This is a genomic window from Picosynechococcus sp. NKBG042902 (assembly GCF_963864045.1).
Taxonomy (GTDB): Bacteria; Cyanobacteriota; Cyanobacteriia; order Cyanobacteriales; family MRBY01; genus MRBY01.
In genome coordinates this window covers 1-57,049 of record NZ_CAWLTV010000061.1, presented here as the reverse complement: position 1 = coordinate 57,049, position 57,049 = coordinate 1, and the positions used below count along the sequence as shown (strand labels likewise).

Below are 57,049 nucleotides of genomic sequence, written 5' to 3'. Positions count from 1 at the left end.
CACGAGATGAATTATCGGCAACGTCTCACTATTTTCTATGGATTTGCCCTATTGTTTGTGGGGGGGCTAGTGAGTGCCCTGGTGGGTCAACAGGCGATTGTTAGCAATAAAGCCGCCGCCGCTGAACATCTGGGGGACATTAATCGTCAGTTTGCGAGTCTGTTGGATCTGCGAATGTGGGCAAGGCTCAATGAAGTCAAAACCCTCGCGGTGATTCCTGTTTTTGGCGATCGCCAACGGGATCCCGAAGCCAGACGGCTCTTGGAACAAGCCCAAGAATTCGTACCCATGTTTACCTGGATCGGCTTTCTCGATCCCCAGGGAACCGTCAGCATTGCCACCGACCGAATCCTCGAAGGCCAGTCCATTGCCAGTCGCCCAGTTTTTCAGGAGGGCCGCCAAGGAGAATTTATCGGGGATGTCCATGACGCAGTGTTATTGGCCAATAAATTTCCCCTTCTTCCCAACGGAGAACCAATTCAATTTGTCGATATTGCAATACCAGTCGAGAGCATTGATGGGGTGTTTCAGGGAGTCCTCGCCGCCCACTTAAGCTGGGAATGGGCCGATAATACCCAGTCAACTTTAATGGAGCCCATCGCTGGGGAAAGGCAAAAAGAACTCTTCATCATTTCTGCTGAGGGAAATAAACTGCTTGGCCCAGAGGAATGGAATGATGGAACATTGATGGGTTTTTTGCCCCTTGAGGAGCTCGCCCCAGGTGAATCCCGTTCCCTCGTGTTGCGTTGGCCCGGCGGCACCCGTTATTTAACGGATATTCGTCGCACCCAAGGTTATCAAAATTACCCTGGTTTAGGTTGGTTTACGGTGGCCAGACAACCAGAGGCGATCGCCCTCGCCCCAGCCCGCAGCTTAGCCCGCAATATCTGGGTGTATTCCTTAATGATTGGCAGTTTATCCATTGTGGGGATTTGGTATTTATCCGGTTGGCTGAGTCGTCCCTTGCGCCGTCTGAGTCGCATGAGCCAACAACTATGGTCTACGCCAGAAACGCCTATTTCTTCTCGGTATCGTGCCCCAGATGAGATCCAGACCGTAGAGCAAACCATCCGCCACCTCCAGTACGAAGGCGAACAGCAAAAAAAGCTCGGCAGTTGGCAGAACAAGCCTCCCGCCGTGACCCCCTTACAGGTCTCACCAATCGCGAAGGTTTACGGTTGTTTCTCGCAGATTACCCAGAAGAGACAATTCCCAATGATCAAGCCCTGGCAGTGCTGGCCCTCGATCTTGATGGGTTTAAGCAGGTCAATGATCACCACGGCCACGGCGTGGGGGATGAGCTTTTAAAAGCGGTGGCCAATCGGTTGCGTATGGAATTGCGGGTTGGCCAAGCCGGGGTTCGACTTGGGGGCGATGAGTTTTTATTGTTATTGCCTCTGCCCATGGCGCAAGCTGAAAATATTGCGAGGATCATTGCCCAAAAAGTTTTATTCGCCCTGACCCAGCCCTTTGAACTGAGTCACCATACCGTCGAAATTGGCACGAGCATCGGTTTAGCAATCTGGCCCATTGACCATGAAGATGTGTTGCTGGTTTTAGACTTCGCGGATAAAGCGCTTTATCAAGCTAAACAGGCTGGCAAGCGCCGCTATATCCGTTGGAAGGCCATGTGAACTACCCCGCCGCAAGCAGCGAGGCTTCCTACCCAAAGAATAGCTTTCTATTCCGAGGAATAGCGAGTCTTATATTCTGGCGATAGGCGGACTCCCCGGTTCCCGGGGACAAAAATCACGGTTACAAAAAATACTTTGTATGTGTTTAGCTTGGGCTTGGTTTTCGCTATCCGTTGCCGTGTCAACGATATGATTATAGAGCATTAATTACGCCCCAAGGGGCGGGATTTCAACCCTTTGTCGTTAAATCCGCTTAGACTTGGATTTTAGCATTCGTTGATTCATCAAGTCGATGCAATATCTCATGGCCGTTACCACCGTCAGCAGTCGCCAGGAAGCCCAGGCGATCGCCAAACAAATTATGGATCTCCGTCTCGCGGCTTGTATCCAGATCAACGAGATTGAAAGCTTTTATTATTGGGAAGGCCAACTACAGCAAGAACCAGAATTTCGACTCCTCTTTAAGACCACTGCGGCCCAATATGCTGCTTTAGAAACCGCGATCAAAGACCACCACCCCTATGAACTGCCCGCCATTTACGCGATCGCCCTTGATCAAGTAGAAACCGCCTATGGCCATTGGATCGATACCAATGTCACCTCCGAGCATACCTAACCGAATCACTTCTAGGCCATGGTCTTTAGCCGCGACCAAAGGAGTTGTGTTAGCATTTTTTGGGTACTGTACTTCGTCACAGGAAACACTAGGGACGCGCCCACCGGGTGAATTCATCGCGTCTGTACCGTGAATCTTGTTAACGTTTGATAAAATTTTCTTTAACAACCCTGGGGAACCCGCTTTAATTCTTTTATTGAAGCCCCCAGCCGTGAGCTTGCAGTTTTATGTCTTTGTCGCGAATCATTAGTGGTGTAGTGGCGATCGCCCTGGCCTTGACCCTCATTGTCTTGGGGGGATGGTACTTTACCTTGGGAATGGGCATCCTCGTCTTTCTCGGCCAACAGGAATACTTCCGGATGGTTCGGGCAAAGGGATTAGCACCAGCGGTAAAAACCACCCTAGTCGTGTCTCAATTGTTGCTTGTGATTGCGACCTTGAGTCCGAGCCTTGCTGACGCCCTTTTTCCCCTCGCCGGGACGTTTATCTGCTTTTATCTTCTATTCCAGCCCAAAATGGCAACCATTGCCGATCTCTCCACCTCAATTTTGGGACTCTTTTACGGCGGTTATATGCCCAGCTACTGGGTACGACTGAGGATGGGCAGCCTCGCAGAAACGGAAGCCGTGAGTAACTTACCCTTCTATGGCTATCTTCCGGCTTCCTGGGGAGAGTGGTTTAATTTGCCCCAGGCCCTCAAGTTGACCTTTGTCGTGATGGTTTGTATTTGGGCCGCCGACATTGGGGCTTACTTCATGGGCAAATGGCTAGGAAAAACGAAACTCTCGGCCATTAGCCCCAAAAAGACCGTCGAAGGGGCTGTATTTGGAGCCTTGGGGACTATCTTCGTGGCGATCGCCGGTGCTTGGTATTTGGATTGGTCATGGTGGCCCATTACAGGCGCACTCCTGGGGCTGCTCATTAGCGTCACCACCCTGCTCGGAGATTTAACCGAATCCATCATGAAACGGGATGCAGGCTTTAAGGATTCTGGACAGTTGATTCCGGGCCACGGCGGCATCCTCGACCGCACCGATAGCTATGTCTTTACTGCGCCAGTCGTTTATCTGTTCGTGACTATTTTTCTGCCGATTTTTGGCTCCTAAACAGCAACCCTTAAAAATATGAGTCGTCAAGCAAAAGAGATCTCCACCCATTCGGGAGATCCGTGGCAGTCAGTCCGAAAGTTGAGGAGAAATCAAAAAATCGTTTCTAGACGAAGCAATTGAACCAGGGCCTAGAGGGTGACCAAAGAGTCAGATTCAGGACGCTGGTAAGAAAATTCTTTGGGCAGTTCCCGCTCGTACTTGATCATGTTGGCGAGCTCCTGGAGTTGGCTGATCGCTTCTGCGCCTTCTAGCTTCATCAGCTCCCGCTCATCACGCATTTCTGTCCAGGTGATGCCGTAATCGGAAACGAGAAAACGAATGAGATGATTTTCGCCTAGACTCACCATAAAGGAAGCGCTATTGAGTTCGGTGCCGCAGGTATAGCAGGACGCGAGGTAACCACGGTTCTCAAGGGCGATCGCCAGGGCCTGTAGACTCATGACGAGGTCTTTTACGAAATCACGATGTTGTTGAGCCAGTCGAATAAACACCTTATTGTCTCCATAGTGACACACCTATTCTAAACCTTATTAATACTTTTTTAAGATTTAAATTTACCGTGTAAAGTCAGCAAGATTGATACGCTACGGTTATCATACCCAAATGGGCCGCAAACCCTGTCTATACCGTTACTTATCAGTAATATGACGTTAGAAAACTTAGACATTGTATTTAATCTTACAAACTTATTTGTATTGCCCTTTTGGGGATTAATGATCATTGCCCCCCAATGGCAAGGCACCCAAAAACTCATGGATTCCCTGGTGCCCTTTGGGATTCTGGCCGTTGTATATGTCGGTTTGTTCGCCCTTTCCCTCGATCCAGACCAAGCCGCAATCTGGTCAAATCCCACCTTGAGTGATTTAGCGGCTTTATTTTCGTTACCGCCGGTGATGGCCACTGGCTGGACACATTTTCTCGTGATGGATTTGTTTGTCGGGCGCTGGATTTATCAACAGGGGTTAGAAAAAGGCATTTTTACCCGCCATTCCCTCGCCCTATGTCTTTTTGCGGGGCCGGCTGGGTTGTTGTCTCATATTGTGACGGCTGGGATCACTGGTATTTGGCGAAACCAAAGTAAGGTCGCGGCGACCGATGCCCCAGAATCTTAAAAACAAATAGCGATGAAGAAACTACACCTCGCCCTTTCTACCGACAAAATTGCAGCAACCGTGGCGGACTACACAGCTCGTTTAGGGACAGCGCCTTACTTATTCATTCCGGGGGAATATGCCCTCTGGAGAACCAGCAGTTTAAACCTCTCAGTGCGCCAAGATTTTACCTGCCCTCCAGGTTCCCTGAGACATTTGGGTTGGGAAGATCCTACGGCAGTGGAATTTACCCAAGAAGTGGATGTAAATGGCCTTATCTGGGAGCGATTTAATGCCCAGCACCAGGCCGATGAGATTAATGAAATTTGGCCAGCGGCTGATTATAAACTCAACCACAAAACTGAGGAAAAGCGTTAAAAGTATGACTAGCGCCAAAACACTATATAAATCTGCGTTTACACCATCTCATTAGGGGGATCTACAGGCTATGTCACTGGCGGCTTCTGAATCTTGGATGTGCGAGCATGTGCCGGAGGGGAAATGTTATGTGTACCAGGGCGGCAGCCATGCAGACGGGACATTTATTCGCGTGTATGTCCCAGAGTCCGCCTCAAATCCTGGCACAAAGCTGAATGCCATTCTTTATCTCCATGGGTTTGCCCTCTGTATGCCTTCTTTTTATGAGGCCCATCTGCTTGAGTTGGTAAAGCAGGGGTACATTGTCTTTTTTCCTGACTTTCAGCGGAGTTTTTATCCGAATACAGCACCCCAAACGCTAACGCCACCCCGACAATCTCAGCCCCATATTCAGCAATGGCTAGCTGCTGCGACGCAAACTCAGAAGTCAGCCCAGAAGACCTTAGCAACAGAAGATATTCACCCTCTATTTTCAGAAATTTACGAACGGAATGATACGGGTTTAAGCCGCGGCCTATCTGCCTTTACGATGGGAGACTTGCGCCGCGTGGCCTGGGCCTTGGTCGTGATTATTTTGCTGCTGACTGTGTGTAGCTGGTTTCGGCGGGAGTATGGGAAAAATTTGATTCATCTTTTGTCTACGGTAGGTTTGAGCCTAGTGCATTCACCAACGGAATGGCTGAGTAATGCGATCGCCCTCCCGGAAGATGCTTGGGAATATTTAACGACCCAAGAACGCTATGCCCACTGGAATCAAGAAAGCTTAGAGACCTTTGCCTTTGGTCATTCTCTGGGGGGATTAATTGCCTTGAGTCTCCCCTCTGTGCTGAAAGATTCGCCTAGCAATCGCTTTTTCCCGAAGCAAATCGTCACAGCCGATCCCGCCGTTAGCACGGAGATGGGCATCCCCAAATTTGCCATTTGGATTTTGAAGTTATTCCGGTCTCCTTTCACGGCAGCCCCGATTTTGATTCAGGATACGGGACAAGATCTAAAGCAGCCCGTGGCCATCTTACATGGTGGTTCTGATACCTTGGTGCCGCCCAGCCAATGGGTCGATCCGATGCGGGGGCAAGCTACTTCTAATTATGAGGCGATCGCCAGTGAAAATAAGGCGATTTATTTTTCCTATTCCAACCCAGAAAACGATCCGCCCCTGGTCGCTTTTCATAATCAAGCCGTGACTTCGACGCAATATTATGACGATGCTTTGTTCAAGGATTTTGGCGGCGTTAAAGATGGCCCCAATGCTTACAATACTGATTATGTTTGGCCTGGGGTTACGAAGATTTTCCAGAATATTGCCACGCCGGAAAATCTACTTTCACATCTCAATACGCCAAAATTTCAAGTCGAACCCACTCCCCCAGTTAAGCCTGCTTCAAATTGGACGAAATTTGCGTGGGTTGCTGGAATTGCTCTATTGCTTGGCGTTGGCTTTTGGCTTTGGAAAACAGTTTTAGACATTTAGTCAATCAAGGTAGCCCGTGAAGAGGCGATCGCCAGATCGAAATCTCCGACAAAGCACCGAGCATCACCTTGGTCATTCAGAATAGGATCACTCATACTGAATGGGAAATCCCGTTGAACCTGGGAGTGATCTATGTTGTCACAAGAACTAAAAGCGCAAATCTTCAAGTTGCCACCTAGCGATCGCCTCGCGCTAATCGCCGCTATCGTTGAGTCCTTACAAGATACGACCGCTGTTCAAGCAGACCGCTCTAGGGCAATTCGGCGAATGAAAGGATTGTTAAAAACAGAACAACCCGCGCCAACAGATGACGAAGTGGCAGTGATGCTGGAAGAGAGACGGGCGGAGAAGTATCTTCAGTGAAAGTCTTAGTTGATACCAATATTATTTTAGATTTTTTACTGCAACGAGAGCCATTTTTCCAGGATGCAGAACTGCTGTTTCAGGCAATTGATGTAGGTGAGATTGTTGGCTATGTCACAGCAACAACACTAACAGACATTTTTTATATCTCACGCAGACATACTCGTAATGTTGAGCAAGCGCGGCAAGCAGTCTCAGAAATACTGACTGCCATGATGATTTGTCCAGTTGATCGAAACGTTCTGGAATCAGCTTTTAATTCTGGCTTGGCTGATTTTGAAGACGCTGTTCAAATCTTTAGCGCCGTCAACCAAGGATTAGAAGCAATTGTGACCCGTGACTCTCAAGGTTTTTTGAATTCACCCATACCCGTTTTATCCATTCAAGAGTTGTTGCAGCAAGTCAGGCAGCAAAATGGTGGCTAGGTTAGTCGGGGCGATCGCCACCATCCATCACTAAGGGAATACTCTCTCGATATCCTTAAATGTTTGGAGTCGATGCTAGACTTAGCACAAAAATATGAGGAGGACGATCGCCGTGGCTTCTATTACCCTTGACCTTTCAGATACCCAATTCCAAAAGCTGCAAGATTTAGCAACCATGCATGGGATTGAGATTGAAGTTTTACTGAAGGCAAGCCTAGAGGATTGGCTTAATTCTCAAAAAACGGGGTTTGTTGATGCAGCCGATTATGTTCTCACAAAAAATACTGAGTTGTATCAGCGGTTAGCATAGTGCGTTTTCTGACGTTAATCGAGGTACTGGCATTACACCACAGAGTCATTGAGCAATCCGGTGGGGCATTTGGCATTCGAGATTTAGGCTTGTTGGCGTCGGCGATCGCCCAACCTCGTATGACGTTTAGTGGAGAAGATCTATACTCAAGTTTGTTTGAAAAAGCCACAGCACTAGGATTTTCGATCATCATGAATCATCCATTCGTCGATGGAAACAAACGTACAGGTCATGCTGTGATGGAAACTTTTCTTGTCCTGAATGGTATGGAAATTAACGCCTCTGTGGACGAACAAGAATATGTGGTGTTGGCGATCGCATCGGGTGAGCTAGGACGAGAAGCATTAGTAGAATGGTTGAGAGAAAACACTATAGCTCGCTAACAAATCATTAGTGCAATAACGATCGCCACTATCCATTACAAATCCATTACAAAGGGAGTATCCTCTCGATACCCCCTCCAGCGAAATGCTAGGAATTGGTCAGAAGATTTTGGGCTTCGGCGATCGCCAATTTCACCTGTTCAAACCCTGTACCCCCGTAACTATTACGAGCAGCAACCACCTGTTTAGGAGCGATCGCCTGATAAATATCTTCCTCAAAGGCAGGATGTAATGCTTTCCATTCGTCCATTGTCAAATCCTTGAGCAATTTGTCAGCGGCAAGACTGGTTTTCACTACTTTGCCCACGAGGTTATAGGCTTCTCGGAACGGCACCCCTTTACTCGCTAAATAATCAGCCACATCGGTCGCGTTAGAAAAGTCTTCATTTACTGCTTCTTCAAGGCGTTGGGTGCGGAATTCAATCCCTTCACCGAGCAAAATGGTCATCGCTTCGAGGCAACCCTGCACTGTTTTAACGGTATCAAAAAGGCCCTCTTTATCGTCTTGCAAATCCTTGTTATAGGCGAGGGGTAAACCTTTCATCAGCACGAGTAGCCCTTGGAGATGTCCGAACACGCGGCCCGTTTTGCCGCGCACCAGTTCGGGAATATCCGGGTTTTTCTTTTGGGGCATAATGCTCGAACCCGTCGCGCAACTGTCTCTTAGGGTAATAAAACTAAATTCCTTCGAGGCCCAAAAAATCATCTCCTCCGATAAACGGCTCAGATGCACCATGATCAAGCTAGCGGCGGCGGAAAACTCAATCGCAAAATCGCGATCGCTGACCCCATCGAGACTGTTTTGATAGAGGCGATCAAAGCCCAAAAGGTTTGCGCTGAAATGGCGATCAATGGGAAATGTTGTCCCTGCCAAAGCGCCACAACCAAGGGGAGAAGTATTAGTGCGCTTATAGACATCATCCAGCCGTTCGTAGTCCCGTTGGGCCATCTGGAAATACGCCATCAGATGATGTGCCAAACTAATCGGTTGCGCCCGTTGTAGGTGGGTATAACCAGGAATTAGCGTTTCCACATGGTTTTCGGCGTGGGTGAGTAAAACCTGTTGAAAGTCTCGCAATTGTTGTTGAATGCCGCGAATTTTGTCCCGCAGATAGAGACGAATATCAGTGCCTACCTGGTCATTGCGCGATCGCCCGGTGTGGAGTTTTTTGCCCACATCCCCCACGATTGCTGTCAATCTTTTCTCGACAGCAAAATGCACATCTTCGTCTTCGACGCCGGGGTGAAAGTTGCCCTCGCGATATTCCTGGCGGACTTGTTCTAAACCTTGGACGAGGATTTCACCTTCTTCGGCGGAAATAATCCCCGTGTGGGCGAGCATCTGGGCATGGGCCACTGAACCCGTAATGTCATATTCGATCAGTTCAATATCAAAGCCGATACTGGCATTAAACACGGCGATCGCCGGATGAAGAGACGTATCAAAGCGATCGCTCCAGGTTTTTTTAGCTTCTGTCATAACGGCACTAGCCCTCGCAGGAAATCACAATCAATTCTCTCGGTAAATCTTACGGCATCAAGCCATTCCCCTAAACGCCGATCTTCCCCAAAGCGGTGAGGAACTGACGATATTTTCCCCAAGGCGATCGCCACAAAACTACGGATGTCAGCTAAATCTAACTTGGCTTGCCGTTCCGCCCCAGATCGCGTTAAGAATCGGCATCAGAGCAGATAGAATGATTGAGACAATTTCGAAAGTGAACGTAGTAGCCCTATGCCTCGCCGCGACGACATCAAAAAAATTCTAATCCTTGGTTCTGGCCCTATTGTGATTGGACAAGCCTGTGAGTTTGACTACTCCGGCACCCAATCCTGTAAGGCGTTGCGGGAGGAAGGCTATGAAGTGGTCCTGGTCAACTCCAACCCAGCCACGATTATGACGGATCCAGAAACCGCCGACCGCACCTACGTTGAGCCAATCACCCCCGAAATTGTCGCTAAAGTCATCGAAAAAGAACGGCCCGATGCCCTGCTCCCCACCATGGGCGGCCAAACGGCCTTAAACACAGCGGTTTCCCTGGCGAAGAACGGCACCCTCGAAAAATTCAACGTCGAGCTGATCGGTGCGAAATTAGAAGCGATTGAGATGGCCGAGGATCGCAACCTCTTTAAAGAAGCCATGGCTCGGATCGGTGTCCCCGTTTGTCCTTCCGGCATTGCCAGCACGATGGAAGAAGCACGGGAAGTCGCTATCGAAATTGGTAGTTACCCCCTCATTATTCGGCCAGCCTTCACCATGGGCGGTAGTGGCGGCGGCATCGCCTATAACCAAGAAGAATACGAAAAAATCTGCAAGTCCGGTTTAGAAGCCTCCCCTGTATCCCAGATTCTCGTGGAAAAATCCCTCCTCGGTTGGAAAGAATACGAACTGGAGGTGATGCGGGATCTCGCCGATAACGTGGTGATTATTTGCTCCATTGAAAATATTGACCCGATGGGGGTACATACAGGGGATTCGATTACGGTAGCCCCAGCCCAAACTTTGACCGATAAGGAATATCAGCGGTTGCGGGATTATTCCCTGAAAATTATTCGTGAAATTGGTGTCGAAACGGGGGGCTCCAACATTCAGTTTTCGGTGAACCCCCTCAACGGCGAAGTGATTGTCATCGAGATGAACCCCCGCGTGTCCCGTTCTTCTGCCCTGGCTTCGAAGGCAACGGGCTTCCCGATCGCCAAATTTGCAGCAAAACTGGCGGTAGGCTACACCCTCGACGAAATTCCGAACGACATCACGAAGCAAACTCCCGCTTCCTTTGAGCCGACCATTGACTATGTGGTCACGAAGATTCCCCGCTTTGCCTTTGAAAAATTCCCCGGTTCAGAACCGATTCTCACCACCCAAATGAAATCCGTGGGCGAAGCGATGGCGATCGGGCGCACTTTCCAGGAGTCTTTCCAAAAGGCGTTACGCTCCCTTGAAACGGGGCGTTATGGGTTTGGCTGCGATCGCCAGGAAACATTACCTAGTCTGAGCCATATTTCGACAAGTTTAAGAACCCCGAACCCCGACCGGATTTTTACCATTTATCAGGCGTTGAAATTGGGGATGACCGTCGAAGAAATTCATGATTTGACGGCGATTGATATCTGGTTCCTGGACAAAATGGCAGAATTGCTGGTCACGGAACGTTTTATGAAGCAAACGCCCCTGACGGAAATTTCGGCAGCGGATATGCGGGTGATTAAGCAACAAGGGTTCAGCGATCGCCAAATTGCCTACGCCACCAAAACCAACGAAGATGCGGTGCGCGCCTACCGGAAGTCTATCGGTGTCTTGCCCGTGTATAAACTCGTGGACACCTGTGCGGCAGAATTTGAAGCCTTTACCCCCTACTACTACTCCACCTACGACGGCACCGAATCAGAGGTTGTCCCTTCCGACAAACCCAAAGCGATGATCCTCGGCGGTGGCCCGAACCGCATTGGCCAGGGGATCGAATTTGACTATTGCTGTTGCCATGCCGCCTTTTCCCTCAGTGATGCGGGCTACGAAACGATCATGGTCAACTCCAACCCCGAAACCGTTTCCACCGACTACGACACCAGCGATCGCCTGTATTTTGAACCCCTCACCAAAGAGGACGTTTTAAACATTATCGAAGCCGAAAACCCCGCAGGCGTGATCATCCAATTCGGCGGCCAAACCCCGTTAAAATTAGCCGTCCCCCTCGACAATTACCTCAACGCAGGCGACTGTCCCGTCGATACCAAAATCTGGGGAACCCAGCCCGATGCGATCGACACCGCCGAAGACCGGGAGCGCTTTGAAAAAATCCTCCACGACCTTGAAATTCTCCAACCCGCCAACGGCATTGCCCGCGACTACAAAGAAGCCCAAAAGATTGCCAATCGCGTCGGTTATCCGGTAGTCGTGCGTCCCTCCTACGTGCTTGGCGGACGGGCAATGGAGATTGTCTATTCCGACGAAGAACTCGACCACTACATGAAATACGCCGTTCAGGTCGAACCCGATCACCCGATCCTCGTCGATAAATTCCTCGAAAACGCCATCGAAGTCGATGTGGATGCCCTCTGTGACCACACCGGAAAAGTCGTCATCGGCGGCATTATGGAACACATCGAAGAAGCTGGGATCCACTCCGGCGACTCTGCTTGCTCAATCCCCCACACTTCCCTGCCCGATGAGGTGATCAATACGATCCGCGAGTGGACGGTGAAATTAGCCCAAACCCTGAAAGTGGTCGGCTTGATGAATATTCAGTACGCCGTCAAGGATAACCAAGTCTATATCCTCGAAGCGAATCCCCGCGCCTCCCGTACTGTGCCTTATGTTTCTAAAGCGACTGGACGGCCCCTAGCGAAAATCGCGTCCTTGGTGATGTCTGGTAAAACCCTTGATGAATTAGGCATTGACGGTGAAATTACCCCGAAACACGTCGCCGTTAAAGAAGCCGTCTTACCCTTTAACAAATTTGAAGGAACCGACACTCTCCTCGGCCCCGAAATGCGCTCGACTGGGGAAGTGATGGGCATCGATGTTGATTTCGGTAAGGCTTTTGCTAAAGCGGAGATTGGTGCTGGGGTGGAACTGGCAACAGAAGGAACGGTCTTTGTCTCGATGAATGATCGCAATAAAGAAGCCGCCGTGCCTGTGGTTAAAGATCTCATGGAATTGGGATTCCGGATTGTGGCCACTTCTGGTACCCGTCAAGTGCTCCTAGAGAACGGTATTGAAGATGTGGAATTGGTATTAAAGCTCCATGAAGGGCGGCCCCATGTGGTCGATTGGATGAAAAATGGCTGGATTCAGTTCATTATCAATACCCCCTCTGGGGAAGAATCCCAAGCGGATGGGCGGATGATTCGTCGCACAGCCCTCGATTACAAATTGCCGATTATCACGACTTTGGCAGGAGCTAGAGCAACGGTGGCAGCAATTCGGTCTCTCCAAGAGCATCCCCTCGATGTGAAACCGCTCCAGGAATACATCAACGCTTAATTTTTCTAGTTCTGAATTGCGATCGCCTCTCGTTTATTCAAGGGGCGATTTTTTGTCCTTCTGTTTGGAGGAATCAGCCTGTTTCCATGGAGCGTAATTGCTGCTTTTGTGGCCCCAAAATACGAGCCTAGACTCTACACTCGATAAAATAAGCAAAAAATTCTTATCAAAATTGGAGCGATCGCCTGTGTTAGATGGAGAACAGCTATCCTATATCGTGTCCCAAGCGTGCCGTCATTATCAGTTTTCTAAAGCGATTCGCCAACGGGCCTGGGTAGAAATTGACCATCAAGCGCTGGCGGCTAATATCCGTGCCCTCAAGGACATTCTCGCGCCCCAAACGGCATTGATGGCGGTGGTAAAAGCCGATGCCTACGGCCATGGTGCGGTCAAGGTCGCTGAAACGGTACTCAAGGCGGGGGCCAGTTGGTTGGCGATCGCCACCTTAGGAGAAGGGGTCGAACTACGCGAAGCCGGGATTACTGCGCCGATCCTCGTTTTGGGGGCGACCAATACCACCGAAGAAATTGAGGCGATCGCCCATTGGGATTTGCAACCGACCCTTTGTAACCTGTCCCAGGTGGCTATTTTTGATGAAACCCTCGCCCGATTAGGGAAAACGCTCCCTGTACACCTCAAAATCGACACCGGAATGTCCCGTCTCGGCACCCGCTGGGAGGAAGCACTACCCTTCGTTGCAGCGGTTCACCAAGCTCCGCACCTCAACATCGCCAGCATCTACTCCCACTTTGCTACCGCTGACGACCCAGACCCCACGACGATGGATCAGCAACACCAACGCTTCCAATCGGCGATCGCCAAGCTTGAACAACAGGGAATACCGATCCCAAAACGACATATCAGTAATTCCGCTGCCACCCTCCACAGCCGCAATCTCCACTATGATCTGGTGCGTTTGGGCCTTTCTATTTACGGTGTCTATCCAGCGCCCCACCTCAGCCCCAAAGTCCGCCTCAAACCCGTGCTCCAGGTCAAAGCTCGCATCACCCAGCTTAAAACGTTGCCCCCCGATACTGGCGTCAGCTACGGCCACCGCTTTATTACCGCCACAGACACAAAAACAGCCGTGGTGGGCATTGGTTACGCCGATGGTGTGCCCCGTCGCCTCTCCAATAACTTAAAAGTCTTGGTTAATGGTGCCTTTGCCCCCCAAATTGGGGCGATTACGATGGATCAACTAATGCTCGACGTTAGTCATCTTCCGGACGTCCAAGTCGGTGATGTGGTGACGCTCATTGGTACAGATCATGACCAGCAGCTAACCGTTGACCAATGGGCCAATCAATTGGGGACAATTTCTTGGGAAATTCTCTGCGGTTTCAAGCATCGCCTGCCCCGGATTAACCTCTGAGATTTGCACACGCTTTCTAACTATTAAGGTTGTAATTCCTCAAGGATCGTAAACCGCACATGGTTCAGGGCCAGATCTCCTAGGGAAACTTGCTCTTTCGGGACAATTTCCCCCTGGCGGTACAGTTTTTCAAAGGGGACGCCCTTCGCCATTTCTGCGTGGTACCAAGCCAGTCCCATGAAAAAGCGGGCTGGGTATGGCCCTCCCTCGCACAGATCATCGGGATTCGATTCCATGGGTAGCCAACCATAACCCGGCAAATAAAATTCCATCCAGACATGGTTGTAATCGGGTTGGAGGGGGAGATTTCTCAGGTGGGCGTGGGCTGGACATTTGTAGCGACCCACCGTCCGGCTGGCGATGCCGTTGAGCCGAGCCAAAGCCAAGAGGACACCTAAATATTCACCGCAGGAGCCGACCCCCCGCCGGAGGGCAATATCTGGGGTGTCGATGTGGGGCTTAATGCCGTAGGAGAGATGGTCATAAACGTAGTTGCGGATGTTGTACATTTGGCGGAGCAGATTGGTTTCGCTCCCCACGGCATCGGTTGCGGCCCGCTGGATAATCTCTGTTTCCATAGCCAAATTTTCATTATCCACCAAATATTTTGCTTGGAGTGCTTCTGGAATCGGTGCGAGGTTTTCGCAGTCCGGCGGCGTAAATTGATATTTAATGCCCCACACTTGGAGGATGGCCCGCCAGCCAAAGATATGACGATGTCGGTCATTGAGTTGGTCGAATTTAAAGACGGCGATCTTTTGGCCTTCTTTTTCTTCAATGGTGAAGGGGAGACCGACGGGTTCGATGCTAACCACTTGCTGGCGATCGGTCTCGGCAGGGAGAGCAATTTTCCATTCGAGATCCTGCAATTCAACGGGATCGAGGGGCGATAATTCTTCGACGTAGCTCATCTCCAGGAGAAAGCCATTGGAGAGGGCATATTTTTCCTCTGGGTCATAGCGGAAATAGAGGGGATGTAGAAAGGTAACGTCGCGGTATTGGAGCTCGTAGTTGGGGTCGGCGTTGGGGTTATCGCGAATGTAGGGTTCCTGGGAGGCATAGGCGACATAGAGAATGTCTGGGCCTCCTTCCGGATTCGGGTAGAATGTCAGACCTGTGGGGGATTCAAAGGGGGTCAGTAGACTAAATTTTACTTCGCCAGTGGCTCGTTCCAGGCAATAAACGGTTTGTTCGAGGCTATCGGAAACCCAGAGATCTTCGCCACGAATCACGAGGTTTTCAACGCCAATGCCGGGGGCATAAAGGCTAGTGATGGAGCGGCCATTGGTGGCATCGTAGATAAAAATTTCACCCCGTTTTTGGCAGGAAATATAAAGGCTATTACCAGAAATCGCGACGCCATTGACGGTATCGGGAAAGCGGGTAAACAGTTCGGGATTCCATTGGTCGTCGGTCATGGCACATTTGTAGAGGCGATCGCCGCTGGTAAACCAAAGAATCTCGTCTTGGATCGCGAGGCCCGTCGCCCCAATAAAAGCCGACCAAGTGCGGGAATTGATAATTTGTGTTGCATCGGTTTGGGGATCGATCCGCATCAGATAGCCATTAATATTTTCAATGGCCCAAAAATAGCCGTCGTGGAATGCCACACCGTGGAGGGCATAGGTTGAAATGGGGCGAATGGTGCGGTGGTTTGTCGGGGTGGCAGTACTCAAAATCCCAATTTCCGGTCGTAGGTTGTATTCTTCACTAGGATTATCACCCATGAAACTCCTTTCGTTATCGTTTTAGTAAGAGAGATTTAGGGGGTTTTGTACAAAGATCTTGATGTTTCGTCGGAGGAGTTGGGCTGCATGACACTAGATCGAGGACAGGTGATCAGTTGGTTGCAAGACAATGTTTCGCGCGATCGCCTAGAGCATATCCTTGGAGTCGAACAAATGGCCCAAGCCTTGGCCCAACGCCACGGAACAGACCCAGACCAAGCGGCCCAGGCGGGATTGTTACATGATCTCGCTAAGTTTTTTCCGCCGCCCAAATTGCTGCAAATCGCCCGACAGCACGGTTTAGAAATTGATTCGATTTGTGCCCATGTGCCCCACCTCCTCCATGCAGATGTGAGTGCAATTGTGGCGCGGACGGAGTTTGGGATTCAGGATGCGCAGATCTTACAGGCGATCGCCAACCACACCCTCGGCCACCCTGGCATGGATCAATTAAGTTGCATTATTTTTGTGGCCGATGCCCTAGAACCGAATCGAGGTGATGGTAAAAAACTGCAAAAACTGCGGCAATTGAGCGAAAAAAATCTTTATCGAGCGGTGGCGGGAGTCTGTGACTATATGTTGAAACACCTCATTAAACAGCACAAAATCATCCATCCCCGGATGATCTTGACCCGCAATTGGGCTCTACAAATTAAAGGCGATCGCACCGAGTCATCTATTACTTAAACCCGGTGCTGCCGATAAAATACTTCCCTAGGAAATCAGCGTGTGATTCTCTTTTTCTTGGGGATGACGCCGAGAACGGTGCCGCTGCGAGACGACTTGCTCCGGATCAATGCCGTCAAAGGTCGGTGGCAACCAAACGCGAATCACCAACAGCGCCCCTAAAACCAACAGAAAAATACAAGCGACCAAAACCTGTGTCCAAGGCGTTTCTAAAACACCGCGTACAATAATTTCTCGGAGCACAGAAACAATCGACACTTCCACCGCCACACCGATAGAAACCCGGTGTTCTTGCAGGTAGATAATCAGCAAGCGAAACAACTCTACCAGGATGAGTAGAAAGAGAATATCAGAAGTAACCGTCTGAAATTGCAGGGGCGGCAACAACGAAAGCACCATCTCCCGCAGTTGCAACACCATAAAGCTAAACAGCCCAACACACAGGCCAATCACAATCAAATCTTGAACCGTTTCTAACAGCCGCACAACATATTGGCTATTGAGCCAGCGGTACCAAGGGAGGGAGAAAGTTTGAGGCGTTTTCATTGGCATTAAATTAATTTAAAAACTACGTTGCTGGATGAACCCGCGTCGCTTGGGCTGTGCAGCGAAAAGAAGTGGAATACGCTCTGATTGGTTTCAACTTGACCATTGATTTTTCTCGTCTTCACTATTCAGAAATCCTGGGGCAGTTCATCATCCTAAGGAGCAAACCCAGAGTTGGACTTTCAAGATTGGCAATTTGGCCAACCTAAAGCGTTAGCAATAGCGACAAACTTCGCTCGGACATTTTTCGGCGAGGTAACAAAGAGCTCTAAATCGTAGGTCGATGACTTCTTCGTAAAGGGGATTGAGCTTACACAGTGGCGGAATTTTGAAGTGAATCAGACCAGCGAAGGAAATTTCTTGGGCAAAGGGGCACTGGGCGGGCACCAGTTGACAAATCAATCGGGCGCGATCTGGATCACAAATTTCTAGGCCATTGAGCCATTGACGGAGGGGTTGGAGCAGATCGAAAGACGTCGTGGGCAAAAACCGCAGTTGCTGATTGGGATTTTTGAGAGAGGGTCGGCGGGAAAAAATAATCATGGCAAGTATTTTTTGGGAAGTAGGCGAAAAACCTTGTTCTTCTACAGTCTAGTAATAAGTCCAAAGAATATAAACCCTAAAATCATATAAATCTTGTTTATGTTTAATAATGTCTGCTTAACTAAAGCCTGTATCGGGGCGTCGCAAAAAAAGTTGTTGTTTAGCTAAGTTCATGTTCCTTTAAGCCCCAGAAAAGAAGCGGTTATGATGGGGGTAAGTTTCGCTTCGGTTATCCCCTTGCCCTACTCTCTCCAACCCGATCCGGTGCAATTGTTTACGCTCCCCAATGGCCTTCAGGTGGTGCATCAGTATTTGCCGGGGACGCCTGTGGTGGTCACCGATGTGTGGGTTAAAGCGGGGGCGATCGCCGAACCGACAGAATGGGAAGGAATGGCCCATTTTTTAGAGCACATGATCTTTAAGGGATCGCACCAAGTCTGTCCCGGTGAGTTTGATCAAATTGTCGAAACTTGCGGTGGGCTGAGTAATGCCGCCACCAGTTACGATTACGCCCATTTCTACCTCAGCACTACAGGCGATCGCCTACCAGAAACCCTGCCCTATCTGAGCGATATTTTACGCAATGCCACCATTCCCGACGCCGAATTTATCCGGGAACGCCAGGTGGTACTCGAAGAAATTAGCATCAGCCAAGATGATCCCGACTGGCTCGCCTTCCAAGCCCTGAGTCGTCTTTTGTACGAAAATCACCCCTATGGCCGCTCGATTTTGGGCAATGCCGAACAACTGTGTGGCTATACCCCCAACCAAATGCGCTGTTTTCACCGGACCCATTATCAACCCCAAAACTTGATCATCAGCATGGTTGGTAATATTCAAGTCGCCCAGGCCTTGGATCTCATTCAAAGCAACTTTAGCGATTTTCAGGTGCCCTCTGAATGTCCCCCCTTTGAGGTGGAGGCAGAACCCCCTCTGATCGAGATTCGTCGCAATGAAATTCAAGTGCCCAATGTGGAAATGGCGCGCTTAATCTTCGGTTGGCTGGGGACGGGGGTCGAACAATTTAATGACGCAGTCGGTCTAGATTTACTGTCGGTGATCCTGGCCGGGACAACTTCCGCTTGGCTGGTGCAAGAGCTGCGGGAAAAACGCCAGTGGGTCTTGGATATTAACAGTGGTTTTTCTTTGCAACGGGATTCTAGTTTATTTACGATTCAGGCCTGGCTCGATCCAGAACATTTAGACGATGTGGAACAAGTGATTGGCGATCGCCTCGCTGATCTGCAGACCCAATGTGTGACGGAAGCTGAACTACGCCGGGCGAAACGCATGTTGTGTAATGAGCATATTTTTTCGACGGAAAGCGCCAGTCAGTTGGCCGGGCTCTACGGCTATTACCAAACCCTCGGTAACCTTGATTATGCCCACCACTATCCCCAGATGGTCGAAACCTTTACGATTGAATCACTCCAGCGTTTAGTGCGACAATATCTTTCTCCGGAACATTACGGTATCGTCACTTTAACTGGCACCTAAATGGCACAATTTGCAACGGCAGAAAACAGCTGGATAGACACAACCAAAGCCACCGACCCAGAGGCGATCGCCCTCGTCAAAGATTTACTCGAAACGCAGATTTACTGCAACCTCAGCACCTGTTCGCCGCTTGGTTGGCCCTGGAGTAGCCCGTTACTTTTCGTTTGGGATCAGGGCTTAAACCTCTATTGGTCATCGGCGATCGCCGCCCAACATTCCCAAAATCTTTACCAGAACCAAGGCCGGGCGATGGTCACAGTTTATGATGCCAGTCGCATTAAAGCCGCCTTTTTCGCAGGAACAGCCACAGAATTAACCGCATTAGAACCCCTACGACAAGTTTTAAGCCAATTCGATCAGCGGGCCAAACGACCCACACCCCGACAAGCCGCAGATTACCTCGGAGCTTCCCCCCGGCGGATGTACCAATTCACCGCGCAACAAGTCTGGGTCAGTGGCGATCGCCTGTTATCCCAAGGGCAACTGATTGACACCAAAGTCCAGTTAGATCTCGACGGCCTCAAGGATTATTTTTCCCCGTAGATATGCACCACCACTTCCCTGGTATGGCGATAACTGCGGTGTTCCCAGAGATAAATGCCCTGCCACGTTCCCAACACCAAGCGACCATTGGCAATGGGAATTTGTTCAGAGGTCTTGGTTAGTACTGAACGAATATGGGCAGGCATATCATCGGGGCCTTCGGCGCTGTGAATATACGAACGGCCATCTTCTGGTACCAATTTCGCCATGAAATTTTCTAAATCTAACAGCACATCCGGATCCGCATTCTCTTGAATGATTAACGAAGCCGAAGTATGGCGCACAAACACAACACATAATCCTGCTCTAATGCCCGATTCGGCCACATAAGACTCGATTTTGGCCGTAATTTTGTGGAGAGATTTTCCTTGGGTTTGGATTTGTAAGGCGCGTTGATGTTGGTGCAGCATAGGGGGCAGTAAAAAAATGCGGGCTAACTCATTTTAGAATAGGGAAAAATTAGCCAACAGCCACCATGTCCAACTGGTCTAATATTTCCCTTGCCACCCCTGATCTGAGCCAAGCGGCCTTTGTGGCTCCCAATGCCACCATAATCGGCAATGTCAGCCTTGCAGAGGGAGCAAGTGTTTGGTACGGGGCGGTGGTGCGGGGTGATCTGGAGGCGGTTCAGATTGGTCGTTTTAGTAATGTCCAGGATGGGGCCGTGCTCCATGGCGATCCGGGCAAACAAACGGTGCTTGAAGATTACGTCACCATCGGCCATAAAGCAGTGATCCACAGTGCCCACATTGAGAAGGGCTGTTTGATTGGTATTGGGGCGATTGTTCTAGATGGAGTACGGGTCGGTGCGGGCAGTATTATCGGCGCGGGTTGTGTCGTCACAAAGGACGTTCCAGGGCGGTCGCTAATGGTGGGCATTCCTGCCAAACGCCTCAAGGATGTGGGGGAGATCCAAGCAGCGGAATTAATTGACCATGCCAAAGCCTATTATCAGTTGGCGTTAAAACATTCAGCATTATCGGCCTGAGTCTGGCAGTCGGCGCAGAGGCCAAAGAATTCGAGGGTGTGGTAATAGACCTTGAACTTCTGGGTTTGGCACCAGTCGGTAATTTTTTGACTAATGGGACAACTATCGAGGGGATAAGATTGGCCGCAGTTGACGCAGTTTAAATGGTGGTGGTGGTGTTCGGTCATGCCAATTTTGCTATAGAACGATTCTCCTTCTGGGGTGACCCGCTCTTGGATTTTGCCCTCGACTTTCAGTAATTTCAGGGCGCGATAAACGGTGGCCAAACCGATTTTTAGGCCCGTTTGCTGCATCTCGAAATGGAGATTTTGGGCGCTGGTTTCGGTTTCTTTGGCTTGGATGAGCTGGAGAATGGTGCGTTGGTTTTTGGTGAGTTTCTTGGACATTAGGCTTCTGGTTGGGTAGATTGGCGATCGCCGTAGGCTTTGAGTCCGAGGCTCAGGAGATAGGCAATCCCTGAAACTAGGATAATCGTTGCCCCCGAAGTCAGATTAAAGCGATACGAGAGCCAGAGGCCCGTCGTCGTAAAGCTAATCCCTAAAAGACTGGCTAAACCCATCATCGTCGTGATTTTTTTTGCCATTGGCTGGCGATCGCCGCCGGAATCGTTAAGAGGGCAATCACCATAATCAAACCGACAATTTGCATCACCATCACCACCGTCAGGGCAATTAAACCCACAAGGACGAGGTACAGACTGCGCACGGGCAAATTGCGGGTCGTGGCAAACACCGGGTCAAAGGAAATGGCGAGGAGTTCTTTGTAAAGTAAGGCAATCAGGGCAATAATCACGCAGTCAACGCCAAACATTAGCCACAGATCTGACCGGGGCACCGCCAGGATACTGCCAAATAAATAACTCTCTAAACCCGCTTTGTAACCCTCGGTAAAGTCGATCAAAATAATGCCGATCGCCATGCCAATCGCCCACATTACGCCGATCAAGGTATCACCCCGTTGTTTGGTTTGTTGTTCAACCCAGCCCATCCCCAGGGCAGAAATCAGGCCAAAGGCGATCGCCCCCCAGATGGGATTAAATTGAAAAAAATAGCCCAGACCAATACCCCCATAGGCGGCATGGGCAATGCCCCCACTAATAAAAACAATGCGGTTGACGACGACAAAAGTCCCAATAATGCCACAGGCGATGCTGACGAGGATTCCCGCCATCAGGGCATTTTGCATAAAGTCGAACTGGAGGGCGTCAAGCATGGTCGCAGGATGAAGAATGGTGGTGGGTTGGCGAGGAAGAACCGTCACCGTGATCCGGAAAAACCCGGTGGGGAATGCCGTGGGCGATCAGATCCACGGGGCATTGGTAAGTTTCCTCGATCATGGTGGGGGTGATCAGGCGATCATGATGATAATGCAAGCGGCGATTCAGACAACCCACGGTTTTGACATAGGTAGAAATCGCGCCAAGGTCGTGGGAGATCATCATGATCGTTATGGATTGGTTGAGTTCTTTAAGCAATTCGTAAATACTATTCTGCACCTGGGAATCAACGTTAGCGGTGGGTTCATCGAGGAGCAGAATTTTCGGTTCTGAAGCCAAGGCCCGCGCAATGTAAACCCGTTGTCTTTCCCCCCCAGACAACTCTCCAATGGGGCGATCGCCTTTATCAGCCATGCCCACTTGGACGAGGGAACGCTGGACAATTTCCCGGTCCTTGCGGTTGTAGCGGTGGAATAATTTCCGTTTACCCAAACGCCCCATGTTTACCACATCCCGGACTTGGATCGGGAAATCCCGGTCAAGTTCTAGGATCTGGGGCACGTAGCCGATGTAGCGGCGGCCCTGGGTGACGGGACGCCCTAAAATTTTGACCGTCCCCCGTTGGGGTTGCACCAAACCAAGCAGCACTTTCAGTAGGGTGGTTTTCCCGCCACCATTGGGGCCAATCAGACCAATAAAATCCAAGGCCTGTACCTGTAGGTTAATGTCTTCGAGGACAGGGGTCTTCGGATAGCCCGCCCAGACCCGTTCGAGGGAAATGACCGTTTCCATGGGGGAACTACTCCGTGGGATTGGGGCGACTGGCTTGGACAAATTCATCAGTCATGGCCAACATATTTTCTGACCAGTTGGGGGCGAGGGGATCGAGGGGTACTACCTCGGCGTTAATTTCCTGGGCGATCGCCTCGGCAGCTTGGACATTAAATTGATATTGCACGAAAATGGTGCGGATTTGCTTTTCCTTCGCGGTTTGGACAAGTTGGGCAAGTTCTGCGGCACTGGGTTCCTGGCCTTCGACTTCGATGGAAATTTGCTCTAGGTCGTAGTCCGCTGCAAAATAGCCCCAGGCAGGATGAAAGACCAAGAAGGTGCGATTTTCTAGGGGCGCTAACCGCTCGCGGATGGTTTGGTCAAGTTGATCCAGTTCCACTAAAAATTGATTGAGATTATCAGCATAGATGGTTTCGCCGTCGGGGTCGAGTTGGACGAGCAGTTGATAAATACTTTCGGCCTGCTGTTTAACCCGCTGGGGGGAGAGCCAAATGTGGGGATCGAGTAGTTCGCCTTCGTGGTCATGGCTGTGGCTGTGACCATCGTCGCCATGGTGGTGGTGATCGGCGAGGGGTAATTTTTCAATGCCCTCAGCGGTGTCTAACCAAGTCATTTCTCGGTTGGCGGAGCGGAGGCGATCGCCCCACACTTCTTCAAAAAAGATGCCAATGCCAATGTAGGCGTCGGCCTCACTGAGATCCTTTAACTGCTGGGGTTTGGGTTCGTAATTTTCTGCCTCGATCCCAGGGCCAACCAAGGTCGAAACCTGGACGCGATCGCCACCAATTTTTTCAACGAAATACTGCTGGGGTAAAACACTAACGGTAATCTTCAGGGGTTCCTGCTGGGGAGTTGTTGCCTCTGGGGTTACGGGACTCGAAGTGGGCGTTTCCGTCTGGGTGGCGGGGTCTGCACCACAACCGAAGAGGAGCCCCAGACAGCTTAGGGCCGCGAGGGAAAAAGTTATTGGCGATCGCACGTTCGTTTCTCGCTTGCTTGAAATGATAATCGTTCTTATTCTAGAAGAAAGGCGATCGCCCCGTAAACCCCCAAGCCCTAAGGAGCAAGTTTCGCCATGGTGAGATAGCCACCAATGGAGGGCAGGGTCGGTAAATAAAATTCTTTGAGGGTCTCCACCTGAAAGCCCGCCGCCTTGAGGAGCGCCCCCATCGGTCGGTTTAAATTACAGCCGCCGCCGCAACAGTTCATTACGCCATTTAGCTGATATTGCCATTGGGCGATCGCCCCGTCTGGACTCAAGCCATGTTCTAGGGTCAGAAAGTAGCCATCTTTTTTCAGGACACGACGAATTTCCCGGAGCACTTGGGCGGGTTCCCGTACCGTACAAAGTGTAAAAGTGCTCACTACTGTGTCAAAATAGCGGTCTTCAAAGGGGAGCGCTTCTCCCCGCAGGCCATGCCACTCGACCCGTAACCCCGATTGACGAATCCGCTGCTCGACCCGTTGTTGTAGCATTCTTTCCGGCTCTACGACATGCAAAGTTTCTACTCCCCCTGGGTAATGGGGAAGATTGGCCCCGGTGCCAAAGCCAATTTCTAGGACGTTGCCCCGGGCCGCCTGGAGTAATGTTTGCCGTTGTTGGGCGATCGCCTGGCGATGCATCACATAATCCAGCAAAGAGGGAAGAATAAAGCGGTTGTAAATATGCATATTTTTTTCCGTAGCCTTGGCCACACCGCCATGATTTTATTGTGAGGTGGGGTGATGATCAGTATTTTTACTTAAGAAATATTTTCTTTTTTGATGATGCCATGATTAAAAATATGAACAATATGACTTTTAAAAAATTGAGAAAAGTCATACCCTAAACGCCAACATTTTCATGGTCACCATCTGAGAAAACGGCTGATTTTTGAGTCATCGGCCGCTAAACTCTCTATTTTTTAAAATGTAAATTAAGTTCTATAATTCTAAAACTCCACTGTCTTAAAATGTAGACATCTCCAAGCAATCAAAAGCAGCATTACCTATTCCCCATCGATTTCTTAAAGTGAGCCTTAACCTAGGCTCCTGACCACTGCATCTAAACCCGGTATTTATGGAAACTCTCATTCAAACCCTAATTCAGGCGGGGCTTTTAAGTGATACCCAGGCCCAAGTGGTGCGATATGACCGAGAGTTGCATCCAGAAATGTCCCTCGGTGAAATTCTTGCGCTCCGGGGTTGGGCAGTCGAAGAAACCATTGATTTTTTTGAACTACTTTGGGAAATGCGTCACACACAGCCCGAACGGAAAAATATTGGTCAATATCTCCTGGAAGCCCACCTCATTGACGAAGAACAGCTAGAGGATATTCTAGCTGCCCAAAAACATGATGCCTGGGGACGCTCTCTGCGCTTCGGGGAAATTGCGGTATTAAAGGGCTATGTCAATCAACATACGATTCATTTTTTTATTGAACATTTGTTCCCGGATCAGTTGCACGCCACCAACAAAACCCCCTTCGCTCGGACTTCCTTGACCTCTCGTCCTACAAAAAAGCCTACGCCGCCACGGAACACAGCGACATCAAAAGAAACCCTGCCCCAAAAACCACCGAAACAGGCTCCCCCCAAGCCTTCCAAAAAACTTTTGAACCGCCAGGCAGCGAAAAAAACAAACCCCCAACTCAACCCACCGAAAAAGCCCGCCTTTAATCCGGAGGAAGCCTTTGCGACCAGTTTTGATTTGATGAATGCCGAAGACTTTGACCCCAAACAGCTTTGACACAGTCGTCTCAGCCAATGCCCCCTACGCCAGCATCAAAATCAGACCACGGTGGGAGATTGCTAAATTCCGTAATGGTTGTGGGAGTAAAACTGTTAGCAAAGGTTACGATTAAGTTAATTTTTCTGGCAACAGAGGGTTGAGTTTAGTGGGATAGATACAGTGCGGTCTGATTTGGTGTAAATCGTCAAAGTTCTTGTTTGTCATCCAACCCTAGCCCAGAAATTACGAGCTGCAACGCATGGTCAATATTCCAGTGAACTTTGCTGCCCTCAAGGCCCAGATTATTGATCCGAGTCGAATGCCAACTTTTCCGCCGACGGCGGCGATCGCCGATGTGTTGGCGGGATTTCGACCGTGGACAGTGCCCCAGTGCGTCGGGTTGCAGATGGTGGCCCCCTGTGTGCCGATTGTGCAGGCAGATCAATTGCAGGGTTTGGTTTCGCCCCAAACGGTTTTGAAGCTGATTACGGAAGATGTTGATTTAAAGCAGACCCTGGCACGGGATGTGATGACGGCTCCCCCTAAGGCGATCGCCCTGGCAGATCTAGAGCATCCCTGGGTGGGCCTCAACCGTATGCACCAGGAGCAGCGGGATCTCCTGCCGGTGCAGGGAGAGAACGGATTTTGGCTTGGTTTTGTGGAACGTCTTTCCTTCCAGCGCCTCCTGTGGTCGGAGCCTCTCCTGCAAATGCGACAAGTCCAGGATGTGATGGTGACGGATTTGTCCTTGATGCCTTCCCATAGCACCCTGTTGATGGCGGCCCATCGTTTACACCAGAAGCAACAGTCCCTCCTGATGGTTATGGAAAAAGCCAGTGCCATGACTGCTCCCTCATCCAATGGCTTGTGGGCAGTGACCCTATGGGATGTTTTGCGGGGCTATGGTAAGGGGAAAGAAGGTCTCACAACGGCGATCGCCACGGAGGGGAGCCATGATTTTCAGCGGGTCAAACCCACGGACTCTCTCTGGTCAGTGGCGGCCCATTTAGTCGAAACCAACGGCAGTTGGGCCGCTGTGGTTGACGAAGAAGAACAATTGCTGGGGAAGGTTTCTTGGCGAGAAATTTTGCAGGTCTTAGATCCCGTTGCCCTCCATTGGCAAACCCACAGCCTCCAACAACGCTTAGACCAAGTGGCCCGGCGTCCCCAGAGGGCGATCGCCCAAGTTTCTGGCCCAGAACCCCACCCAAAAGAATTGCCCCAACGGGTGCTCTTGATCGAAGGCCTTGCCACCGAGTCGGTGATCCTCCAGCATCTGTTGCATCCCCCCCTGGGCAGCACCCTGACCTTTCAAGTGACCCAGGTAGACAGTCTGCCCCAGGCGATCGCCCAATTAAAAACGGACACCTACGACCTGATTATTTTCGATGTCAACATCGTTTCTTCTGGCAAATTAGAAGCCTTTATGCGCTTACAAAACAGCGCCGCCCAACGACCTATTTTGTTACTCACCGATGATCGCCAAGAAGATATCCAACTGGCCCACCAATGCATCGAGCTGGGTGCCCAAGATTACCTCCTGCGGAGTCTGTGCGCGGGGGAATCCCAAACGGAGCGGGAAATTTTGATGCGTTCGGTGCGCTATGTCCTCGAAACAGCAGGAGCCAAACGTTCTCTCCAGCAGCAGGATCAACGACTGCAAAATTTAAATCAACAACTAAAGGAAGAAAAGACTGCTAAACAGGCGATCGCCCAACAACTGAAGCTGACCGATGGCCAGATGAAAGCCCTGTTTGAAGCGATCACCGACATTGTCTTTGTGATCAATCCCCAAACTTGGAAAATCAAGCAGGTGACCGCTCCCCAGAATAACCATTGCTGTGGCCCCCTAGATCTCTGCCAGGAGACTTACCAGTTTTTACAAGCGCACCAAAGCCGCCTCACGCCATACCTTCACCAGGCGATCGCCAAAGGCACCACCCCAGACCATGAACCCTTGTCAGGGGAAAGCGTGAAGTATGAATATTCCCTGCAGCCAGATCCCCACCTCGCCCCCGTATGGTTTGTCGCCAAAATCGTCGCCATTAACCAGCAGCAAGTGGTCTGGGCCGCCCACGATGTCACCCCCTTCAAACTCTCCCAACAAAAGCTGATCACCGATCAAGAAAACCTCACTACCATCATCCAAGAGCGCACCAGGGAGCTCAAAGCCCTCAATGCAACCCTCAACACCGAAATTCAGCAACGGAAACTGACTGAGATGGAACTCCGCCAGGAACAGGATTTCCTCGAAACCCTATTTGACCTCACCCCGGCCCTATTCATGGTGCTGAACCGGGAGGGGCGCATTATCCGGTTTAACCCGGCCTGTGAGCAACTTACGGGCTATCAATTTACTGAGGTGGCCCACCAGTACCTCTGGGATTTGTTGTTATGGGATCGTTATGATGTCCCGGAGATTGTCCAGGAATTTCAACGCCTCCTCCAACAAAAAAAGCCCCGTACCTACGAGGTAGATTGGCGCGCTAAATCGGGGAAAGTTCACCACCTGCGTTGGTCCCATGGCGTTCTTTTGGATAAACAAGGGAACGTCCATTATGTGATCGCCACGGGGATGGATATGAGCGATCGCCAAGCCTTTGAAACCACCCTCAAAACCCTCAACCAAGAGCTAGAGTTCCGGGTGGAACAGCGCACCCGTGTGCTCGAAAATATCGAACAAAATCTGCGGCGTCAGTTGGCGGCGGTGGATGCGGCGGTGGATGCGATCGCCATTTTGCAGCGGGAAGAATTCATCTCAGTCAATCCCGCTTTTTTAGAACTGTTTGACTATCCCCACCGCTTAAGTTTGACAGGGCATTCCTGGAAAGAAGTGCTGTTTGCCCCCAGTGAGCAAAAACGCTTAGAAAAAGACATTCTCCCCCACCTCAATCGCCACAAATCTTGGCAAGGAGAGGCGATCGCCCAACGCCAAAATGGTCAGACTTTCACCCAAGAAATTTCCCTGACCATCACCAGTGACGGTGACTATATCTGCGTCTGTCGAGACATCACCGCCCGGAATCGCGCCGCCCTCAAAATCCGTGAGACCGAAGCCCTCCTCCGTTCCCAATATCGCAACTTTCCCATTCCCACCTATACCTGGCAGCACCGTCAGGGAAACTTTTACCTCATTGACTACAACAGTGCCGCCGAGATCGCCAACGATGGCTCCCTCCAGGATTTTCTCCATTGCCCCAGCCATGCTATTTACGGTACGGACCACGCGATCCACCAGAATATTCGCCGCTGTTTCGACTTTAAAACGACCTTTGAAGAGGCGCTGCAAATTCCCTCCCCCGATGACCCTGAGGCATTTCAACGCTATTTTCTGGCCACTTATATTTATATCCAGCCGGATCTGGTGATGGTACATACCCAAGACCTCACGGAGCGCAAACGGGCTGAACGGGATCTACAACAGAGCCAAACCTTTTTGCGTCTGGTCATCGATAACAATCCCAACTTAATTTTTGTCAAAGATAAAGATGGCCGCTTCTTGTTGGTGAATCAGGCGATGGCGAATTTCTATGGCACCACGGTCAATGAATTAGTCGGGAAACGAGAATGTGATCTACATCCCGACTCTGAGGAAGCGGACTGTTTTATTCAGGCCGATCAGCAGGTGCTCCGGGAACAAAAAATCGTGGTCATTGACGAGGCGAAGGCGACGGATTTCCTGGGGGCAACCCGTTATTTTCGGACGGTGAAACTGCCCCTCCAACTCCCTGGCGATCGCCCCCAATATCAAGTGTTGGGCGTGGCCTCAGAAATTACCCAACAGCGCCGGGCCAAACGGGAGCTCGAAAAAGCCCTCACCCAGGAACGGGAACTCAATCACCTGAAAACCCGCTTCATTGATACCGCTTCCCACGAGTTCCGCACGCCCCTAACGGTGATCCTCGGCGCGGCCCAAATCCTCAGTGCTTACCACGACCATCTCCCCGAAGCGCGGCGATCGCAATATCTCAACAACATTGAAGATAGCGTGATCCGACTGCGACAACTGATCGACGATCTACTGACCATGAGTCGCCTCGAAGCCGGAAAACTGGGTTGCCAACGCCAAGCGGTGGATATTGTGACCCTCTGCCAAGATCTCATCGCCGAACTCAAAATTGGCCTTGGGAAGCAGCATCATTTCAACCTTGAGACCACCGGGGCGATCGCCGCTCCCCTGGCCCTCGACCCCAATTTGTTGCAACACATCCTGAATAATCTCCTCGGTAATGCCTGTAAATATTCAGCCCCCGGCACCACGGTGACCGTCCAGTTAGGCAGCAGTGCCGAAGCGTTGACCTTAACTATCATTGACCAAGGGGTCGGCATTCCCCCAGAAGACCAACCCCACATTTTTGAATCTTTCTACCGGGCCAGTAATACCCAAAATATCCCCGGCACAGGTCTCGGCCTCAATATCGTGAAAGAATATGTGCAACTCCACGGCGGCCAGATTGAACTCACGAGCCAACTCAGCAAAGGCAGTCAGTTTACGGTAACTATTCCCCTCGCCGAGGACAGCCCTGAAACAGCCAGAAACTGAGCAAGTTTCCCAATCGATCCGGTTGCAAGTAGGAGAATAGAATGCTTAGGTCAAGAAAAATTAACGGCGATCGCCCCTGGGAGCGGTAGAGAAGGGAACGGATCAAGTAAGATTGAGCAGCAGAAGTTACGCATATATCAAAGGTCAATCCGCCCATGTCTCTTGTGAAAGCAAAACCCGCCCTCCTTGTTTTAGCCGATGGCACCACTTACCACGGACGGTCATTTGGCGCGACAGGTACCACCTTTGGGGAAGTCGTTTTTAATACAGGCATGACGGGCTACCAAGAAGTCCTCACCGATCCCAGTTATCGTGGTCAGATTGTGACTTTTACCTATCCGGAGCTGGGCAATACTGGCGTAACTCCTGAGGATGAAGAATCCAGCCGGCCCCAAGTAAAAGGGGCGATCGCCCGGAATATTGCTCCCCGACCGAGTAATTGGCGTTCTACCCAGGCCCTACCCGATTATCTCAAAGAGCACCAAGTTGTGGGCATCTATGGCATTGATACGCGGGATCTAACCCGTCGCCTGCGGGTATCTGGGGCGATGAATGGCGCGATCTCTACAGAAATCCTCGACCCCGAAGAACTTCTCCGCCAACTCCAAGACGTCCCCTCCATGGAAGGCCAAAACCTCGTCAAGGATGTCACCACCGCTAGCGTTTACGAATGGACTGAAATTACCGATCGCCATTGGGAATTTAGCAGTAGCGCAACCGAAGCCCAGGAACTTACCGTCGTTGCCATTGACTTTGGTGTGAAACGCAATATTCTGCGCCGTTTGGCGAGTTATGGCTGCCGGGTGATCGTTGTTCCTGCCGACACCCCCGCCGAAAAAATCCTTGCCTATAATCCCGATGGCATTTTTCTTTCCAATGGCCCTGGGGATCCAGCCGCCGTCACCGAAGGCATCGCCACGGTTAAAGATATTCTTAAAGCTGAAAAACCCACCTTCGGCATTTGCATGGGACACCAAATTCTGGGGCTTTCATTGGGGGCCGAAACCTTTAAACTCAAATTTGGCCACCGGGGTCTCAACCAACCCGCTGGTCTCAAGCAAAAGCAAATTGAAATTACCAGCCAAAACCATGGGTTTGCGATCGCCGAAGCCTCCCTCGCCGAAGATGTCGCCATTACCCACCTCAACCTCAACGACCGCACCGTTGCCGGCTTAGAACATAAAACATTGCCTTTCTTCTCGGTGCAGTATCACCCTGAAGCGAGCCCCGGCCCCCACGATGCCGACTACCTCTTTGAAAAATTTGTGCGTTCTATGAAAGCCCACAAAAATACCTAAAGGCGACGGTACCGCATCCCTGGCAGTTGGGTAATGAATCCTTCGAGTTCCCATTGCAATAGGGTCGCCGAAACCTGATCTGCCCCCATGCCAGACTGGACAACAATCAAATCAAAGGCCGTGGGTTCAGGGGCGATCGCCTGCCAAAGGGGAAGTAAGTCTGGGGAAATTTGCCGAAAATCTGTGCTGGGCTGTGGGGTCGGCTCAACCAGTGGCTCTGGGAATGACAAACTAAGCTGGGGGGAAGCTGCATCCAACTGGGGCAATCCACCCAACTCCTCGATCAGTTGTGTCTCCCCTAAAATCATGCCCGCTCCCCGCCGAATCAAGTCCAAACACCCCGTGGCCGCTTGCTGTTCGGGGGAATTGGGCAGGGCATAAACCTCACGGTTAAAATCCATCGCGTAATGGGCCGTAATGAGGGAACCAGAACGGCTGGGGGCTTCCATCACCAGGGTCGCCCTGGTTAACCCGGCAATAATGCGGTTTCGGGCGGGAAAATGGCTCCGGTCTGGTCGCGTCCCCGCCGGATATTCACTCAAAATTAAGCCCTGGGCCAGGATTTCGTTGTACAAATTGCGGTGGCTCGCGGGATAGATTTGATCAATGCCAGTTCCTAGGACGGCAATGGTGCGTCCCCCCGTTTTGAGGCAGGCACTGTGGGCAACACCATCAACGCCTTGGGCCATACCCGACACAATCGAAAAGCCCACCTGGGCAAGGGCCTGGCTAATGCGCGCTGTCCAACGTTTACCATGCTCCGAAGGATGCCGGGTGCCCACCATGGCGATCGCCGGAATTTGGCCTTGATTTTCTAACAGCTTGACTTGGCCTTGGTAATAGAGCAACGGTGGCGGACTGGGAATTTCTAACAATAACTTTGGGTACTCTGGATCCGCTGGCGTCCAAAATTGCGGATTTTTCTCAAGGTGCTCACGGTAAATACGCTCTGGATCAAGGGGCGATCGCCCAGCTAAAATTAGGCGAATCAACTTATCCCCTAAACCATCCACTGCCCCCAGTTCCTGGCCAGAAGCCTGCCAAGCTCGTTCCATGGAGCCGAAACAGTGCCAAATTTTTTTGAGGCGACTTGGGCCGACCCCCTTGATTTGTGACCAGGCCACCCAGTAATGCTGTTCCATCTTGATGACTAATTTAATTAAAAAATAAAAATGTATTGAGAAGAAGTTGCAGTAGCTGCTAAAATCACCATTACCTTGGAAAACATAACATCATCTCTCGATTACAACGCTTTATGAAATCCCGTTCCCTGTCCCTCTGCGGACTTTTTCTTGGCTTGGCGATCGCCACCGGTTGTACCCCAGCTACCAATAACAATGGTGCCACCGATACAACCACTGATCCTGATGCTCCCTCCAGCGAAGCAACCGGCGAAATTAACCTTTACTCTTCGCGGCACTACGACAGCGACGCAGAATTATACGAAGCATTTTCCGAAGCTACCGGCATTGAAGTGAATCTCATCGAAGGCAGTGACGACGAACTCCTAGAACGGATCAGAACCGAGGGCGAAAATAGTCCCGCCGATGTCCTGATCACAGTAGACGTGGCCAGACTTTGGCGCGCCCAACAGGATGGTTTACTGCAACCCACAGAGTCCGAAGTGCTGACCAGTGCCATTCCCGAAAACCTGCGCAGTAGCGACAACACTTGGTTTGGTCTGACAAAACGGGCACGGATTATCGTATACAATACCGAAACCGTTGATCCGGCTGAACTGTCCACCTACGAAGACCTTGCTGATCCGAAATGGGAAGGCCGGGTTTGTGTCCGCAGCTCCAGCAACACCTATAACCAGTCCCTCGTGGCTGCGAAAATTGTCGAAAAAGGCGCTGAAGCCACCGAAGAATGGGTACAAGGTTTAGTGGCGAACTTCGCCCGCGAGCCGGAAGGGAACGATACCGCCCAAATTCAAGCTGTCGCTTCTGGGGTTTGTGATGTCGCCCTGGTCAATAGTTACTATGTCGCCCGTCTGCGTGCCTCTGAAGATCCCCAAGATCAAGAAATCGTGGCAAATATTGGGGCATTTTTCCCGAACCAAAACGAAGGCGAAGGTGGCACCCACATCAACATCAGTGGGGCTGGCATTATCGCCAATGCACCGAACGTCGAAGCAGCCCAAGAATTTTTGGAGTTTATGGTGACCCCAGAAGCCCAGGAAATTTTCGCCAACAATAATAATGAATATCCCGTGGTGGATACCGTTGCCCCCAATGACGTGGTGGCCCAGTTTGGCGACTGGACAGCTTCGGATCTACCCCTCGAAAGTTTTGGTGAGCAAAATGCCGAAGCCGTCATGTTGATGGATCGCGCTGGTTGGAAATAGATCCGGCCCCCTGCACCATTTGTTTTTCCTCTTATTGATGTACATAGCAATGATCTTCCTTCAAGACCTTTGGGGGAAGATTTTTTTTGCAAGAGGCTCCATCGAGGCCCGTTCATTTCTGTTATTTTTCAGGAGATTGACTTTTTCCCATAACCGCAATGAGGCGAAGATTTGATGGCGATCGCCACCGAAAGGAAACCAAAACCGAATCAGTTCCTCAGCAGATTATTCAGGGTCACAAACATTAGCTATCCCCGGCGAAAATTGCCCCCAATCTCCAGGGCCGAGCCGCCCAAAAGCCCTTCTTATCCCAACGCCAAGCCCGCGCAAGTCTGACAAAAAACACGTCGATTTTCCCGTAAAAAAACTTAATAGCATAAACCCGTAAAACCAGTTAACCTACGAAACTGAGCAGTCTTTTAATTTTGTTAACTTTCTTTAACAAACCTTTTAATATCTATTCATTTTCAGTAAGAACAAGGGACTTATTTCTATGGTCGCTAACCTAGCAACAATGTTGAGAGAGGGAACGAAAACTTCCCACACGATGGCGGAAAACGTTGGCTTCGTGAAATGCTTCCTGAAGGGAGTCGTGGAGAAAAAATCCTACCGGAAGCTTGTGGCAGACCTTTACTATGTTTACTCAGCGATGGAAGAGGAGATGGAGCGCCTCAAGGATCATCCCGTCGTCTCCCAAATTTATTTCCCTGAGTTAAACCGTAAACAAAGTCTCGAAACGGATCTACGCTATTATTTTGGCCCCAATTGGCAAGCCGAAGCGAAAATTACTCCCGCTGGTCAAGCTTATGTGGATCGCATCCATGAAGTGGCCCAGACTGCACCGGAACTATTAGTCAGCCATTCCTACACCCGCTACCTGGGCGATCTCTCTGGGGGACAAATCCTCAAGAAAATTGCCCAAAATGCGATGAACCTCGACGGCGAAGGGACGGCCTTCTATGAGTTTGAGAATATCTCTGATGAAAAGGCCTTTAAAGACAAGTACCGGGCGGCAATGAACAGCTTGGATGTGCCGGAAGAAACAGCAGAGCAGATTGTCCAGGAAGCCAATGATGCTTTTGGCATGAACATGAATATGTTCAAGGAGCTAGAAGGAAACCTCGTTAAGGCCATTGGTGTAATGCTTTTCAATACCTTGACCCGTCGCCGCACCAAGGGCAGCACCGACGCTGATCTATCTCCGGCGAGCAACTAACAAGTTTCGTCTAAACCTCAAACAATGAATTCCTCAGTCGCGGTTGTGATTGGGGAATTTTTTTAGCTATGGGTTTTGGGAAGCGGGAGAATTGGTCTCTGTATCAGTGGTTTGGTTACTTTGGTTTTGGTTCGAGGTTTGGCGATCGCTGCGGGCAGTGGCGGCGGATAGACCCTCGCCTTGGTAGCCGAAATACCACAGGGCGATCGCCGCTTCCTGTTGAGTGACCGTTTTTTGGGGTTGGAAGAGGGTGGTATAGCCAAATACCCGCCGCACATTGGCTTGGTCACCGTTTTGAAAGTCCACGTAGAGGGCTTGGAGGGCTCTGGTGTCAATTTTGGCGGCATCCTGAAAGCCCCAGGTTTCGGCGATATTATCGAGGCTGGTTTGGGGCAGAGCCTGGCGACGGTCAAGGGGCACTTTCCAGGCGATCAGGCTTTCCCGGGTGAGGGGGGCATCGGGGCGAAAGGTGGTAATGGTGTCGTTGGTGAGGCTTGAGGGAATAATTCCGGCTTCGGCCAACCCTTGAATGAACGGAAAGTCGGGGTCGCTGGCCGGCACATCGGTGAAGATGGGTTTACTGCTGGCAGGGGCGCGACGAATTTGTTGGTTTTGGCGATCGCCATAGATCGCGTTGTGGGCCTTGAAGAGCCAGCGGGCAAATTGGCGTCTGGTGATCACCGTATCGGCCTGAAAATCCGCAGCGGTAAAAACCTGGAGGTCAACGAGATCTTGTACCTGGGTAGGAAGTTCCGCATTTGCGTTATCGGTCGGTACTGGATCGTTAGTCCCGGTGGTACTTAAAGTTCGGTAACTGAGGACGAAGGTGGTGCCTACAACGGCTTGGTCAGAGTTATTCGCTGTGGGAGAAGTGGCTTCTGACAAAGACAGGGTTACTTCTAGGTCGCTGGTGCGGGCGACAATTTCTAAGAGATTATCCGTCGCGGTAGCGGGGGACGCGACAATTTCCCAGGGAGTTTCACTAAAAGCTTTACGGTAAAAGGCTTCGAGACTCTGGACATTATCGGCGATCGCCCAAACGGTGGTCTTGTCTTCTGTTTGAATGAGGGTGGCCTCCGGGTAGAGGGGAATTTCTGCCGGAAAATCAGTCGGTAAAGACGAGCTGCTATCAGCCCCTTGTTCCTGTTGTTCTATAAGGTCTGGATCGGGGGCTAGGCTCTCTTCCAAATTGCCCAACTGGGCACAGCTCCCTAAGAGAACCAATAATCCACTCAAAAGTCCAAATTTCTGCCAACTGTACTGCACGCCTGGTTTGCCGCTAACTTCACATCGTTTGTGATCCTAGCGTATTCCCTCGCTCGGTTGGCGATCGCCTTTTTGGAAAATCGAGTTTAAGAATCCCTGAAAAAATTATGCCCCTTCAGAATCTTTTGCCTCCTTGGGCCGCGGGACAAAAGTAGTGGGTGGCGGTGGGGTTTCGGGGGATGTTGTCACCGTCTTTTTCTCCTTTAACTCGGCCAGGAGAGCTTCCATATTTTGCAACACTTCATTATTGCTAGTATCTGCATCGTTATCCTGCAACAGGCCTTTCACCTGGGCCAACAGCGTCCCCAATTTCCCGTCGTCTAAAAGACCATTGACCAACGACAAACCGCTGGTCGAGAGCAGCAATTTATTAATTTCCCCCAGTCCCGTCCCGTCGCCATTGCTGCCCGGAAAGGCAAATACTTTCGCATCGCCCAGGACACCGGGTTGGGGAGCGAGGGATTTCATAATATCTGGCAGTTGATCGGCGAGGGTCGGCAAAAAGAGCTTCATTAATTCAGCAGTGCGGTTGGCATTGCTCAGGGCATTTTCTGCTTCGATTAGAGCCTGTTTCCCCTGGGCTTCAGCGAGGGCTTGGTAGCGGTTGGCATCGGCCAGGGTGCGGATCGATTCGGCCTCTAGTTCCGCCGCTTGACGGGCAATTTCTGCTTGACGTCGCCGCCGGAACACATCAATTTCCACCACGTTTTGGTCGGCGATGCGTTTTTGATCGGCTTCTTTTTCAGCATCAATGATCGCCAGGCGTTGTTCCCGGTTGGCCTGTTCGACGGCCTTGGAGGTGGCCACAGCTTCTTCGGCCCGGGTGCGTTCGGCCTCGGCGGCGAGGCGTTCTTTTTCTTTATTGGCAATGGCGATCGCCGCCTGTTGTTGGGCGATTTTGGCTTCCTCTTCTGCCTCCGCCATGGCAATTTTGAGGGCTTTATTTTGCTGCTCGAGGGAAATATCGGCGGCAATTTGATTTTGCTGAATCGAAAGTTTCTGTTGAATTTTCTCCTCTTCGACGGCCTTTTCCTGAAGAATGCGATTGCGTTCAATCTTGGCTAATTCTTGATCCTGGGATGCCTGAATTTCCTGGGCCTGTTGTGCCTTGAGGAATTCAATTTCCTTCGCTTGATTGAGCTTGGCTTCTTCCTTCGCCTTAGCCAGCTTCAGGGATTTTTGTTCGGCGGCGAGTTCCTGTTCTTCGATTTCTACCTTGGTGTTGAGTTCTAGCTCTCGCTTTTCCTTCAGCACCGTTAGCTCAACATCGAGTTTTTGTTTAATGGATTTTTGGATTGTTTCCGTGCGGAGGCGGACGCCTTGGGCATCGAAGAAATTATTTTCATCGTAGGTGTCGCTTTCTTCGATTTCAGAAATGGCAATATTGTTGAGGGTCAAACCTACTTTCTTGAGATCCTGCTGAATTAGATTCAAAACCTCGTCAGCAAATCCCAGTTTGTCAGAATCAATTTCGGCAATGCTTTTGCGTTTAGCGGCGGCCCGAATTGCGTCATCGGCTCGTTTCTCCAGGGCTTCTTTGATATCTGCTTCGGAAATGCGCCCCTGCTTGGATAACCGGGCGGCAGCGACTAAAACATCTTCTTCATTGGCGTTGATACAAACGTAAAATGTGACCCGCATATTTGCCCGCAGGTAATCCTGGGTGCGGACAGCGAGATTTCCAGTACGTTCGACATCGATGGAAATTTCCCGCAGCGGTACGCGAGTTAACTCGTGGAACCCCGGTAGAACAATGCAGCCTCCGTTGAGAATGACCGTTTTCTTTTTGCGAATGACGCCCCCGGTACGGACAAAGGCTTCGTTGTTGGGGGTAATGACATAGACCCTGGTGTAGGCCCAAATGCTCATCAAAAAGAGCACAATCAGGGTGACGATAATGCCTGGAAAGATCAACGCGCCACTAACGGGGAGTTGGGCGGGGGTCAGGGTGGCCGAGGCCGGGGAGGTGGGATGCGGATCAAGCCGCAGTGCCTGGGTGTCGATTTCGGAATCGAGTAACTCTACATCCATGATGCTCAGTTCAGGCAGAGATTGGAGCAGGGTAAACCAAAACTTCATGGGGCACGCATCCTTTGGTAACGGGCATTCTGTTTTTATTTTGCCCGTGTCCCCTGGGAATCAAGCGATTCACGCAACAATATTTACATCTGTCCGATGAATGGGCTTTTTGCGATCGCCAGTTCCAAAAAAACAGTGCGGTAGGGAGCCCATGGCTATGTACAATGGAAAAACTGTTTGCTCTCCAGAGAGCTTTAGAGATATTTGTACGAGAGAGGACAAGAAAGGTTTATGAACGTTGGCGATCGCATCCGTGTTACGGCATCTGTCATTGTGTACAACCACCCCCAAAACCGGAAAAAAGCCTTTGATCTAAAAGGTATGGAAGGGACCATCGAAACGATTATCGGCCGCCCGATCACCGCAACGTTACCAATCAAAGTCCGGTTCGACCCGAAATATGCGGCCCACCTCCGGGAAGAGGAAATCGAAGTCATCTAAAATTCAGTCAGGGGCGATCGCCGGCCCAGCTATAAATTAACCCAACGAATTATTTTTTTGAGGGTGCTCTCGATGGGACATTAGGACTGACCTAGTGTCCTTAAGTTTTTGGATTCACTTTGGTCTGTAGGGTCAATGTCTGCCTCTGGGGTAAGTTCTCCAGTGCCGCCACACAGGGGACAGGTCATTTCGTATTGGGCTTGGCCACCACAATCGCGCTCGATAATAAAACCTTGACCCGCACAATATTGGCACAAAAGAGTTGTGGTATCAGTTGTCATGGCACAGAAGAAAATAAAGAGCCTGCTCCATTGAACACCAAATTTCTCTCTGGTGACACCACAGAACGCAAAACAAATAGACTCTAATAAAACATTCAAGACCACGCAAACCTTGGAACCCAGAGGATTATGGTGACAACTTCTTCTCGCTGGCAATTTTGGATTGATCGAGGTGGCACCTTTACGGATATCGTCGCAAAACGCCCCGATGGCGGGCTAGTTACCCATAAGTTGCTGTCAGAAAATCCAGAATGTTACCCCGATGCGCCGGTGCAGGGTATCCGGGATTTATTGGGTCTCAGTCCGGATCAATCGATCCCCACTGAAAATATTGAAGTGATCAAAATGGGGACGACGGTGGCGACCAATGCTCTCCTGGAACGCAAAGGCGATCGCCTAGTTCTCGTGATCACCCAGGGCTTTCGGGATGCGTTGCGTATTGGTTATCAACATCGCCCGGATATTTTTGCCCTAGAGATCAAGCTGCCGGAGATGCTCTATGAACAGGTGATCGAGGCGGTGGAACGAGTCGATGCCCAAGGCAATATTTTGCAGCCATTGGATCTTGGTCAAGTGCGGCAGGATTTACAAAACGCTTTTGATGCCGGGATTCGCAGTTGTGGCGTGGTGTTAATGCATGGCTACCGTTACCCTGACCACGAACGACAAATTGGGGCGATCGCCCAGGAAATCGGTTTTACGCAAATTTCCCTATCCCATGCAGTGAGCCCGTTGATGAAGCTGGTTAGTCGGGGCGATACGACGATGGTAGATGGTTATTTATCGCCAATTTTGCGCCGCTATGTGGATCAGGTGGCGGGTTATCTCCAAGCCGAGGGCCAGGGGCCAAAACTGATGTTTATGCAGTCCAATGGGGGTTTAGCAGAGGCTAGTCAATTCCAAGGAAAAGACAGCATTCTCTCTGGGCCAGCGGGGGGCATTGTCGGCGCGGTAAAAACCTGTGCGATCGCCGGCTTTGAGAAAATTGTCACCTTTGACATGGGGGGCACCTCCACCGATGTTGCCCACTACGACGGCAGCTATGAACGCAGCTTTGAAACGGAAATTGCTGGGGTACGCTTGAAAACACCGATGATGGCGATTCACACCGTCGCGGCGGGGGGCGGTTCCCTGGTGCAATACGACGGCGCACGGTTTCGGGTCGGGCCAGAATCTGCCGGGGCGCATCCGGGGCCAGCCTGTTACGGCAAAGGGGGGCCACTGACGGTCACGGACTGCAATGTGCTCCTGGGGAAAATTCAGCCGGAGTTCTTTCCGCAGGTTTTTGGCTCAGACGGTAAAGCTCCCCTAGATCGCGCCATTGTTACAGAAAAGTTCCAAGCCCTCGCTGAAACTTTAGCGCAAGAGCCCGCCGAAATTGCCGCTGGTTTTTTGGCGATCGCCGTGGAGAATATGAGCAACGCAATCAAGCAAATTTCCCTGCAACGGGGCCACGATGTGAGTGACTATGCCCTCTGCTGTTTCGGTGGGGCTGGGGGACAACACGCCTGTATGATCGCCGACACCCTGGGGATTAAAACTATTGTGATCCATCCCTTTGCGGGGGTGTTGTCCGCCTATGGCATTGGTTTGGCCGAAATTCGCATCTTAAAGGAAAAAGCCATTGAAAAGGTCTTAGAAGCGGATCTTTTCCCTGAACTAGAAGCAGAATTCCAGCAACTTAAGCACCAGGCGATCGCAGAACTTAGTCAGCAACATCCCCCAAGCGAAGCGGAAATTTTTGAGGAACGAAAAGCCCATCTGAAATACCAGGGCACTGACTCGACGTTAATTGTCACCTTCGCTGATCAAAAAACCATGGTGGCAGAGTTTTCCGCCCTCCACCAACAACGCTATGGGTTTACTCTGCCCGATAAGGCGTTGATCGTCGAATCCATTAGCCTGGAGTTCATTTGCGAAACCCAAGCCGCGACGGAAACGCCCCATCCCCAACGCACTGCTGGCCCTGTAAAACCGATGGAAACCGTTGCGATGTATAGCGGTGGTCAATGGCAGCAAACCCCCATCTATGACCGCGCCGTCCTCCAGCCCGGTGATGTCATTCCCAGTCCAGCCCTGATCATTGAAAAAACTGGCACAAACGTGATCGAACTCGGTTGGCAAGGCCGCTTAAATGAATACAATCACTTGATTCTCGAAAAAGTAAGAGACATATCCCAGGCGATCGCCCCCGTAGAATCAGATTTCAGTCAACCGGATCCTGTCACCCTCGAAATTTTTAATAATCTCTTCCGGGCGATCGCCGAACAGATGGGGGTCACCCTGCAAAACACCAGTTACTCGGTCAATATCAAAGAACGGCTCGATTTTTCCTGCGCTATTTTCGACCCCCAGGGTCACCTTGTCGCCAATGCTCCCCACATTCCTGTCCACCTCGGCTCCATGAGTGAGAGCGTTTATAGCTTGATCCAGGCCCACGGGGCGCACCTCCAACCTGGAGATGTCTATATGTCGAATAATCCCTACAATGGCGGCACCCATTTACCGGACGTGACGGTGATCACGCCTGTTTTCGCCCCAGGACAAGGAAAAAATGCCACAGCTAAACCCTTATTTTTCGTTGCGTCTCGTGGCCACCATGCCGATTTAGGGGGGATTACACCGGGATCAATGCCGCCCCAAAGCACCCAGATCCAGGAAGAAGGAATTCTCATTGACAATGTCTGTCTTGTGAAACAGGGAGCATTCCAAACGGAAACCGTGGCGCAATTGTTTACCGAAGCGGCCTATCCTGTGCGCAATCTAACGCAAAATCTAGCGGATCTCCAGGCGCAAATTGCCGCCAATGAAAAAGGACTCCAGGAACTGCAACGGCTGGTACACCATTACGGTCAAGGGATGGTTTTGGCCTATATGCAGCATGTGCAAGATAACGCCGAGCAAGCGGTAAAACAACAACTTAAACGACTCCGGGATGGGGAATTTACTGTCAATCTCGATAATGGCGATCGCCTCCAGGTCAGCATCCAAATTAATCACGAGCAGCAAACGGCCACGGTGGATTTTACCGGCACTGCCCCCCAATCGAAGACGAATTTTAACGCCCCGAAAGCCGTAACCCAAGCGGCGGTGTTGTACGTTTTTCGGAGCCTAGTACAGGACGATATCCCGCTAAATTATGGTTGCCTCAAGCCCATCAAAGTCATTATTCCTCCAGGCTGTCTGCTCAACCCCCAATATCCAGCAGCAGTGGTGGCAGGCAATGTGGAGGTATCCCAAAATATTACCGATTGTTTGTGTGGTGCTTTGGGGGTGATGGCGGCTTCCCAGGGAACAATGAACAACTTCACCTTTGGGAATGCCCAGTATCAATATTACGAAACCATCTGCGGCGGCTCCGGTGCTGGCCCAAATTTTCACGGGACGGATGCGGTGCAAACCCACATGACCAATTCTCGCCTGACGGATCCAGAGGTCTTGGAATGGCGTTTCCCGGTGCTCCTAGAAGAATTTTCCATCCGTAAAAATAGTGGTGGCCCAGGAGAATTTCATGGTGGCAATGGCGTGATCCGTCGTTTGCAATTTCGGGAACCAATGACCGCCGCGATCTTGTCCAGTCGGCGATTAGTAGAACCCTTTGGGCTAGAGGGGGGCTTACCGGGCGCTTGTGGGGAAAACAAAGTGATCCGCAGCGATGGCACTGAAACAATATTGCCCAGTACCGTTGAAGTGGCGATGGAAAAAGGCGATCGCCTAGAAATCCAGACCCCTGGGGGGGTGGCTACGGTTCCCCTGGTTAAATGCCCTTCGCCCCGGTAATTTTCGTCTGATCGTTCACGTAGGCAAAATAAAACTTTGTGCCACTGAGATCGGTTTCGCGTAGGTTACTCCCCAGAAAGCTGGTGTTGTGGAGCACCGCATCCTGGAAATTGCTGCCACTGAGATCTGCCTGGTCAAAATTGGTATTTTGCAGGCGGGTATTGCCGAAATTTGACTTGGGAAAAACCGTTTCGATGCAGGTGGCACAGGACAAATCCGCCCCAGAAAAATCAATGCTGCCCTGGTAATAGGGATATTTCTTGCTGCCTTGGGTGGCACTGCCATTGAGGTTTGTGCCGCAGAGCCGCGCGCCGATAAATTTAACGTTCGACAAATTGGCATTGGCCAACTCCATTCGCTCCAGATTCCCCTGGGAAAAGTCCGCATCTACCAACACTGCCCCTTCCCATTGACTGTTAGTAAAGGTTGTTGCTGTAAAGTTGCCTTTTTTGCCGTTGGTTTGGTTGAGGATCGCCCCTGCAAAGCTCGCCTGGAGACAGTTGGTTTCTCCCAGATTGCCCCCGCACCAGTGCACATTCTGGAGATTTGCCCCCTGGAAATTGGCGCGGTGGGCATTGGCTTGATTCAAAGTTGCAGCGGTTAAATTGGCTTGGTTGAAATCAGCGTTCACTAGACAGCTATCCGTTAAGTTCGCTTCCGTGAGATCTGCTTGGCTAAAGTTAGCCAACTCGCCATTGATGCCCGTTAAATTCGCTTGCATCAGTTGGGCCTGGCTTAAATTTGTGCCTCCTAGGTTCGCCTGACTCAGGTCGGCCCCTCGTAAATTCACCCCCTGCAAATTGGTCTGACTGAGATCCATGCCGCTCAAATCAGCACCGGCGAGGTCGGGTAAATAGGTTTCATATTCCCGGAATTGGTTCCAGGCTTTGATGCCAGCTTCCCCGGCTTTGAGGAGTTGGATCGCGCGCTTGGTGCTGATCAGGTTAGATGACTCCTGGGGCGCTTCACTATCGGGTGAATGTTGGGTAGTCTTTTTTTGTTTGGCTGTTTTTTCAAAGTGAGCAAGAAGTTGTTGGATCTGCTGTTTGATACGGGGTGAGTGCACCACCGATAGGGCTAATTCCAGATAGGTTTTAATTTCTGGGGCGATCGCCACCGGATTGTTGTCGAGCAACTGGCGGCTGTAGAGCATTAAAACTTCACCGTAGAGATCGGCGCATTGGGTATCGGTGGGAAATTGCCCGTAGAGACTCTGGGCCTGGGCGATCGCCGCCTGGAAATTTTGTTGATCCCGGAGTTCTCGAATTTTTTGCAATCGATCTGCTTTTTCAGTGCCTTGGAGGTCTTGGTTATATTTTTGTCGCTGTTCTGGATTAGACAAAATTTCGTAAATCTGATTGAGTTCCTTAAAGTCTTCCTCCGCTTGTTTCCGTTGGTCGGCGGGGGTATTGATCGTCAGGGTGTCTGGGTGGAGGGCGATCGCCTTGCGTCGGTAGGCCGTTTTAATTTCCCGTTGGTTGGCCGTAATCTGAATCCCCAAAATCTCGTAATAATTCATAAGTGCCCTGCTGCGACCGATGATTTTCTATCCTAGTACCCACCTTTTAACCCGTCGCAAGGGTGCCGTGATTTATCAACTAAACGTTAAAAATATTTATGCTTGGATACGCAATCGTTATGATCTAGAAGAGTGACAAATAACCCAATCTTTTTTGAATCACTTCATTTTTACTGCTGTTCCGTAGCCCCCGATGCCCCACCAACCCCTACCGATCCAAACCGAAAAACCCGTTTATTCTTGGGCTGGCCATGATTTAGCCTCCCAGGAACTGCAAATGGCGAAAAATGTGGCCTCGCTGCCGTTTGTGTTTAAACACGTTTCCCTGATGCCCGACGTTCACCTGGGGAAAGGAGCCTTGGTGGGTTCTGTCATTGCCACAAAAGATGCCATCATTCCTGCGGCGGTGGGGGTCGATATTGGCTGTGGGATGGCCGCCCTCAAATTGCCCTTTAAAGGCGATCGCCTCGACGGCAAACTTAAGCAAATCCGCAAAGACCTCGAAGCCATTATTCCCGTTGGTTTTGAAGAAAATAAAGACGTTGATAAAACGGTGAGTAATTGGGGCGGCTGGCAAAACTTTAAAGATCTCCATCGGGGCGTGAAAAACCTCGAAAGCAAAGCCCTGAAGCAAATGGGTTCCCTCGGTGGCGGCAATCATTTCATTGAGGTGTGCTTGGATGAAGAAAATAATGTGTGGTTAATGCTCCATTCCGGTTCGCGGCATATTGGCAACAAACTTGCCCAGTGTCACATTGGCACCGCCAAGGATCTTCTGAAACTCGCGGAAACTAAAGTACCAGATCCCGATCTCGCTTATTTCGTGAAAGGTACGCCGGAATTTGAAGCCTATTGGCGCGATCTCCAATGGGCTCAAAATTATGCTCATTTCAATCGCGATGTGATGCTGGCGCGGTTTAAAAAGGTCATCGAAAAACATCTCGCTGGTGGCAAACCAACAAAAGCCCTAATGTTTGTGAATTGCCATCACAACTATGCCGAACAAGAAACCCATTTCGACGAAGAGATTTACGTCACCCGTAAAGGGGCAGTGCGGGCACGCCAGGAGGACTACGGTATTATTCCCGGTTCCATGGGCGCAAAATCCTACATCGTTAAGGGTAAAGGCAACGTGATGAGCTATTGTTCCTGTAGTCACGGTGCGGGACGTTTAATGTCGCGGGCCAAAGCCAAAAAAACCTTTACCTTAGATGACTTAGTGGCTCAAACGGCTGGGGTTGAATGTCGCAAAGATACCGGCATCATCGACGAAATTCCCGCCGCCTACAAACCCATTGAGCAGGTGATGGCGCAACAGGCAGATTTGGTGGAAGTGGTCGCCACCCTGAAACAAGTGCTTTGCATCAAGGGCTAGTGAAAAGGCGACATCGGAAACTGACTGAGGTAGTCCGACGCGACGATCATCGAGCCAATGCCATCGTTGGTAAAGATTTCGAGCAACAGAGCATGGGGGATCCGTCCGTCGATAATGTGGGCTGCTTTAACGCCTTGGGCCAGCGATCGCACACAACAGGTCACCTTGGGAATCATCCCCCCGGACACAACACCTTGATCAATTAACTCCCGCGCCTGCTGCAGATTCAAGCGGGGAATTAGGGTTGCGGGATTATGGTAATCCTCCAAAATACCAGGGGTATCGGTGAGTAGGATCAGTTTTTCGGCACTTAGGGCGGCGGCTAATTCCCCGGCGACGGTATCGGCATTGATATTGTGGGCTTGACCTGTTTCATCGGCGGCCACACTGGAAATGACGGGTACATAGCCATTTTCCACGAGGGATTGAATCAATTTGGTATCAATGGTGGTCACTTCCCCGACAAAACCAACCCCTTCTTTCCCGACATGGCGGGCTTGGATCATATTGCCATCTTTGCCACAGAGGCCCACGGCAGCGCCGCCTTCTTGGTTGATTAAGGAAACAATTTCTTTGTTAACCCGACCCACAAGCACCATTTCCACCACATCCATGGTGTCGGCATCGGTAACTCGCAGGCCATCTTTAAATTGAGGTTCGATGTTTAGTTTGGCCAGCCAGGTATTAATCTCTGGGCCACCGCCATGGACAACAATCGGCCGCATACCGATACAGGAGAGAAAGACAATGTCGCGAATGACTTTATCCTTGAGGGTGCTGTCTTTCATCGCTGCGCCACCATATTTCACCACAATGGTACGCCCTGCAAATTGTTGCATGTAGGGCAAGGCTTCACTAAGGATGCGGACGCGGGTGGCTTCGGCTTCTCTGATGTATTCGCTTTCCATGAATTGTTGTCGTTTCTAAGGATGGACTGAGCGCGGTGAGGCGGCTCGACATGGGTCGGTATTGTACGGGATCGGCGATCGCCCCATTTGTTCCCGATTAGCATTTTTAACGAATTTTTAGGTTTGGGTCTTAATTCAAGGGCGATCGCCAATAAATTCTGGCGGTTTTCGCAGCACCGAAGGAATTTGGGCGATGATGTCCTCTGCCACGGCCCGGGGGGGACGATTGCCGGGAATTTGGATATGTAAATCTGCCTCCGCATAACGCGATCGCCGCTGTTGGAGTAGTTGCGTTAATTTGCGCTCAAGATCAACATTTTGCAAAAGGGGGCGCGACGTATCACTCCGCAGCCGTTCTACCAAGATTGGCACTGGCACATCCAGCCAAATGGTCAAACCCTGGCGCAGATAATACCAATTGGCCTGGGACACCACAATACCGCCCCCCGTCGCCACCACCGTCCGGGTTTGTACCGCGATTTGCTTGAGGACTTGGGTTTCGAGTTTGCGAAATTCCGCCTCTCCCATCTCGGCAAAAATCTCACTGATCGACTGCTTTGCCAGGGTTTCAATGATGCTGTCCGAATCCAAACTGCGGTAATTCATCAACTCCGCAATAATTTCTGCGAGGGTGCTTTTCCCCGTGCCCATCATGCCGATGAGATAAATATTTAAACCTTTGAGCAAATCATCCATGGATTAGCGAGTCCAAACCGACAGACAACTATCATAAAGGGTTTTTTCCCACTGCCCTAACGACGAGAGCCGAGGGGAATTAAACTGCCCAAAATCAGACCCAGGCCGACCCCAATGGCGAGTAAGATGCCGAAGGGTAAACGCACCGATTGCCACAGAAGAAAGCGGATCGACACCAGTTCAATATTCTGGATTGACACCACCGCCACCACCACTATCACAGCAGCAAGGAGAGACATGGCGATCAAGCGGCCTAGGGTCTGCATGGGTTATGCTCCGCGACTAAACAGCTTGAAATAGCTTGCCACAAAAAATTCCTTGATGGGAAACAACAGATAGGTGAAGGGGTTGATGGTGACAATAATGTTGCGAAAATCTCGCCTAGCCCCACCGACGATCCCCTTCGCGACCCAGCGGGCTGACATCACGCCCACGGGATTTAAGGCACTTTTGAATGGCCCTAAAATTAGCTTGCGGATCACGATGGGAGAATCCAACCGCTGTAAAGTAACGAGATCGCCTAAGGCCCGCTTACTCAGTTCATAGAGAGGACTGACGGCGGGACTGACTTCCGCTTCGGAGGTGTTTACCCAAATTTCTTTGCGTACCCGGTCTTGGTTGGTTTCCACAGTGCTAAGGAACAGCTCAATTAAACGCTGCTGGGAAAAGGTATTGATCGCGTAGGATTTGTGGATTGCTGCGGGGGTGCGATCGCCATGGACATTGATCCCGTGGTTAAGGACAAGAATGTCAACTTTTTTTAAGGTTTCTAATAAATCTGCTTCTGCGCCGATCTGCCAAGGCACCGTTTGCAGGGGGATTTCTTGATTCTTAATTGTCAGGGAAATCGTTTCTTGGCTCGAAGTGAGGGCGATCGCCTTGGCTCCAGCCTGGTGTAGTTCCGTGAGGAGAGCATGGCCCAGGGTCCCCGAAGCGCCCGTTACAGCGATTCGTTTACCTTTGAGAGAAAGTGCCGTGCCCATTAGTTTATCCACGAGGGTAAAGGTGCCACAATAATAGGCCTCCTGGTTATCAAAATGGTGTCGCCAGTGGTAGGGGCGATTCACAAACCAATCCCCTGGTAACTCGGTAAAGTCTCCGGGACGGTGGGTCAGATCCGTCAGTTCATCCACGTAGGGTAAACCCAAACCCCTAGCGATCGCCGCCCCCAAAAACGAGAGCGTATACAAGCAGCCCGCCAATCCCAGCCAAGCCGTCGGCACTGCCAGCGCAACCAATAGCCCCCAAAGCAGTAGCCCAAAACTGAGCATCACCAGCGCCTCTGGCACATCATTGTACCAATGGGCTTTTCGGTAAATTTCCGCGTTGACTGGCGTTAGATCCCGCCGGAAAACCCGATGGTGCCATCCATGGAGGCGGCCCACTGGTTCCCAAACATGGGCAAGGACATGGTACAAATCCCGCACCAGTTCCACCCAAAAGACAGACCCAAAAACCAGACCACTACCGAGAACAAGTTGGCTACTGCTGATCATGCCCAAAGAATTACAAAAGAATTATCGAGAGTTTTTGCTACCCAATTGTTGTAGCATTGTTTCTTTTTCTTGGGAACTTCAGACGTTGCCCAACCCTCCCAGGCTAACAACCCAAGCCCTCCCTTTGGCGATCGCCTTAAACCCCACCACACCCTAAACTTGATGTCTGCCAATTTGTACTTGACAAAAATAAAAATCAGTGGATTTTAAAGTTGTTTTTGATGGCGATCCCCGCAAGCTTCGACAAAATAAGGCTTTAGGCAGCCCCGCAAATCTTAAGACACCCTGAATTTTTCCCGCTGATTTGCAAGACAATGTATTAGAATGGAGCCAAGTTAACAAAAATTAAAATATGCTGGTTCCAATTCTCATCTTTGATGTTGCCTTAGTTGCGTGGTCACTCCACCTGATGCAACAGGCATTTGACCAACAGGAGTTTTCTCTGATGTTGGCAGGAACCTTAGTTGCCGCCGCCGCCGCTGCCATGATGGTTGTGTACTTTTTGATGAACAACTGTCTCCATCATTTGTTATTGTCCTGAGAAGCAAGCAATAAAACTCCTAACATAAAGCCCCCCATGCACGATGGAGGGTTTTATTTTGGCCTTAACCGAAGCTGTTGGTACGAAATTTTAAGCTTCTACGCCCACAACAGCACCATCGAGGGCCTCGACTAATTGGCGCACCGTTGCCACCATCGCCAGGGGATCGTTGAGTTTGTTGATTGCAGAGCCGACGCCAATCCCAGCAGCACCAGCGGCGATCGCCATGGGAGCTGTCACATCAGACAACCCAGACGCACACATCACAGGGACATCTACCGCGCGGGAAATGGCATGGGCTGCAGCCAAGGTGGGCGCCGCCTTTTCGATTAAACCAAGGGTTCCAGCGCTGGTGGGACGGCTGGAAGTACCCCCTTCTGTTTGGATAATATCTGCACCCGCTGCCACGAGTTGTTCGGCAAGAGCAACCTGCTCATCGAGGGCGAGAATATGGGGAACAGTCACAGACAGGGTGACATCGGGAAGTAAAGCCCGGGTTTCTTTAGTGATTGCCAGCACTTCTTCTGCCTCAAAGCGAATCCCCTGGGCGTAGAATGCATCAAAGTTTCCAATTTCCACAAGATCAGCCCCCGCTTCAACCGCATCAGCTAAAACTTGAGCATCAACCCCAGACACGCATACAGGCAGAGAAATGACTTCTTTCACCTGACGAATCAAATCTGCATCGGCGGCAATATCGACGAATGTTGCGCCACCGGCTTCGGCTGCCCGGGCCACAGCGAGAACATTGGTCGCATCAAAGTTATTCAAACCACTAATGACTTTTAATGCCCGACGTTGAGCAAAGGCATCTTTGAGCATGGGATCCATAGAATCAAACAGTTATTCAAAATTTTTGCTTCCCTCTAGTGTATCCTTCAATGTTCCTTCCTTCGCCGCTGGATCGCCTGACTCGCTAAAATTGTTCGCGTCCCCCTAGAGAATCTTGGTAATGGTAGAACAATGCGATGCAAGTTTGAAAGTCTGTGCGCAGAATCTTGGCCTCGACCGAATTGATCGCCATGTGTTTATCTGTGCTGATCAAACGAAGCCCAAATGCTGTGATAAGCAGGCCAGCATTGACGCTTGGAATTATCTCAAAAAACGCCTCAAAGAATTGGGATTAGATGCTCCTAGTGACGCTTCACCCCACATTTTTCGCACGAAAGCGAACTGTCTCCGGGTCTGTAGTCAGGGGCCGATTTTGGTGGTTTATCCCGATGGCATTTGGTATCACAGTGCCACACCAGCGGTCATTGAACGGATTATTCAGGAGCATTTAATCGGCGATCGCCCCGTCCAAGATTATGTATTTATGGCCCATCCCCTACCCGAACCATCACCAGTAAACCCCGTCCCAAATCCCTAATCCCAGCCAAAATTCCTTTGCTAAGATTTGGCTAACCCTGATCTTTGCGACCCTATTCCTGCCATGAGCGATTTTCCTAATCCCCAAGGTACGACTCTACTCCTGATTGACGACGATCCCAATCTCATTTTGTTAGTGCGCGATTATCTCGAATTTCGCGGCTATGACATGTTGACCGCGGCCAATGGTGTCGAAGGCTTGCAAATCCTCGAAGAGACAACCCCTGACTTAATCATTTGTGATGTGATGATGCCAGAAATGGATGGTTATACCTTTATCCAAAATGTCCGTCAAAATTCGCAAATTAGCTGGATCCCGGTAATTTTCCTCTCGGCAAAGGGGCAAACCCGCGATCGCATCGAGGGCCTGAACCAAGGGGCGGATGTGTACCTTGTGAAGCCTTTTGAACCAGAAGAATTAGTCGCCCAGGTGGAATCGTCGTTAAACCAGGCCCGGCGTATCCTGAGTCATTCTGGGGCGACAACCTCGTCCATGGCCTTTCAGGTGCCGAGTCATGTGGAGCTTACCCCCACGGAAACTAAGGTTGTGAGCTTTGTGGCCCAGGGACTTTCTAATCGGGAAATTGCCGAAAAGCTCAATGTAAGCCAGCGCACCATCGAAAGTCATGTGTCCAATATGTTGAACAAAACCAGCTTAAATAACCGCACGGAACTGGCGCGGTGGGCCATGGACAGTCGATTGGTGTAAAAGGCTTGACAATTTCCGGTGCGCTTTTGCTATACTTGCATACGGTTTAGAGACCAATGCCCACGTAGCTCAGTTGGTAGAGCAGCTGATTTGTAATCAGCCGGTCGCAGGTTCAAGTCCTGTTGTGGGCTTCTAAAATTAAATGTTTACCAAACAAATGAGGAAAGGCGATCGCCTTTTACTGAAGGAGCACCATGGCGGCGGAAATTATCTGTGTCGGCACTGAGATTCTCTTGGGAGATATCGTCAATAGCAATAGCCAGTACCTTGCCCAGGAGTTCGCAAAGCTTGGCATCAGCCATTATTTTCAGTCTGTGGTGGGAGACAATATTGCTCGCATCCATTCCCTCCTAGAGATTGCCGTGCAACGGGGGACAGAAATTATTGTCTTTACGGGTGGCCTTGGCCCCACCCCCGACGATCTCACCACCGAGGCGATCGCCGCCTATTTCCAAACGCCCCTCGTCGAGCGACCAGAGATTGTCGCCGATATCACCACAAAATTTGCCCAACGGGGGCGCATCATGACCCCCAACAACCGTAAACAAGCCCTTTTGCCGGAGGGAGCGGAGATTCTCCCGAATCCGACGGGAACTGCCCCTGGTCTGATTTGGCAACCCATTGAGGGACTAACAATTTTTACCTTTCCGGGCGTCCCTGGGGAAATGAAGCGGATGTGGCAAGAAACTGCTGTCCCCTACCTCAAGGCCCAAGGCTACGGTCAGATTGTGATTCACAGTGAAATGATGCGCTTCCGGGGCATTGGTGAATCGAGTCTAGCCGCTAAAGTGAATCATCTTTTTGCGTTGACGAACCCGACCGTAGCTCCCTATGCCTCCAAGGGAGAAGTCAAGTTACGGGTGGCAGCCCGGGCAGAATCCGTTGCCGCAGCTAAAAAATTAATGGATCCGGTGGTTGCAGAAATTAAGGCGATCACCGGATTGGATTATTTCGGTTCCGATGGGGCCAGTCTCCCCCTAGTCATCGGCGACTTACTACGGACGCGCCAGGAAACCCTAGCCGTTGCCGAATCTTGCACTGGCGGCGGCCTAGGCGCACTAATTACAAGCGTTTCCGGCAGCTCCGACTACTTTTTAGGAGGCATTACCGCTTATGCCAATGCGGTAAAAATCAATCTTCTCGGCGTGAATTCCGCCGACCTGCAAAACCAGGGAGCCGTCAGTGAAACCGTGGCCCAACAAATGGCGCAGGGGGCCAAACAAGCCCTCGGTAGCGATTGGGGCATTGGCATTACCGGCATTGCTGGCCCGAAGAGTGATGACTCCGCCAAACCCATCGGCTTGGTTTGTATCGCCTGGGCCGATCCCCAAAATCACGTATTTAGCCACACCTACCGCTACGGTACAGACCGAGACCGGGAATTGATTCGTTACCTGAGTGCCTGTGATGCCCTCGATGGCCTCAGGCGATATTTAATTTAAAAAGCGACAAATCTTAAAGTTTTGTTACGAAATATTATGGTTTCTGAGGAAAAAGTCTAAGCCCTAACTAAGGATTCGGCGATCGCCCCCCGAAAAGCTTGTGTTATTCTTAATATATCTATAAGAACAACGTACCAAAGACGCCAAGATTTATGATGAATAAATTAGAGCGTGGTACATCGAGTTTACAGGAGTCGTCTTTTTGATGGGCTATATCGAAAAAGTACTGGAAAAACTCAGAGAGTGGGCGGGCAAAGTCATTGAAACCCTCCTTGGGCCAGCGGCCGAACCTGAGCCTGAACTCATCCCGATCCCTGTCCACGACCGTCAACGTCGCCGCTACTAAAGGCCTCGGACGTTGGGATGCTAACCTTATTAGTTAATCTGCGTTAGGTTCACCACCGTTGTCCACCCTGAATATCCTTGTGCTCCACGGGCCCAATTTAAATTTGTTGGGCTTACGGGAGCCTGAAATCTACGGCGCCACAACCCTCAAAGACATCAACACCCGCCTCGAAAAGGAGGCAAAAATTCTTGGTGTTTCTCTGCACTGTTTTCAATCCAACCATGAGGGCGCGTTAGTCGATCAGATCCAGGCCGCCCTCGGTAAATTTTCTGGCATTTTGATTAATCCGGCGGCCTACACCCACACCAGTGTCGCCCTTAGGGATGCTTTAGCGGCGGTAAATTTACCCACCGTAGAGGTGCATCTCAGCAATATTCACCAGCGCGAAACCTTCCGTCACCATTCCTATATCGCGCCCATTGCAGTGGGTCAAATCTGCGGCTTTGGGGCGGAAAGTTACTATCTCGGTTTACGGGCTTTGGTAAACCATATCCGCGCTAGATAAAAATCGCCATGGTGCAGCGGAGTACAGGAATTTGGCTGGCGATCGCCTTAGGACTTGGGGGAATCACCTGGGCTGTTACGCAACGACAAAATACCTTAACACCCTCAGAATCAGGTTTCGTTACCGCAGATGCTGAGGTGCTTTTTCCCTTTCAGGAAGCGGAGATCCGTTCTTTGTCTTTAGAAATTCAGGGGGAAACCCTCAACTTTGAACAACGTTTTGCACCTGTCCCTCAATGGTGGCTGACCAGTCCCGTTGAAAAACCGGCAAATCGAGGGGCGATCACCTATTTGCTGAATTTACTCATCGAACCCCAGGGTTACGCTAGTTTTTCTGTGGCCTCTGAGGAACTGGCCGATTATGGCCTCCTTGAACCCAAAGCTGTGGTCACGCTCCAAACAGCGGCAACTCAACCCTCTCAACTCAGCCTCGGCACTGAAAATTTTGACCAAACCAAAATCTATGGTCGCCTGAATGATGAAAATATTGTTTTAGTCTTACCGCTGGAATTTCGTCATGCTGTAACCCGACAGTTTTCGGAATGGGTGGATGAAAGTTAAGCGTCAACATTCTAAAGAAATTGTTAGGATCAAATTCCTTTTGTGGTGTATGTTAAGGGTTTCTAACGTGAACGTTCGGGCAATGAGAAGATGGTGAATATTGCGGTTGTTGACTACGACATGGGGAATCTCCACTCCGCCTGCAAAGCCCTAGAAAAAGCAGGGGCCAGCCCCACAATCACGGATCAACCGGAACAAATCCTGGGGGCCGATGCGGTAGTTCTACCGGGGGTTGGAGCCTTTGATCCGGCGATGCAACATCTCCGTGATCGCCACCTCGAAGCCTCGATTCACCAGGCGATCGCCAGTGGCAAACCCTTCCTCGGCATTTGTTTGGGGATGCAAATTTTATTTGACAGTTCCGCCGAAGGCACAGAAAAAGGTTTAGGTATTATTCCCGGCAGCGTGAAACGATTTCAGCCAGAGCCAGAGATTACCATTCCCCACATGGGCTGGAACCAACTGCAACTAACCCAACCGGATCATCCCATTTGGCAGGATTTACCGAAAGATCCCTTCGTTTATTTTGTGCATTCTTTTTATGTGGCCCCGACAGTTCCTGAAGTAAATGCCGCCACCGTCACCCACGGCCAGCAAACCGTCACAGCGGCGATCGCCAAAGATAATTTAGTTGCGATGCAATTTCACCCCGAAAAATCCTCAGCGATTGGCTTAAAAATCCTCGAAAATTTTGTGCACTGGGTTAAGCAGCAATGAAATTCTTCAAGTCTCCTGCAGAAAAATGATTTAGAGATTTATTAAAGTCTCCCTTCCGAAGAGAGATTTAGAGGGATGTCCCCCTTCCCAATCAACTTTCTTTACCTTTACCGTTCTCCTTTACCATGGCCCAAATCAAACTGATGCACGCGAAACTCCACCATTTGCGGGTGACCCAGGCCGAGCTAGATTATGTGGGCAGTATCACCATCGACCAAGCCCTGATCGAGAAAGTGGGAATTTTGCCCCTTGAAGAAGTCAATATCTGGAATGTCGAAAATGGTAACCGCCTGACCACCTACGTTTTACCCGGTGAGCGAGATAGTGGGGTGGTTTGTCTCAATGGTGCGGCGGCTCACCTCTGTACCCCAGGCGATCGCCTGATTGTCGCAGCCTATGAATTACGCGATCGTCTTGATGTTTTAGCGCAAGGTCATACGGCAAAAGTGATCCTGGCCGATGAGCAAAACCGCTGCCAGACGTTTTTTGAGCAACGCCTTGATCCCCAAGGTGCTATTGGCGAAAATTTATCGGTGACAACGCCCAACTCCGTGCACGAAGCCCAGTCATCTCATTTATACTTTCCCCAAGAGTTAAGCTGTTAGCTCACACTGTCCTAGGAGATGGAGCAAGGGCACCACACGGCACCGAGCGAAACTCTTTTGCTCTCCAAACTCTAACAAAGCCATGAAACAAGCCCTCTCCTCCCCTAACCCGAACCTCTCTCGCATCCTTGAACAACTCCGTGACCACTTCCAAAAAACTATCAAGATAATCTCGTTGATATAATTCTCTTTGGTTCCCAAGCCCGTGGCGACGCTGCCCCCGACTCTGACATTGATATTTTAGTACTGCTCAAAAATAAATTTGACTCTTACCAAGAGAACAAGGCAAACAGTCAATTTATCGCCGATCTGTGTCTCCAATACGATACTGTCATTAGTTGCTTTTTGATGAACTTCGAGACCTGGCAGAATACGAATAATGCCTTTACCCGCAACGTGCGCCAGGAAGGGGTGAACCTGTGAAAAAAGAACAAATTAGCCTCATCCAAAAAGCAAAAAAAAGCCTTGATGCTGCCAAGGAACTAGAAGCGCTTGGTTACTATGATTTTGCCATTTCCCGTGCCTACTACAGCATGTTTTATCTTGCTTCTGCTTTCCTCGAATCCCAAGAACTCAACTTTTCGAAGCATTCTGCTGTGATTGCCGCCTTTGGGAAACACTTTGCCAAAACCCAGATCGTCAACCCCAAATATCATCGTTATCTCATCGATGCCCAAAAAGCGCGATCGCAAGCCGATTACAACACCAGCATCGAATTTTCAGAACCAGAGGTGAATGATTATCTGCAACAAGCCGAAGATTTTCTCAGCCTGATTCCCATTCTTGAACATCTTTAAGAGTCAATCGGCGATCGCGCCAGTGTTTTAGCGAAAGGTCATACGGCAAAAGTGATCCTAGCCGACGAGCAAAACCGCTGCCAGACGTTTTTTGAGCAACGCCTCGATCCCCAGGGTGCCATCGGTGAGAATTTAGCTGTTACCACTGCAACATCGGTCGGTGCTTCTATCCACAACAACATCATGCAATCAATTTTCTGATTTTTTCTTTATATTTCTTTAAGGTTTTATGACTTTTGGTATTTTCGTATTACGACAAGGCTTTAAAGACGCACATTCCATAGGATTTGTTGCTAAAAATCATTTTTTGTAATCATTTGAGTATGGATTTTTCCAAATTATGTTGATACAATCCAGACAACCAAAACAAAAAATCAATCATTGAAATACTTTTTTTCTGAGTAAGATTTTTTGTCGGCTAATTAACATGTGTGAGGTTTAAAATTCAATGAAATCCTATTTTTCTAATGTTGAAAAATATTCAAAACTCTCTCTAATCCCCGTTGTTTCTCTTAGTCTTCTGGTTTCAGTAGAAAAAGTTCAGGCACAAACGCAAGCATGTGATTCTTTCGTTGTTGGAAACCTGATTACTCAAGACACCGCTCCCGAAGGAGTTTTAAGATGTCGCGATGATGCGACTCCCCTCGAGGAGTTTTTTGGCGCGACTGATTCGATCGACGGAGACCCAGCGGTTCCCGCTGATGGTGACGGCATCAACATCGGCGATGGTGTTGACGACGATCAAATTAATATTGGTGATCAGAGTGGTGGTCTTGCCGTTGAGACTAACATTGGTGACGAAGCAAATGACGTTCTGAATGTCACTGGT

At 50.4% G+C, this 57,049-nt stretch carries 57 protein-coding genes, 1 tRNA gene and 2 pseudogenes; 39 read left to right on the top strand and 21 right to left on the bottom strand.

From position 1 onward, the window contains the following. The first annotated feature begins 1,115 nt into the window (after positions 1-1,115). The 3 genes from AACR41_RS04475 (at position 1,116) to AACR41_RS04465 (ending at position 3,356) form a co-directional block, all read left to right on the top strand. The gene (locus AACR41_RS04475) at positions 1,116-1,634 is read left to right on the top strand and encodes a GGDEF domain-containing protein (protein ID WP_084150021.1); all 519 of its coding nucleotides are present in this window, start codon (positions 1,116-1,118) and stop codon (positions 1,632-1,634) included. Positions 1,635-1,926: 292 nt separating this feature from the next. Next, complete coding sequence (cutA, locus tag AACR41_RS04470; protein ID WP_030007644.1) at positions 1,927-2,250, top strand: divalent-cation tolerance protein CutA; 324 nt, start codon at positions 1,927-1,929, stop codon at positions 2,248-2,250. A gap of 227 nt (positions 2,251-2,477) precedes the next feature. After that, positions 2,478-3,356 (top strand): phosphatidate cytidylyltransferase, encoded by an 879-nt coding sequence (locus AACR41_RS04465; RefSeq protein WP_030007643.1) that lies wholly within the window; start codon positions 2,478-2,480, stop codon positions 3,354-3,356. A gap of 131 nt (positions 3,357-3,487) precedes the next feature. Here the strand turns inward: AACR41_RS04465 and AACR41_RS04460 are convergent, their stop codons facing one another. Then, positions 3,488-3,850: a DUF1815 family protein gene (locus AACR41_RS04460; protein WP_012308076.1), complete on the bottom strand. Its 363-nt coding sequence runs from the start codon at positions 3,848-3,850 to the stop codon at positions 3,488-3,490. A gap of 153 nt (positions 3,851-4,003) precedes the next feature. Between AACR41_RS04460 and AACR41_RS04455 the strand changes: the two genes are divergently transcribed. The 7 genes from AACR41_RS04455 to AACR41_RS04425 all read left to right on the top strand — a co-directional run bounded on the left by AACR41_RS04455 (position 4,004) and on the right by AACR41_RS04425 (position 7,780). After that, entirely contained in the window at positions 4,004-4,471 is a 468-nt protein-coding gene (locus tag AACR41_RS04455) for an ABA4-like family protein (RefSeq protein ID WP_030007642.1), read from the top strand. A gap of 12 nt (positions 4,472-4,483) precedes the next feature. After that, positions 4,484-4,828 (top strand): hypothetical protein, encoded by a 345-nt coding sequence (locus AACR41_RS04450; protein WP_030007641.1) that lies wholly within the window; start codon positions 4,484-4,486, stop codon positions 4,826-4,828. 70 nt (positions 4,829-4,898) lie between these two features. After that, positions 4,899-6,299: a hypothetical protein gene (locus AACR41_RS04445; RefSeq protein WP_030007640.1), complete on the top strand. Its 1,401-nt coding sequence runs from the start codon at positions 4,899-4,901 to the stop codon at positions 6,297-6,299. 132 nt (positions 6,300-6,431) lie between these two features. Further along, on the top strand, positions 6,432-6,662 hold the full coding sequence (locus AACR41_RS04440) for a hypothetical protein (RefSeq protein ID WP_030007639.1): 231 nt from the start codon (positions 6,432-6,434) through the stop codon (positions 6,660-6,662). Further along, positions 6,659-7,087, top strand: a complete 429-nt coding sequence (locus AACR41_RS04435; protein WP_030007638.1) for a type II toxin-antitoxin system VapC family toxin — start codon at positions 6,659-6,661, stop codon at positions 7,085-7,087. The genes AACR41_RS04440 and AACR41_RS04435 overlap by 4 nt, the downstream gene beginning before the upstream one ends. A 112-nt stretch (positions 7,088-7,199) precedes the next feature. Further along, the gene (locus AACR41_RS04430) at positions 7,200-7,397 is read left to right on the top strand and encodes a hypothetical protein (RefSeq protein WP_030007637.1); all 198 of its coding nucleotides are present in this window, start codon (positions 7,200-7,202) and stop codon (positions 7,395-7,397) included. Further along, on the top strand, positions 7,397-7,780 hold the full coding sequence (locus AACR41_RS04425) for a type II toxin-antitoxin system death-on-curing family toxin (RefSeq protein WP_045442264.1): 384 nt from the start codon (positions 7,397-7,399) through the stop codon (positions 7,778-7,780). The genes AACR41_RS04430 and AACR41_RS04425 overlap by 1 nt, the downstream gene beginning before the upstream one ends. An 88-nt stretch (positions 7,781-7,868) precedes the next feature. On the opposite strand, the gene argH is transcribed toward AACR41_RS04425, so the two are convergent. Further along, a complete protein-coding gene (gene argH / locus AACR41_RS04420) occupies positions 7,869-9,260 on the bottom strand; it encodes an argininosuccinate lyase (RefSeq protein ID WP_030007635.1) in 1,392 nt (463 codons plus the stop codon). 255 nt (positions 9,261-9,515) lie between these two features. On the opposite strand from argH, the gene carB reads away from it, so the two are divergent. Continuing rightward, positions 9,516-12,764 (top strand): carbamoyl-phosphate synthase large subunit, encoded by a 3,249-nt coding sequence (carB, locus tag AACR41_RS04415; protein ID WP_030007634.1) that lies wholly within the window; start codon positions 9,516-9,518, stop codon positions 12,762-12,764. Positions 12,765-12,951: 187 nt separating this feature from the next. Beyond that, the gene (alr, locus tag AACR41_RS04410) at positions 12,952-14,136 is read left to right on the top strand and encodes an alanine racemase (RefSeq protein WP_045442261.1); all 1,185 of its coding nucleotides are present in this window, start codon (positions 12,952-12,954) and stop codon (positions 14,134-14,136) included. Positions 14,137-14,159: 23 nt separating this feature from the next. Here alr and AACR41_RS04405 read toward each other — a convergent pair whose 3' ends face one another. Further along, a complete protein-coding gene (locus AACR41_RS04405) occupies positions 14,160-15,863 on the bottom strand; it encodes a transglutaminase domain-containing protein (protein WP_216627655.1) in 1,704 nt (567 codons plus the stop codon). A gap of 87 nt (positions 15,864-15,950) precedes the next feature. Between AACR41_RS04405 and yqeK the strand changes: the two genes are divergently transcribed. Then, entirely contained in the window at positions 15,951-16,550 is a 600-nt protein-coding gene (gene yqeK / locus AACR41_RS04400; RefSeq protein ID WP_030007631.1) for a bis(5'-nucleosyl)-tetraphosphatase (symmetrical) YqeK, read from the top strand. Between the two features lie 27 nt (positions 16,551-16,577). Here yqeK and AACR41_RS04395 read toward each other — a convergent pair whose 3' ends face one another. Both AACR41_RS04395 and AACR41_RS04390 read right to left on the bottom strand, forming a co-directional pair. Then, positions 16,578-17,096 (bottom strand): phosphate-starvation-inducible PsiE family protein, encoded by a 519-nt coding sequence (locus AACR41_RS04395; RefSeq protein WP_045442251.1) that lies wholly within the window; start codon positions 17,094-17,096, stop codon positions 16,578-16,580. 213 nt (positions 17,097-17,309) lie between these two features. Beyond that, positions 17,310-17,639 carry a Mo-dependent nitrogenase C-terminal domain-containing protein gene (locus AACR41_RS04390; protein WP_030007630.1) on the bottom strand — a complete coding sequence of 110 codons (330 nt, stop codon included), beginning with the start codon at positions 17,637-17,639 and terminating at the stop codon, positions 17,310-17,312. A gap of 204 nt (positions 17,640-17,843) precedes the next feature. Here AACR41_RS04390 and AACR41_RS04385 point away from each other — a divergent pair, with 204 nt between their 5' ends. Together AACR41_RS04385 and AACR41_RS04380 are read left to right on the top strand one after the other, a co-directional pair. Further along, a complete protein-coding gene (locus AACR41_RS04385) occupies positions 17,844-19,136 on the top strand; it encodes an insulinase family protein (protein WP_083500718.1) in 1,293 nt (430 codons plus the stop codon). Next, the gene (locus AACR41_RS04380) at positions 19,137-19,679 is read left to right on the top strand and encodes a pyridoxamine 5'-phosphate oxidase family protein (RefSeq protein ID WP_030007628.1); all 543 of its coding nucleotides are present in this window, start codon (positions 19,137-19,139) and stop codon (positions 19,677-19,679) included. Here AACR41_RS04380 and AACR41_RS04375 read toward each other — a convergent pair. Continuing rightward, complete coding sequence (locus AACR41_RS04375) at positions 19,664-20,089, bottom strand: secondary thiamine-phosphate synthase enzyme YjbQ (RefSeq protein ID WP_030007627.1); 426 nt, start codon at positions 20,087-20,089, stop codon at positions 19,664-19,666. The genes AACR41_RS04380 and AACR41_RS04375 overlap by 16 nt on opposite strands. 65 nt (positions 20,090-20,154) lie before the next feature. Here AACR41_RS04375 and AACR41_RS04370 point away from each other — a divergent pair, with 65 nt between their 5' ends. After that, a complete protein-coding gene (locus AACR41_RS04370; protein ID WP_030007626.1) occupies positions 20,155-20,667 on the top strand; it encodes a gamma carbonic anhydrase family protein in 513 nt (170 codons plus the stop codon). Here the strand turns inward: AACR41_RS04370 and AACR41_RS04365 are convergent. The 5 genes and pseudogenes from AACR41_RS04365 to AACR41_RS04345 form a co-directional block, all read right to left on the bottom strand. Further along, positions 20,631-21,053 (bottom strand): Fur family transcriptional regulator, encoded by a 423-nt coding sequence (locus AACR41_RS04365; protein WP_012308094.1) that lies wholly within the window; start codon positions 21,051-21,053, stop codon positions 20,631-20,633. The genes AACR41_RS04370 and AACR41_RS04365 overlap by 37 nt on opposite strands. Beyond that, positions 21,053-21,879: pseudogene (locus tag AACR41_RS04360) on the bottom strand (metal ABC transporter permease). The gene AACR41_RS04365 and the pseudogene AACR41_RS04360 overlap by 1 nt, the downstream one beginning before the upstream one ends. Continuing rightward, positions 21,872-22,675, bottom strand: coding sequence for a metal ABC transporter ATP-binding protein (locus tag AACR41_RS04355; RefSeq protein ID WP_045442249.1), 804 nt, complete (start codon positions 22,673-22,675; stop codon positions 21,872-21,874). Before AACR41_RS04355 ends, AACR41_RS04360 begins: the two are co-directional and overlap by 8 nt. A gap of 7 nt (positions 22,676-22,682) precedes the next feature. Next, on the bottom strand, positions 22,683-23,654 hold the full coding sequence (locus AACR41_RS04350) for a metal ABC transporter solute-binding protein, Zn/Mn family (protein ID WP_052349697.1): 972 nt from the start codon (positions 23,652-23,654) through the stop codon (positions 22,683-22,685). Positions 23,655-23,731: 77 nt separating this feature from the next. Further along, the gene (locus AACR41_RS04345; RefSeq protein WP_030007623.1) at positions 23,732-24,346 is read right to left on the bottom strand and encodes a class I SAM-dependent methyltransferase; all 615 of its coding nucleotides are present in this window, start codon (positions 24,344-24,346) and stop codon (positions 23,732-23,734) included. A gap of 388 nt (positions 24,347-24,734) precedes the next feature. Here AACR41_RS04345 and AACR41_RS04340 point away from each other — a divergent pair, with 388 nt between their 5' ends. The 3 genes from AACR41_RS04340 (at position 24,735) to carA (ending at position 31,226) form a co-directional block, all read left to right on the top strand. Beyond that, positions 24,735-25,403, top strand: a complete 669-nt coding sequence (locus AACR41_RS04340) for a hypothetical protein (RefSeq protein WP_052349696.1) — start codon at positions 24,735-24,737, stop codon at positions 25,401-25,403. A gap of 241 nt (positions 25,404-25,644) precedes the next feature. After that, positions 25,645-29,928 carry a PAS domain S-box protein gene (locus tag AACR41_RS04335; protein WP_052349695.1) on the top strand — a complete coding sequence of 1,428 codons (4,284 nt, stop codon included), beginning with the start codon at positions 25,645-25,647 and terminating at the stop codon, positions 29,926-29,928. Between the two features lie 155 nt (positions 29,929-30,083). After that, positions 30,084-31,226 (top strand): glutamine-hydrolyzing carbamoyl-phosphate synthase small subunit, encoded by a 1,143-nt coding sequence (gene carA, locus AACR41_RS04330; protein ID WP_030007620.1) that lies wholly within the window; start codon positions 30,084-30,086, stop codon positions 31,224-31,226. Here carA and dprA read toward each other — a convergent pair. After that, positions 31,223-32,368 carry a DNA-processing protein DprA gene (gene dprA / locus AACR41_RS04325; RefSeq protein WP_030007619.1) on the bottom strand — a complete coding sequence of 382 codons (1,146 nt, stop codon included), beginning with the start codon at positions 32,366-32,368 and terminating at the stop codon, positions 31,223-31,225. The genes carA and dprA overlap by 4 nt on opposite strands. Before the next feature lie 113 nt (positions 32,369-32,481). On the opposite strand from dprA, the gene AACR41_RS04320 reads away from it, so the two are divergent. Both AACR41_RS04320 and AACR41_RS04315 read left to right on the top strand, forming a co-directional pair. Continuing rightward, a complete protein-coding gene (locus AACR41_RS04320; RefSeq protein WP_030007618.1) occupies positions 32,482-33,573 on the top strand; it encodes a Fe(3+) ABC transporter substrate-binding protein in 1,092 nt (363 codons plus the stop codon). A 493-nt stretch (positions 33,574-34,066) separates the two neighbouring features. Continuing rightward, complete coding sequence (locus AACR41_RS04315; protein WP_012308104.1) at positions 34,067-34,789, top strand: biliverdin-producing heme oxygenase; 723 nt, start codon at positions 34,067-34,069, stop codon at positions 34,787-34,789. A gap of 66 nt (positions 34,790-34,855) precedes the next feature. On the opposite strand, the gene AACR41_RS04310 is transcribed toward AACR41_RS04315, so the two are convergent. Together AACR41_RS04310 and AACR41_RS04305 are read right to left on the bottom strand one after the other, a co-directional pair. Further along, entirely contained in the window at positions 34,856-36,055 is a 1,200-nt protein-coding gene (locus tag AACR41_RS04310; RefSeq protein ID WP_030007617.1) for an S-layer homology domain-containing protein, read from the bottom strand. Between the two features lie 105 nt (positions 36,056-36,160). Then, positions 36,161-38,134 carry a flotillin family protein gene (locus tag AACR41_RS04305; protein WP_030007616.1) on the bottom strand — a complete coding sequence of 658 codons (1,974 nt, stop codon included), beginning with the start codon at positions 38,132-38,134 and terminating at the stop codon, positions 36,161-36,163. 231 nt (positions 38,135-38,365) lie between these two features. Here AACR41_RS04305 and AACR41_RS04300 point away from each other — a divergent pair, with 231 nt between their 5' ends. Next, positions 38,366-38,575, top strand: a complete 210-nt coding sequence (locus tag AACR41_RS04300) for a ferredoxin-thioredoxin reductase variable chain (protein WP_012308107.1) — start codon at positions 38,366-38,368, stop codon at positions 38,573-38,575. An 80-nt stretch (positions 38,576-38,655) separates the two neighbouring features. Here the strand turns inward: AACR41_RS04300 and AACR41_RS04295 are convergent, their stop codons facing one another. Then, positions 38,656-38,856: a hypothetical protein gene (locus AACR41_RS04295; RefSeq protein WP_072007991.1), complete on the bottom strand. Its 201-nt coding sequence runs from the start codon at positions 38,854-38,856 to the stop codon at positions 38,656-38,658. Positions 38,857-38,985: 129 nt separating this feature from the next. Between AACR41_RS04295 and AACR41_RS04290 the strand changes: the two genes are divergently transcribed. After that, entirely contained in the window at positions 38,986-42,636 is a 3,651-nt protein-coding gene (locus AACR41_RS04290) for a hydantoinase B/oxoprolinase family protein (protein WP_045442236.1), read from the top strand. Here the strand turns inward: AACR41_RS04290 and AACR41_RS04285 are convergent. Next, positions 42,614-44,155: a pentapeptide repeat-containing protein gene (locus AACR41_RS04285; RefSeq protein ID WP_030007614.1), complete on the bottom strand. Its 1,542-nt coding sequence runs from the start codon at positions 44,153-44,155 to the stop codon at positions 42,614-42,616. The two genes, AACR41_RS04290 and AACR41_RS04285, sit on opposite strands and share 23 nt — an antisense overlap. A 193-nt stretch (positions 44,156-44,348) precedes the next feature. Between AACR41_RS04285 and AACR41_RS04280 the strand changes: the two genes are divergently transcribed. Continuing rightward, positions 44,349-45,530: an RtcB family protein gene (locus AACR41_RS04280; protein ID WP_030007613.1), complete on the top strand. Its 1,182-nt coding sequence runs from the start codon at positions 44,349-44,351 to the stop codon at positions 45,528-45,530. On the opposite strand, the gene argB is transcribed toward AACR41_RS04280, so the two are convergent. From argB to AACR41_RS04260, 4 genes are all read right to left on the bottom strand, one after another. Further along, a complete protein-coding gene (gene argB / locus AACR41_RS04275) occupies positions 45,527-46,438 on the bottom strand; it encodes an acetylglutamate kinase (protein ID WP_030007612.1) in 912 nt (303 codons plus the stop codon). The genes AACR41_RS04280 and argB overlap by 4 nt on opposite strands. 135 nt (positions 46,439-46,573) lie before the next feature. Beyond that, entirely contained in the window at positions 46,574-47,134 is a 561-nt protein-coding gene (locus AACR41_RS04270; protein WP_012308113.1) for a shikimate kinase, read from the bottom strand. A gap of 56 nt (positions 47,135-47,190) precedes the next feature. Further along, positions 47,191-47,400: a lipopolysaccharide assembly protein LapA domain-containing protein gene (locus tag AACR41_RS04265; RefSeq protein ID WP_030007611.1), complete on the bottom strand. Its 210-nt coding sequence runs from the start codon at positions 47,398-47,400 to the stop codon at positions 47,191-47,193. A 3-nt stretch (positions 47,401-47,403) separates the two neighbouring features. Then, positions 47,404-48,630 (bottom strand): bifunctional sterol desaturase/short chain dehydrogenase, encoded by a 1,227-nt coding sequence (locus AACR41_RS04260; protein ID WP_012308115.1) that lies wholly within the window; start codon positions 48,628-48,630, stop codon positions 47,404-47,406. Between AACR41_RS04260 and AACR41_RS04255 the strand changes: the two genes are divergently transcribed. Then, a complete protein-coding gene (locus tag AACR41_RS04255; protein ID WP_161768746.1) occupies positions 48,629-48,787 on the top strand; it encodes a hypothetical protein in 159 nt (52 codons plus the stop codon). The genes AACR41_RS04260 and AACR41_RS04255 overlap by 2 nt on opposite strands. Before the next feature lie 195 nt (positions 48,788-48,982). Next, on the top strand, positions 48,983-49,171 hold the full coding sequence (locus tag AACR41_RS04250; protein ID WP_030007610.1) for a hypothetical protein: 189 nt from the start codon (positions 48,983-48,985) through the stop codon (positions 49,169-49,171). Between the two features lie 90 nt (positions 49,172-49,261). On the opposite strand, the gene AACR41_RS04245 is transcribed toward AACR41_RS04250, so the two are convergent. After that, positions 49,262-50,002 carry a DUF561 domain-containing protein gene (locus AACR41_RS04245; RefSeq protein WP_030007609.1) on the bottom strand — a complete coding sequence of 247 codons (741 nt, stop codon included), beginning with the start codon at positions 50,000-50,002 and terminating at the stop codon, positions 49,262-49,264. Positions 50,003-50,123: 121 nt separating this feature from the next. Here AACR41_RS04245 and AACR41_RS04240 point away from each other — a divergent pair, with 121 nt between their 5' ends. The 13 genes and pseudogenes from AACR41_RS04240 to AACR41_RS04185 form a co-directional block, all read left to right on the top strand. Next, positions 50,124-50,540, top strand: coding sequence for a (2Fe-2S) ferredoxin domain-containing protein (locus tag AACR41_RS04240; protein WP_030007608.1), 417 nt, complete (start codon positions 50,124-50,126; stop codon positions 50,538-50,540). Positions 50,541-50,603: 63 nt separating this feature from the next. Further along, entirely contained in the window at positions 50,604-51,248 is a 645-nt protein-coding gene (locus tag AACR41_RS04235; protein ID WP_030007607.1) for a response regulator transcription factor, read from the top strand. A 58-nt stretch (positions 51,249-51,306) separates the two neighbouring features. Next, positions 51,307-51,379 (top strand) — tRNA-Thr (locus AACR41_RS04230). Positions 51,380-51,442: 63 nt separating this feature from the next. Further along, a complete protein-coding gene (locus AACR41_RS04225; RefSeq protein ID WP_030007606.1) occupies positions 51,443-52,690 on the top strand; it encodes a competence/damage-inducible protein A in 1,248 nt (415 codons plus the stop codon). A 202-nt stretch (positions 52,691-52,892) separates the two neighbouring features. Next, on the top strand, positions 52,893-53,036 hold the full coding sequence (locus AACR41_RS04220) for a hypothetical protein (RefSeq protein WP_156785477.1): 144 nt from the start codon (positions 52,893-52,895) through the stop codon (positions 53,034-53,036). A 58-nt stretch (positions 53,037-53,094) separates the two neighbouring features. Next, positions 53,095-53,541, top strand: coding sequence for a type II 3-dehydroquinate dehydratase (aroQ, locus tag AACR41_RS04215; RefSeq protein WP_030007605.1), 447 nt, complete (start codon positions 53,095-53,097; stop codon positions 53,539-53,541). A gap of 8 nt (positions 53,542-53,549) precedes the next feature. Beyond that, a complete protein-coding gene (locus AACR41_RS04210; RefSeq protein WP_030007604.1) occupies positions 53,550-54,101 on the top strand; it encodes a DUF4340 domain-containing protein in 552 nt (183 codons plus the stop codon). A 90-nt stretch (positions 54,102-54,191) separates the two neighbouring features. After that, complete coding sequence (hisH, locus tag AACR41_RS04205; RefSeq protein ID WP_030007603.1) at positions 54,192-54,818, top strand: imidazole glycerol phosphate synthase subunit HisH; 627 nt, start codon at positions 54,192-54,194, stop codon at positions 54,816-54,818. A 125-nt stretch (positions 54,819-54,943) separates the two neighbouring features. Further along, the gene (panD, locus tag AACR41_RS04200; protein ID WP_045442233.1) at positions 54,944-55,423 is read left to right on the top strand and encodes an aspartate 1-decarboxylase; all 480 of its coding nucleotides are present in this window, start codon (positions 54,944-54,946) and stop codon (positions 55,421-55,423) included. A gap of 177 nt (positions 55,424-55,600) precedes the next feature. Then, a pseudogene (locus tag AACR41_RS16520) lies at positions 55,601-55,846 on the top strand (nucleotidyltransferase domain-containing protein); the annotation flags it as partial. Then, positions 55,843-56,220, top strand: a complete 378-nt coding sequence (locus AACR41_RS04195; protein ID WP_030007601.1) for a HEPN domain-containing protein — start codon at positions 55,843-55,845, stop codon at positions 56,218-56,220. The pseudogene AACR41_RS16520 and the gene AACR41_RS04195, both read left to right, overlap by 4 nt. 51 nt (positions 56,221-56,271) lie before the next feature. After that, complete coding sequence (locus AACR41_RS04190) at positions 56,272-56,421, top strand: hypothetical protein (RefSeq protein WP_200870502.1); 150 nt, start codon at positions 56,272-56,274, stop codon at positions 56,419-56,421. A 247-nt stretch (positions 56,422-56,668) separates the two neighbouring features. Then, positions 56,669-57,049, top strand: a 381-nt coding sequence (locus AACR41_RS04185; protein WP_045442230.1) for a hypothetical protein, incomplete at its 3' end; no start/stop codon positions are given.

Excerpts from the sequence above, each read along its gene's own strand:
- AACR41_RS04365 (WP_012308094.1), bottom strand. The coding sequence starts at position 21,053 with ATGTCCAAGAAACTCACCAAAAACCAACGCACCATTCTCCAGCTCATC.
- argH (WP_030007635.1), bottom strand. The coding sequence starts at position 9,260 with ATGACAGAAGCTAAAAAAACCTGGAGCGATCGCTTTGATACGTCTCTT.
- AACR41_RS04270 (WP_012308113.1), bottom strand. The coding sequence starts at position 47,134 with ATGGATGATTTGCTCAAAGGTTTAAATATTTATCTCATCGGCATGATG.
- AACR41_RS04225 (WP_030007606.1), top strand. The coding sequence starts at position 51,443 with ATGGCGGCGGAAATTATCTGTGTCGGCACTGAGATTCTCTTGGGAGAT.
- yqeK (WP_030007631.1), top strand. The coding sequence starts at position 15,951 with ATGACACTAGATCGAGGACAGGTGATCAGTTGGTTGCAAGACAATGTT.
- AACR41_RS04280 (WP_030007613.1), top strand. The coding sequence starts at position 44,349 with ATGCCCCACCAACCCCTACCGATCCAAACCGAAAAACCCGTTTATTCT.
- AACR41_RS04375 (WP_030007627.1), bottom strand. The coding sequence starts at position 20,089 with ATGCTGCACCAACATCAACGCGCCTTACAAATCCAAACCCAAGGAAAA.
- AACR41_RS04445 (WP_030007640.1), top strand. The coding sequence starts at position 4,899 with ATGTCACTGGCGGCTTCTGAATCTTGGATGTGCGAGCATGTGCCGGAG.
- AACR41_RS04465 (WP_030007643.1), top strand. The coding sequence starts at position 2,478 with ATGTCTTTGTCGCGAATCATTAGTGGTGTAGTGGCGATCGCCCTGGCC.
- argB (WP_030007612.1), bottom strand. The coding sequence starts at position 46,438 with ATGGAAAGCGAATACATCAGAGAAGCCGAAGCCACCCGCGTCCGCATC.
- AACR41_RS04450 (WP_030007641.1), top strand. The coding sequence starts at position 4,484 with ATGAAGAAACTACACCTCGCCCTTTCTACCGACAAAATTGCAGCAACC.
- AACR41_RS04455 (WP_030007642.1), top strand. The coding sequence starts at position 4,004 with ATGACGTTAGAAAACTTAGACATTGTATTTAATCTTACAAACTTATTT.
- AACR41_RS04315 (WP_012308104.1), top strand. The coding sequence starts at position 34,067 with ATGGTCGCTAACCTAGCAACAATGTTGAGAGAGGGAACGAAAACTTCC.
- AACR41_RS04250 (WP_030007610.1), top strand. The coding sequence starts at position 48,983 with ATGCTGGTTCCAATTCTCATCTTTGATGTTGCCTTAGTTGCGTGGTCA.
- AACR41_RS04395 (WP_045442251.1), bottom strand. The coding sequence starts at position 17,096 with ATGAAAACGCCTCAAACTTTCTCCCTCCCTTGGTACCGCTGGCTCAAT.
- AACR41_RS04370 (WP_030007626.1), top strand. The coding sequence starts at position 20,155 with ATGTCCAACTGGTCTAATATTTCCCTTGCCACCCCTGATCTGAGCCAA.
- panD (WP_045442233.1), top strand. The coding sequence starts at position 54,944 with ATGGCCCAAATCAAACTGATGCACGCGAAACTCCACCATTTGCGGGTG.
- AACR41_RS04355 (WP_045442249.1), bottom strand. The coding sequence starts at position 22,675 with ATGGAAACGGTCATTTCCCTCGAACGGGTCTGGGCGGGCTATCCGAAG.
- cutA (WP_030007644.1), top strand. The coding sequence starts at position 1,927 with ATGCAATATCTCATGGCCGTTACCACCGTCAGCAGTCGCCAGGAAGCC.
- AACR41_RS04305 (WP_030007616.1), bottom strand. The coding sequence starts at position 38,134 with ATGAAGTTTTGGTTTACCCTGCTCCAATCTCTGCCTGAACTGAGCATC.
- AACR41_RS04300 (WP_012308107.1), top strand. The coding sequence starts at position 38,366 with ATGAACGTTGGCGATCGCATCCGTGTTACGGCATCTGTCATTGTGTAC.
- AACR41_RS04390 (WP_030007630.1), bottom strand. The coding sequence starts at position 17,639 with ATGATTATTTTTTCCCGCCGACCCTCTCTCAAAAATCCCAATCAGCAA.
- carA (WP_030007620.1), top strand. The coding sequence starts at position 30,084 with ATGTCTCTTGTGAAAGCAAAACCCGCCCTCCTTGTTTTAGCCGATGGC.
- AACR41_RS04235 (WP_030007607.1), top strand. The coding sequence starts at position 50,604 with ATGAGCGATTTTCCTAATCCCCAAGGTACGACTCTACTCCTGATTGAC.
- AACR41_RS04335 (WP_052349695.1), top strand. The coding sequence starts at position 25,645 with ATGGTCAATATTCCAGTGAACTTTGCTGCCCTCAAGGCCCAGATTATT.
- AACR41_RS04385 (WP_083500718.1), top strand. The coding sequence starts at position 17,844 with ATGATGGGGGTAAGTTTCGCTTCGGTTATCCCCTTGCCCTACTCTCTC.
- AACR41_RS04295 (WP_072007991.1), bottom strand. The coding sequence starts at position 38,856 with ATGACAACTGATACCACAACTCTTTTGTGCCAATATTGTGCGGGTCAA.
- AACR41_RS04210 (WP_030007604.1), top strand. The coding sequence starts at position 53,550 with ATGGTGCAGCGGAGTACAGGAATTTGGCTGGCGATCGCCTTAGGACTT.
- AACR41_RS04405 (WP_216627655.1), bottom strand. The coding sequence starts at position 15,863 with ATGGGTGATAATCCTAGTGAAGAATACAACCTACGACCGGAAATTGGG.
- AACR41_RS04255 (WP_161768746.1), top strand. The coding sequence starts at position 48,629 with ATGCCCAAAGAATTACAAAAGAATTATCGAGAGTTTTTGCTACCCAAT.
- AACR41_RS04240 (WP_030007608.1), top strand. The coding sequence starts at position 50,124 with ATGGTAGAACAATGCGATGCAAGTTTGAAAGTCTGTGCGCAGAATCTT.
- AACR41_RS04260 (WP_012308115.1), bottom strand. The coding sequence starts at position 48,630 with ATGATCAGCAGTAGCCAACTTGTTCTCGGTAGTGGTCTGGTTTTTGGG.
- AACR41_RS04345 (WP_030007623.1), bottom strand. The coding sequence starts at position 24,346 with ATGCATATTTACAACCGCTTTATTCTTCCCTCTTTGCTGGATTATGTG.
- hisH (WP_030007603.1), top strand. The coding sequence starts at position 54,192 with ATGGTGAATATTGCGGTTGTTGACTACGACATGGGGAATCTCCACTCC.
- AACR41_RS04265 (WP_030007611.1), bottom strand. The coding sequence starts at position 47,400 with ATGCAGACCCTAGGCCGCTTGATCGCCATGTCTCTCCTTGCTGCTGTG.
- AACR41_RS04290 (WP_045442236.1), top strand. The coding sequence starts at position 38,986 with ATGGTGACAACTTCTTCTCGCTGGCAATTTTGGATTGATCGAGGTGGC.
- dprA (WP_030007619.1), bottom strand. The coding sequence starts at position 32,368 with ATGGAACAGCATTACTGGGTGGCCTGGTCACAAATCAAGGGGGTCGGC.
- AACR41_RS04380 (WP_030007628.1), top strand. The coding sequence starts at position 19,137 with ATGGCACAATTTGCAACGGCAGAAAACAGCTGGATAGACACAACCAAA.
- carB (WP_030007634.1), top strand. The coding sequence starts at position 9,516 with ATGCCTCGCCGCGACGACATCAAAAAAATTCTAATCCTTGGTTCTGGC.
- AACR41_RS04440 (WP_030007639.1), top strand. The coding sequence starts at position 6,432 with ATGTTGTCACAAGAACTAAAAGCGCAAATCTTCAAGTTGCCACCTAGC.
- AACR41_RS04340 (WP_052349696.1), top strand. The coding sequence starts at position 24,735 with ATGGAAACTCTCATTCAAACCCTAATTCAGGCGGGGCTTTTAAGTGAT.
- AACR41_RS04285 (WP_030007614.1), bottom strand. The coding sequence starts at position 44,155 with ATGAATTATTACGAGATTTTGGGGATTCAGATTACGGCCAACCAACGG.
- AACR41_RS04245 (WP_030007609.1), bottom strand. The coding sequence starts at position 50,002 with ATGGATCCCATGCTCAAAGATGCCTTTGCTCAACGTCGGGCATTAAAA.
- AACR41_RS04320 (WP_030007618.1), top strand. The coding sequence starts at position 32,482 with ATGAAATCCCGTTCCCTGTCCCTCTGCGGACTTTTTCTTGGCTTGGCG.